This is a genomic window from Kitasatospora sp. NPDC088346, assembly GCF_044740765.1.
GTDB lineage: Bacteria > Actinomycetota > Actinomycetes > Streptomycetales > Streptomycetaceae > Kitasatospora.
Window position 1 is genome coordinate 171206 of sequence record NZ_JBIURH010000007.1, and the last position, 56400, is coordinate 227605.

52 protein-coding genes, 1 tRNA gene and 1 riboswitch (2 of these 54 only partly in view) are annotated in these 56400 nt (G+C 72.0%); of the genes, 31 read left to right on the top strand and 22 right to left on the bottom strand.

Going from position 1 to position 56400, the window contains the following annotated elements; translation table 11 throughout:
• The 4 genes from ACIOFR_RS12855 to ACIOFR_RS12870 form a co-directional block, all read left to right on the top strand.
• Positions 1-388, top strand: partial view of an ABC transporter substrate-binding protein gene (locus tag ACIOFR_RS12855; protein ID WP_400995662.1) — the 3' end only. The gene continues 548 nt to the left of window position 1, outside the view; 388 of the gene's 936 nt are visible here — the last part of the coding sequence; its start codon lies beyond the left edge, outside the window; the stop codon is at positions 386-388.
• A 44-nt stretch (positions 389-432) separates the two neighbouring features.
• Complete coding sequence (locus ACIOFR_RS12860) at positions 433-1422, top strand: amino acid ABC transporter permease (protein WP_400995665.1); 990 nt, start codon at positions 433-435, stop codon at positions 1420-1422.
• 44 nt (positions 1423-1466) lie between these two features.
• A complete protein-coding gene (locus ACIOFR_RS12865) occupies positions 1467-2219 on the top strand; it encodes an amino acid ABC transporter ATP-binding protein (RefSeq protein WP_400995853.1) in 753 nt (250 codons plus the stop codon).
• Positions 2220-2371: 152 nt separating this feature from the next.
• Positions 2372-2965: a CGNR zinc finger domain-containing protein gene (locus tag ACIOFR_RS12870; protein WP_400995667.1), complete on the top strand. Its 594-nt coding sequence runs from the start codon at positions 2372-2374 to the stop codon at positions 2963-2965.
• Here the strand turns inward: ACIOFR_RS12870 and sodX are convergent.
• Positions 2949-3389 (bottom strand): nickel-type superoxide dismutase maturation protease, encoded by a 441-nt coding sequence (gene sodX, locus ACIOFR_RS12875; protein ID WP_400995669.1) that lies wholly within the window; start codon positions 3387-3389, stop codon positions 2949-2951. The two genes, ACIOFR_RS12870 and sodX, sit on opposite strands and share 17 nt — an antisense overlap.
• Before the next feature lie 213 nt (positions 3390-3602).
• Here sodX and sodN point away from each other — a divergent pair, with 213 nt between their 5' ends.
• From sodN to ACIOFR_RS12895, 4 genes are all read left to right on the top strand, one after another.
• The gene (gene sodN / locus ACIOFR_RS12880) at positions 3603-3998 is read left to right on the top strand and encodes a superoxide dismutase, Ni (RefSeq protein ID WP_400995671.1); all 396 of its coding nucleotides are present in this window, start codon (positions 3603-3605) and stop codon (positions 3996-3998) included.
• Between the two features lie 160 nt (positions 3999-4158).
• The gene (locus tag ACIOFR_RS12885) at positions 4159-4641 is read left to right on the top strand and encodes a GNAT family N-acetyltransferase (RefSeq protein ID WP_400995674.1); all 483 of its coding nucleotides are present in this window, start codon (positions 4159-4161) and stop codon (positions 4639-4641) included.
• A gap of 239 nt (positions 4642-4880) precedes the next feature.
• Positions 4881-5294 (top strand): anti-sigma regulatory factor, encoded by a 414-nt coding sequence (locus ACIOFR_RS12890; protein ID WP_371499052.1) that lies wholly within the window; start codon positions 4881-4883, stop codon positions 5292-5294.
• Positions 5295-5471: 177 nt separating this feature from the next.
• Complete coding sequence (locus ACIOFR_RS12895; protein WP_400995855.1) at positions 5472-6482, top strand: RNA polymerase sigma factor SigF; 1011 nt, start codon at positions 5472-5474, stop codon at positions 6480-6482.
• Between the two features lie 81 nt (positions 6483-6563).
• On the opposite strand, the gene ACIOFR_RS12900 is transcribed toward ACIOFR_RS12895, so the two are convergent.
• Complete coding sequence (locus tag ACIOFR_RS12900; RefSeq protein WP_400995677.1) at positions 6564-6983, bottom strand: hypothetical protein; 420 nt, start codon at positions 6981-6983, stop codon at positions 6564-6566.
• A gap of 50 nt (positions 6984-7033) precedes the next feature.
• Between ACIOFR_RS12900 and ACIOFR_RS12905 the strand changes: the two genes are divergently transcribed.
• Both ACIOFR_RS12905 and ACIOFR_RS12910 read left to right on the top strand, forming a co-directional pair.
• Positions 7034-8005, top strand: a complete 972-nt coding sequence (locus ACIOFR_RS12905) for a diacylglycerol/lipid kinase family protein (protein ID WP_400995680.1) — start codon at positions 7034-7036, stop codon at positions 8003-8005.
• A 344-nt stretch (positions 8006-8349) separates the two neighbouring features.
• A complete protein-coding gene (locus ACIOFR_RS12910; RefSeq protein ID WP_014138019.1) occupies positions 8350-8601 on the top strand; it encodes a WhiB family transcriptional regulator in 252 nt (83 codons plus the stop codon).
• A 361-nt stretch (positions 8602-8962) separates the two neighbouring features.
• Here the strand turns inward: ACIOFR_RS12910 and ACIOFR_RS12915 are convergent, their stop codons facing one another.
• The 3 genes from ACIOFR_RS12915 to ACIOFR_RS12925 form a co-directional block, all read right to left on the bottom strand.
• Positions 8963-10480: a sensor histidine kinase gene (locus tag ACIOFR_RS12915; protein ID WP_400995682.1), complete on the bottom strand. Its 1518-nt coding sequence runs from the start codon at positions 10478-10480 to the stop codon at positions 8963-8965.
• Positions 10481-10975: 495 nt separating this feature from the next.
• Positions 10976-12037 (bottom strand): SIS domain-containing protein, encoded by a 1062-nt coding sequence (locus tag ACIOFR_RS12920; protein WP_400995684.1) that lies wholly within the window; start codon positions 12035-12037, stop codon positions 10976-10978.
• Positions 12038-12229: 192 nt separating this feature from the next.
• Positions 12230-13537 (bottom strand): extracellular solute-binding protein, encoded by a 1308-nt coding sequence (locus ACIOFR_RS12925; RefSeq protein WP_400995687.1) that lies wholly within the window; start codon positions 13535-13537, stop codon positions 12230-12232.
• A gap of 561 nt (positions 13538-14098) precedes the next feature.
• Between ACIOFR_RS12925 and ACIOFR_RS12930 the strand changes: the two genes are divergently transcribed.
• The 8 genes from ACIOFR_RS12930 (at position 14099) to ACIOFR_RS12965 (ending at position 23056) form a co-directional block, all read left to right on the top strand.
• Positions 14099-15418, top strand: coding sequence for an extracellular solute-binding protein (locus ACIOFR_RS12930; RefSeq protein WP_400995690.1), 1320 nt, complete (start codon positions 14099-14101; stop codon positions 15416-15418).
• Positions 15419-15571: 153 nt separating this feature from the next.
• A complete protein-coding gene (locus ACIOFR_RS12935) occupies positions 15572-16564 on the top strand; it encodes a carbohydrate ABC transporter permease (RefSeq protein WP_400995692.1) in 993 nt (330 codons plus the stop codon).
• Positions 16561-17475: a carbohydrate ABC transporter permease gene (locus tag ACIOFR_RS12940; protein WP_400995695.1), complete on the top strand. Its 915-nt coding sequence runs from the start codon at positions 16561-16563 to the stop codon at positions 17473-17475. The genes ACIOFR_RS12935 and ACIOFR_RS12940 overlap by 4 nt, the downstream gene beginning before the upstream one ends.
• Positions 17476-17530: 55 nt before the next feature.
• Positions 17531-19111 (top strand): glycoside hydrolase family 3 protein, encoded by a 1581-nt coding sequence (locus ACIOFR_RS12945; protein WP_400995697.1) that lies wholly within the window; start codon positions 17531-17533, stop codon positions 19109-19111.
• Between the two features lie 178 nt (positions 19112-19289).
• Positions 19290-20078 (top strand): GntR family transcriptional regulator, encoded by a 789-nt coding sequence (locus ACIOFR_RS12950; protein ID WP_400995699.1) that lies wholly within the window; start codon positions 19290-19292, stop codon positions 20076-20078.
• Between the two features lie 197 nt (positions 20079-20275).
• On the top strand, positions 20276-20533 hold the full coding sequence (locus ACIOFR_RS12955) for a DUF3311 domain-containing protein (RefSeq protein WP_400995702.1): 258 nt from the start codon (positions 20276-20278) through the stop codon (positions 20531-20533).
• Complete coding sequence (gene mctP / locus ACIOFR_RS12960; protein ID WP_400995705.1) at positions 20533-22158, top strand: monocarboxylate uptake permease MctP; 1626 nt, start codon at positions 20533-20535, stop codon at positions 22156-22158. The genes ACIOFR_RS12955 and mctP overlap by 1 nt, the downstream gene beginning before the upstream one ends.
• A gap of 154 nt (positions 22159-22312) precedes the next feature.
• The gene (locus ACIOFR_RS12965; protein ID WP_400995708.1) at positions 22313-23056 is read left to right on the top strand and encodes a histidine phosphatase family protein; all 744 of its coding nucleotides are present in this window, start codon (positions 22313-22315) and stop codon (positions 23054-23056) included.
• 64 nt (positions 23057-23120) lie between these two features.
• Here the strand turns inward: ACIOFR_RS12965 and ACIOFR_RS12970 are convergent, their stop codons facing one another.
• Positions 23121-24095 carry a helix-turn-helix domain-containing protein gene (locus tag ACIOFR_RS12970; protein WP_400995711.1) on the bottom strand — a complete coding sequence of 325 codons (975 nt, stop codon included), beginning with the start codon at positions 24093-24095 and terminating at the stop codon, positions 23121-23123.
• 308 nt (positions 24096-24403) lie between these two features.
• Between ACIOFR_RS12970 and ACIOFR_RS12975 the strand changes: the two genes are divergently transcribed.
• The 4 genes from ACIOFR_RS12975 (at position 24404) to ACIOFR_RS12990 (ending at position 30174) form a co-directional block, all read left to right on the top strand.
• On the top strand, positions 24404-24910 hold the full coding sequence (locus tag ACIOFR_RS12975; protein WP_400995714.1) for a GNAT family N-acetyltransferase: 507 nt from the start codon (positions 24404-24406) through the stop codon (positions 24908-24910).
• Between the two features lie 70 nt (positions 24911-24980).
• A riboswitch (cobalamin riboswitch) is annotated at positions 24981-25124 on the top strand.
• Positions 25125-25392: 268 nt separating this feature from the next.
• Positions 25393-27717, top strand: coding sequence for a ribonucleoside-diphosphate reductase subunit alpha (locus ACIOFR_RS12980; RefSeq protein WP_400995857.1), 2325 nt, complete (start codon positions 25393-25395; stop codon positions 27715-27717).
• A gap of 20 nt (positions 27718-27737) precedes the next feature.
• Complete coding sequence (locus ACIOFR_RS12985; protein WP_400995858.1) at positions 27738-28733, top strand: ribonucleotide-diphosphate reductase subunit beta; 996 nt, start codon at positions 27738-27740, stop codon at positions 28731-28733.
• Positions 28734-28839: 106 nt separating this feature from the next.
• Positions 28840-30174, top strand: coding sequence for an acyltransferase family protein (locus ACIOFR_RS12990; RefSeq protein ID WP_400995717.1), 1335 nt, complete (start codon positions 28840-28842; stop codon positions 30172-30174).
• Positions 30175-30272: 98 nt separating this feature from the next.
• Here ACIOFR_RS12990 and def read toward each other — a convergent pair whose 3' ends face one another.
• The 4 genes from def to ACIOFR_RS13010 all read right to left on the bottom strand — a co-directional run bounded on the left by def (position 30273) and on the right by ACIOFR_RS13010 (position 34835).
• The gene (gene def / locus ACIOFR_RS12995) at positions 30273-30905 is read right to left on the bottom strand and encodes a peptide deformylase (RefSeq protein WP_400995720.1); all 633 of its coding nucleotides are present in this window, start codon (positions 30903-30905) and stop codon (positions 30273-30275) included.
• Between the two features lie 108 nt (positions 30906-31013).
• Positions 31014-32003: a hypothetical protein gene (locus ACIOFR_RS13000; protein ID WP_400995722.1), complete on the bottom strand. Its 990-nt coding sequence runs from the start codon at positions 32001-32003 to the stop codon at positions 31014-31016.
• Between the two features lie 106 nt (positions 32004-32109).
• A complete protein-coding gene (locus ACIOFR_RS13005) occupies positions 32110-33441 on the bottom strand; it encodes an HD-GYP domain-containing protein (RefSeq protein WP_400995724.1) in 1332 nt (443 codons plus the stop codon).
• A complete protein-coding gene (locus ACIOFR_RS13010) occupies positions 33438-34835 on the bottom strand; it encodes an HD-GYP domain-containing protein (RefSeq protein ID WP_400995726.1) in 1398 nt (465 codons plus the stop codon). The genes ACIOFR_RS13005 and ACIOFR_RS13010 overlap by 4 nt, the downstream gene beginning before the upstream one ends.
• A gap of 437 nt (positions 34836-35272) precedes the next feature.
• On the opposite strand from ACIOFR_RS13010, the gene ACIOFR_RS13015 reads away from it, so the two are divergent.
• Positions 35273-36577: a carbohydrate-binding protein gene (locus ACIOFR_RS13015; RefSeq protein WP_400995728.1), complete on the top strand. Its 1305-nt coding sequence runs from the start codon at positions 35273-35275 to the stop codon at positions 36575-36577.
• A gap of 89 nt (positions 36578-36666) precedes the next feature.
• On the opposite strand, the gene rsrA is transcribed toward ACIOFR_RS13015, so the two are convergent.
• The 4 genes from rsrA to ACIOFR_RS13035 all read right to left on the bottom strand — a co-directional run bounded on the left by rsrA (position 36667) and on the right by ACIOFR_RS13035 (position 39522).
• Complete coding sequence (gene rsrA, locus ACIOFR_RS13020) at positions 36667-37008, bottom strand: mycothiol system anti-sigma-R factor (RefSeq protein ID WP_400995730.1); 342 nt, start codon at positions 37006-37008, stop codon at positions 36667-36669.
• A complete protein-coding gene (locus ACIOFR_RS13025) occupies positions 37005-37871 on the bottom strand; it encodes a sigma-70 family RNA polymerase sigma factor (protein ID WP_400995733.1) in 867 nt (288 codons plus the stop codon). Before ACIOFR_RS13025 ends, rsrA begins: the two co-directional genes overlap by 4 nt.
• 146 nt (positions 37872-38017) lie before the next feature.
• Entirely contained in the window at positions 38018-38653 is a 636-nt protein-coding gene (locus tag ACIOFR_RS13030; protein WP_400995735.1) for an alpha/beta family hydrolase, read from the bottom strand.
• A 119-nt stretch (positions 38654-38772) separates the two neighbouring features.
• Positions 38773-39522, bottom strand: coding sequence for an SOS response-associated peptidase (locus ACIOFR_RS13035; protein WP_400995737.1), 750 nt, complete (start codon positions 39520-39522; stop codon positions 38773-38775).
• A 145-nt stretch (positions 39523-39667) separates the two neighbouring features.
• Here ACIOFR_RS13035 and ACIOFR_RS13040 point away from each other — a divergent pair, with 145 nt between their 5' ends.
• From ACIOFR_RS13040 to hisN, 5 genes are all read left to right on the top strand, one after another.
• Positions 39668-40381 (top strand): M50 family metallopeptidase, encoded by a 714-nt coding sequence (locus ACIOFR_RS13040; RefSeq protein WP_400995738.1) that lies wholly within the window; start codon positions 39668-39670, stop codon positions 40379-40381.
• Between the two features lie 64 nt (positions 40382-40445).
• A complete protein-coding gene (gene aroA / locus ACIOFR_RS13045) occupies positions 40446-41765 on the top strand; it encodes a 3-phosphoshikimate 1-carboxyvinyltransferase (RefSeq protein WP_400995739.1) in 1320 nt (439 codons plus the stop codon).
• Positions 41766-41781: 16 nt separating this feature from the next.
• On the top strand, positions 41782-42837 hold the full coding sequence (rsgA, locus tag ACIOFR_RS13050) for a ribosome small subunit-dependent GTPase A (RefSeq protein ID WP_400995740.1): 1056 nt from the start codon (positions 41782-41784) through the stop codon (positions 42835-42837).
• Positions 42838-42964: 127 nt separating this feature from the next.
• Entirely contained in the window at positions 42965-43288 is a 324-nt protein-coding gene (locus tag ACIOFR_RS13055; protein ID WP_400995741.1) for a DMT family transporter, read from the top strand.
• Positions 43289-43364: 76 nt separating this feature from the next.
• Positions 43365-44162: a histidinol-phosphatase gene (hisN, locus tag ACIOFR_RS13060; RefSeq protein WP_400995742.1), complete on the top strand. Its 798-nt coding sequence runs from the start codon at positions 43365-43367 to the stop codon at positions 44160-44162.
• A 119-nt stretch (positions 44163-44281) separates the two neighbouring features.
• Here the strand turns inward: hisN and ACIOFR_RS13065 are convergent, their stop codons facing one another.
• Entirely contained in the window at positions 44282-45760 is a 1479-nt protein-coding gene (locus ACIOFR_RS13065; RefSeq protein ID WP_400995743.1) for a catalase, read from the bottom strand.
• A 102-nt stretch (positions 45761-45862) separates the two neighbouring features.
• Between ACIOFR_RS13065 and ACIOFR_RS13070 the strand changes: the two genes are divergently transcribed.
• The gene (locus ACIOFR_RS13070) at positions 45863-46273 is read left to right on the top strand and encodes a Fur family transcriptional regulator (protein ID WP_400995745.1); all 411 of its coding nucleotides are present in this window, start codon (positions 45863-45865) and stop codon (positions 46271-46273) included.
• 15 nt (positions 46274-46288) lie between these two features.
• On the opposite strand, the gene ACIOFR_RS13075 is transcribed toward ACIOFR_RS13070, so the two are convergent.
• The 3 genes from ACIOFR_RS13075 to ACIOFR_RS13085 form a co-directional block, all read right to left on the bottom strand.
• Complete coding sequence (locus tag ACIOFR_RS13075) at positions 46289-48265, bottom strand: sel1 repeat family protein (RefSeq protein WP_400995746.1); 1977 nt, start codon at positions 48263-48265, stop codon at positions 46289-46291.
• Positions 48266-48619: 354 nt separating this feature from the next.
• Positions 48620-48693 (bottom strand) — tRNA-Met (locus ACIOFR_RS13080).
• Between the two features lie 56 nt (positions 48694-48749).
• Positions 48750-51716, bottom strand: a complete 2967-nt coding sequence (locus ACIOFR_RS13085; protein WP_400995748.1) for a UPF0182 family protein — start codon at positions 51714-51716, stop codon at positions 48750-48752.
• A gap of 184 nt (positions 51717-51900) precedes the next feature.
• Here ACIOFR_RS13085 and ACIOFR_RS13090 point away from each other — a divergent pair, with 184 nt between their 5' ends.
• Entirely contained in the window at positions 51901-52476 is a 576-nt protein-coding gene (locus ACIOFR_RS13090) for a PPA1309 family protein (protein ID WP_400995749.1), read from the top strand.
• A gap of 63 nt (positions 52477-52539) precedes the next feature.
• Here the strand turns inward: ACIOFR_RS13090 and ACIOFR_RS13095 are convergent, their stop codons facing one another.
• The 4 genes from ACIOFR_RS13095 to ACIOFR_RS13110 all read right to left on the bottom strand — a co-directional run bounded on the left by ACIOFR_RS13095 (position 52540) and on the right by ACIOFR_RS13110 (position 55706).
• Positions 52540-53604, bottom strand: coding sequence for a PDZ domain-containing protein (locus ACIOFR_RS13095; protein ID WP_400995750.1), 1065 nt, complete (start codon positions 53602-53604; stop codon positions 52540-52542).
• A 70-nt stretch (positions 53605-53674) separates the two neighbouring features.
• Positions 53675-53851, bottom strand: a complete 177-nt coding sequence (locus ACIOFR_RS13100) for a hypothetical protein (protein ID WP_400995752.1) — start codon at positions 53849-53851, stop codon at positions 53675-53677.
• Between the two features lie 156 nt (positions 53852-54007).
• Positions 54008-54448 (bottom strand): molybdenum cofactor biosynthesis protein MoaE, encoded by a 441-nt coding sequence (locus ACIOFR_RS13105; protein WP_400995754.1) that lies wholly within the window; start codon positions 54446-54448, stop codon positions 54008-54010.
• Positions 54449-54557: 109 nt separating this feature from the next.
• Positions 54558-55706, bottom strand: a complete 1149-nt coding sequence (locus tag ACIOFR_RS13110; protein WP_400995756.1) for an NAD-dependent epimerase/dehydratase family protein — start codon at positions 55704-55706, stop codon at positions 54558-54560.
• 190 nt (positions 55707-55896) lie between these two features.
• Between ACIOFR_RS13110 and ACIOFR_RS13115 the strand changes: the two genes are divergently transcribed.
• A protein-coding gene (locus ACIOFR_RS13115) for a zinc-dependent metalloprotease (RefSeq protein WP_400995860.1) crosses the window boundary here: on the top strand, positions 55897-56400 show its 5' portion. It continues 1029 nt past the right edge of the window; only the first 504 of its 1533 coding nucleotides appear in the window; the start codon lies at positions 55897-55899; its stop codon lies off the right edge, out of view.

The window sequence follows — 56400 nt, forward strand, 5'->3', positions numbered from 1 at the left end:
CACCCAGGCCGACCAGATCGTCGACGTGATCAACCCGGCCTGTGTGGCCGCGGGCAAGCCCCCCGTGCCCAACGACGGCGACAAGTTCGACCTGCAGACGGACGTCACCAACGCCGTGGTCTCCGGCCGCGACCAGGTCATGATGGCCGACTCCCCGGTCATCGACTACGCGCTCAAGCAGACCGGCGGCCAGCTGGAGAAGCTCGGCCCGACGACCGACTCCGCCCCGTACGGCATCGCGCTGGCCAAGGGCTCGGCGCTCACCCCGGCGGTCCAGGCCGCCGTGCAGTCCCTGATCGACGACGGGACCTACAAGCAGATCCTGCAGAAGTGGGGCGTCGAGGCCGGCGCGATCGACAAGGCGCAGCTCAACGGCGCCACCAGCTGACCTCGTCCCTCTCGTTCCACAGCGACCTGTTCTGAGGCCACAAAGTGAACTCTCTCCACAAGGGGCCGGCTGCCCCGGGACGGCCTGAAGTCATCAAGGCCGTCCCGGTCCGCCACCCCGGACGCTGGGTCGGCGCCGCCGTCATCCTCGTCCTCGCGGCGATGCTGATCCACGCCATCCTCACCGTCCCGGCATTCAAGTGGGACCTCGTCGGCCAGTACCTGTTCGACGACCGCATCCTGCACGGCCTGCTGGTCACCCTGGAGCTGACCGCGCTCGCCATGATCATGGGTGTGATCGGCGGCATCCTGCTGGCCGTCATGCGGCTGTCGCCGAACCCGCTGCTCTCCGGCACCGCCTGGGTCTACATCTGGGTGTTCCGCGGTACTCCCGTCCTGGTCCAGCTGGTGTTCTGGAACTTCCTCGGGGTGCTGTGGGCCAGGCTCTCGATCGGCATCCCGTTCGGTCCCGAGTTCTGGTCGCAGGAGACCAACGTCCTGATCCCGACCTTCGTGGCGGCACTGCTCGGCCTCGGCCTGAACGAGGCCGCGTACATGGCGGAGATCGTCCGAGGCGGCATCCAGTCGGTGGACGAGGGCCAGCACGAGGCCTCGCAGGCGCTCGGCATGAACCGCTTCGACACCATGCGGCGGATCATCCTGCCGCAGGCGATGCGGGTGATCATCCCGCCGACCGGCAACGAGACCATCTCGATGCTGAAGACCACCTCGCTGGTCAGCGTCATCTCCCTGGAGGAGCTGTTCCGCGCGGGGCAGAACATCTACTCGCGCAACTTCCAGAGCATCCCGCTGCTGATCGTGGTCAGCCTCTGGTACCTCTTCCTGACCTCGATCCTCACGATCGGGCAGTATTACATCGAGCGGCACTACGCCCGCGGCTCCAACCGGGCCCTGCCGCCCACCCCGATCCAGCGCATTCGGGGCCTGTTCAAGGGTGCCGGCCCGAAGCCGGCGCCGAAGCCCGCCGAGACCGGAACCGACGGCAGCGGCGGCGAAGGAGGCGGTCTGTCATGACCGATCTGACCGGAACCCCCGCCGACGCCCAGCCGGGCACCCAGATGGTCCGGGCCGAGGGCGTGCGCAAGTCGTACGGCCTGGTCGAGGTGCTCAAGGGCATCGACCTGGAGGTCAAGCAGGGCGAGGTGTTCTGCCTGATCGGCCCGTCCGGCTCCGGCAAGTCCACCTTCCTGCGCTGCATCAACCACCTGGAGAAGGTCAACGCCGGCCGGCTCTGGGTGGACGGCGAGCTCGTCGGCTACCGCCAGAAGGGCGACAAGCTCTACGAGCTCAAGGACCGCGAGGTCGCGATGAAGCGTCGCGACATCGGCATGGTCTTCCAGCGCTTCAACCTCTTCCCGCACATGACCGCCATAGAGAACGTCATCGAGGCGCCGGTGCAGGTCAAGAGCGAGAGCAAGGCCGAGGCCAGGGAGCGGGGCATGGCCCTGCTGGAGCGGGTCGGGCTGGCCGACAAGGCCAGGAGCTACCCCTCCCAGCTGTCCGGCGGCCAGCAGCAGCGGGTGGCCATCGCCCGCGCGCTGGCGATGAAGCCCAAGCTGATGCTGTTCGACGAGCCCACCTCCGCGCTCGACCCGGAGCTGGTCGGTGACGTCCTCGACGTCATGCGGGGGCTCGCCGAGGACGGCATGACCATGATCGTGGTCACCCACGAGATGGGCTTCGCCCGCGAGGTGGGCGACGCGCTGGTCTTCATGGACGGCGGCGTGGTGGTCGAGTCCGGCCACCCGCGCGAGGTGCTCGGCAACCCCCAGCACGAGCGGACCAGGGCCTTCCTCTCCAAGGTGCTCTGACCGCAGGACCCGTCCGAACGGCCCGCCGGATCCCCCGGCGGGCCGTTCGGCGTTCCCGGGGCCGGCGCCCCCGCGGGCGGGCCGCCACGGCGCCGGCCGGAGCGTAATACCCTGGAGGCTGTACGCCCGTTACCGCCTCTGGAAGGACCCCCGTGGAGCTCGCCTCGTACGCCGACTTCGCCGTCCGGCTGGTGAACAGCGAGGAGCCCGAGCGCGGCACCGACGCGCTGACCTCGGTGGACGCGGTGCGCGCGCTGTTCCCCGGGCCCTCCCGGGCCGCCGCCCTCGCCGACGAGTCCGACCTGCCCCGGCTGCGGGCCGTCCGGACCAGGCTGCGCGGGGTGTTCGAGGCCGCCGCCGGGGGCGAGGACGTCCGGGCGGTCGACCTGCTGAACAGCCTGATGGTCGAGTACCCGGTCAGCCCGATGGTGTCCGGCCACGACGACCTGGACGCGAGCGGCCGACCGAACTGGCACCTGCACCTCGCCGACAACGCCCCCACCGCCGCCGCCAACTACTCGGCCGTCGCCTGCATGGGCCTGGCCATCCACCTGACCGAGCTCGGCGTCGACCGGCTCGGCATCTGCCAGGCCGCCCCCTGCCGCAACGCCTACCTGGACACCTCCACCAACCGCTCCCGCCGCTACTGCTCCGACCGCTGCGCGACCCGGGCCAACGTCGCCGCCTACCGCGCCCGCAAGCGCGAGGAGGCCCAGCAGGCCGCTCAGCTCACTCCCCGGGGCTGAGGTCCACCGGCGGGAGCACCCCGAACCGGGCCGTCAGCGCGGGCACCCCGGCCAGCGGCCGGCGGGCCAGTGCCCGCTCCAACCACGGCGCCGGGGCCAGCCAGGCCGGTGACGGCCGCAGCCGCAGCAGCACCCGGCCGAGCACCAGCTCCTGCGGCACCGCGCCGTACTCCCGGCTGTCGGTGTGCACCAGCGGGTTCTCCGAGAGCATCCACCAGCCGCCCGGGCGGCGGCCCACCGCCCGCTTGACCACCAGCAGGTCCTGCTGGAACGGGTGCCGGAACAGCACCACGGCACCGGCGCGCACCGGCGCGCCGTACCGCACCAGCACCCGGTCCCCGTCCGAGAGCAGCCTGCGCATCGACGGGCCCGCCACGTCCACCACGCCGAACGGCGCGCCGCCCTGCGGCCGACTCACCGGCATCCGTTCACTCCTGACCTCGGGTCCGCTGCTGTCGCCGGTCCAGTGTCACCCGTGCCGGGCCGGCGGGCACCCGCCGGGCGGCGGCCCGGCGCGCCGTCCGGTATCGGCCGGTTCGGCCTCCGACTTTGGTCCCGGGCCTCCGGGGCAGACGAGAATCCTGGGGGGCGTGAGGGTAATCTCAGGCGCGGGAAGACGATCCAAGGAAGGACTCCCATGTTCTCTCGTCTGTTTGCTCCGCGCGTCACCGCGCACGCTCACTGTGACCTCCCCTGCGGCGTCTACGACCCGGCCCAGGCCCGGATCGAGGCCGAGTCGGTGAAGGCCACTCAGGAGAAGTACCAGGCCAACGAGGACCCGCACTTCCGTGCGCGCGCGATCGTGATCAAGGAGGAGCGCGCCGAGCTGGTCAAGCACCACCTCTCCGTGCTGCACACCGACTACTTCAAGGCCCCGCACTTCGAGGCCTACCCGCAGCTGCACGAGCTGTTCAACCACGCCGGCAAGGCCGCCTCGGCCGCCAAGGCGTCCACGGACCCGGCCACCGGCCAGGCCCTGCTCGACCTGATCGCCCAGATCGACACCATCTTCTGGGAGACCAAGAAGGCCTGACCCGGCCTCAGTACTGCCCGGCGGCGGCCCCGGCCCCGCCGGGCAGTGCCGTACCCGGGCGCGGGACGGCGCTCGACCCTTGCGGGCGCCCGTACGCCGTCCGTCCACGCCCCCGGAAAGACACTCCCGCCGGTCCGGCCCGTCCGAGTACCCTCGCCGTATGATCCGCACCGCCGTCACCACCGATGTCCCCGTCATCCACGCCCTGATCCGCGAGCTGGCCGAGTACGAGAAGGCCCCGGACGAGGCGAAGGCCACCGAGGAGCAGCTGCGCGACGCGCTGTTCGGCGAGCACCCGGCGCTGTTCGGTCTGATCGCCGAGGACGACGCCACCGGCGAGGCGGTCGGCTTCGCCCTGTGGTTCCGCAACTTCTCCACCTGGCGGGGTACCCACGGGGTGTACCTGGAGGACCTCTACGTGCGCCCCGGCAACCGCGGCGGCGGTCACGGCAAGGCGCTGCTGACCGAGCTGGCGCGGATCTGCGTGGAACGCGGCTACTCCCGGATGGAGTGGTCGGTGCTGGACTGGAACGAGCCCTCGATCGGCTTCTACCGCTCGCTGGGCGCCGTTCCGATGGACGGCTGGACGGTCTACCGCCTCACCGACGGGCCGCTCGCCGCGCTCGGATCGACCCCGCGCTGAGCCCGTGGCGGCCGCCGGGTTCGCCCGTTCCCGTGACGGTGGCCGAAGATCACGACATCCGTCCCCCGATCGCGGTAACGTCACGGGCGGATGCGCGGCGTTCCGGCCCTCCCGAGTGGGTATGACCGGTACGTACCGCACCACCCCTCTGGACAGTTGGGGCGAAGCAGTTGAGCCATGCAAGAGGAAGTGCCGCGGCCGTTCGGCCGCAAGCACCGCGCGTCACCCAGGAGGTGAGGGTGTCCCAGATCGACGGCGAGCCCGGAGTGAAGGACTTCGTGGAGGTCCGGCTGCCCGCTGCGGGGGCCTACCTCTCGGTACTGCGAACGGCGACGGCCGGTCTCGCGGCCCGGTTGGACTTCACCCTGGACGAGATCGAGGATCTCCGGATCGCGGTGGACGAGGCCTGCGCCATCCTGCTCCAGCAGGCGGTGCCCGGGTCCGTCCTGAGCTGCGAGTTCCGGCTGGTCGGCGACTCCCTGCGGGTCACGGTCAGCGCACCGACCACCGACGGGCGGGCCCCCGAGCGGGACACCTTCGCCTGGACGGTGCTCTCCGCGCTGGCCGGCGAGGTGGAATCCTCGGTCGGAGAGGACAAAACGGTCAGCATCAGTCTGCACAAGAAGCGCGGCGGGGCCTCGACCCCGCTGTAGCCCCTCGTGCCCGCAGTCCCCGCCGTACGCACGGTGTCGTATTCACCGCGCGTACGGCGCCCCGTATCGCAGTGCTCTGCGGTACAACCAGTGAGAAGTGCTCCCGGAACGGAACGGGTGATCGCCGTGAGTGATCTGGACCGCACAGCAGCCGCCGCTGGCCCGGCCGCCGCCGACCTGACCGTCCGTGCCGAGTCCGCGGTGCTCGACCGCGGTACGGCCGGCCCTGCCGTACCGACCCAGGCCGGCGCCGCCCGCACCGCCGCCCAACCCGACGCCCACCCGAAGGACTCCCACCGGATGACCCAGCCGACCGATCCGACGCCAGAGCGGCCCGAGGCGGTGCCCGCGAGCGAGCCCGACGCGGCCGAGCTGCGGGCGGCCGCGGAGGCTGTCCGCAGCAGCGTGCCCGCCCAGGCGCACCGCTCCGGCGCGCCGGACCGGGAGGCCGCCCGGGCCCTGTTCGTCCGGCTGGCCGGGCTGCCGGAGGGCTCCCCGGAGCGGGTGGAGATCCGCAACCAGCTGGTCCGGATGCACATCCCGCTGGTGGAGCACCTGGCCCGGCGCTTCCGCAACCGGGGCGAGCCGCTGGACGACCTGACCCAGGTCGCCACCATCGGCCTGATCAAGTCCGTGGACCGGTTCGACCACGAGCGCGGGGTGGAGTTCTCCACCTACGCCACCCCGACCATCGTGGGCGAGATCAAGCGGCACTTCCGGGACAAGGGCTGGGCCGTCCGCGTCCCGCGGCGGCTCCAGGAGCTCCGGCTCTCGCTGACCACCGCGACCAGCGAGCTCTCCCAGCGGCACGGCCGCTCGCCGACCGTGCACGAGCTGGCGGAGCACCTCGGGATCTCCGAGGAGGACGTGCTGGAGGGCCTGGAGTCCGCCAACGCGTACTCCACCCTCTCGCTGGACGTCCCGGACAGCGACGACGAGTCCCCGGCGGTGGCCGACACCCTGGGCGCGACCGACGAGGCGCTGGAGGGCGTCGAGTACCGGGAGTCGCTGAAACCGCTGCTGGCCCAGCTGCCCCCGCGCGAGCAGAAGATCCTGGTGCTGCGGTTCTTCCGGAACATGACGCAGTCGCAGATCGCCGCCGAGGTCGGCATCTCGCAGATGCACGTGTCCAGACTCCTCGCCCGGACCTTGGCACAACTGCGGGAGAAGCTGCTCGTCGAGGAGTGACGAGCGGCGACCGGAACGGACGAACGGCCGGCGGCCGGAGGGATCAGCCCTCCGGCCGCCGGCCGTCCGCGTGCCCGCGGCTCACGCCTCCGGGCGGTAGAGCAGGGCCGTGACCTTCGGGTTGAGCAGGGCCACGATCCCGGCCAGCCCCAGCACCGCCACGGCCACCGCGGCCCCGACCATCACACCGCCGGTCTGCCCCATGTAGTAGGCCACCGGCAGGCAGATCGAGTTGGTCAGCACCGCCGGGCTGCGGCCCCAGCGCCGGCCGCGCAGCAGCGCCCGGCCCGCCAGCAGCGGCAGCAGGCCCATCAGCAGCAGCACCAGCCCGCCCGCCTCGCTGCGGCCCAGCGCCGCCGAGTCGCCGAGCAGGCCGGCGACGAGGTCGTAGACGCCCCACCCGGCCAGTGCGGCGCCCTCCAGGGCGGTGATCCCCGCACCGACGAGCAGCGGGGCGGGGCGGTCGGGTGCGGCGGCGGGAGCGGGGGTTTCTGCGGTCACTCCAGCAGGGTATCCGCCGTCCGTCCGGAACTGCCCCGTAGGCTGGCGCCATGCGCGCTCTCCTGGTCGTGAACCCCAAGGCGACCACCACCAGCAGCCGGACCCGGGACGTGCTCACCCATGCGCTGCGCAGCGATCTGAAGCTGGACGTGGCCCACACCGAGTACCGCGGCCACGCCCGCGACCTGGCGCGCGAGGCGGCGGCGGGCGGCTCGGTGGACCTGGTGGTCGCGCTCGGGGGCGACGGTACGGTCAACGAGGTGGTCAACGGGCTGCTCGCGAACGGGCCGGCCGAGCGGGTGCCGCGGCTGGCGGTGGTGCCGGGCGGCAGCACCAACGTCTTCGCCCGCGCCCTGGGGCTGCCGAACGACCCAGTGGAGGCCACCGGCGCCCTGCTGGACGCGCTGGAGCAGGGGCGGGAGCGGGCCGTGGGCCTGGGCAAGGCGATGACCGAGGGGCTGCCGGACCGCTGGTTCACCTTCACCGCCGGCCTCGGCTTCGACGCCGGCGTGGTGGGGCGGGTGGAGCAGCAGCGCAGGGCGGGGCGGAAGTCCACCCACGCCCTCTACGTCAACCAGGCCCTCCGGCACTACGTCACGGAGCGTGAACACCGCCGTTCAGGGCCGGTCACCCTGGAAATGAACGGCCAGGAGCCCGTTCCGGGCCTGGTTCTGGCCATAGTCTCCAACACCTCGCCATGGACCTTCCTGGGCAACCGTCCGGTGCTCCCCTCGCCCTCCGCCTCCTTCGACACCGACCTGGACGTCTTCGGCATCACTCGAATGACCGCGTTCGGCACCGCTCGAACGGTCCGTCAGATTCTGCGCTCGCACGCCCCTACGGACGAGGGCTCCCAGCCCTCCGGGCCGTCCGGCAAGCACGTCGTCTCCTATCACGACGTCCGGCACTTCACCTTGGTTTCACAGGAACCGGCCCCGTTTCAGGTCGACGGGGACCACCTTGGAGACAGGAGTCGCGTCAGTTTCACAGGCGTTCGGCGGGCACTGCGTGTGATTGTGTGACCAGAAGGGGGTCCCGCCCTTCTTCTCGAACGCGCTAGCCCCCTTCACCCCATAGAAGTACGGGCTGTGAGCTAGGCGACACCGAAGAATCAAAAATTCCTCCCCGAAGGGGGTTGTATCCGAGCCCGAGGTTTGCGAACCTCTACATGGCGATCGGGACACGTCGCAGCACACATCGCGACACATCCCTTGATAGCCGGAACCCCACCCCAGCACAGACCACCCGGGCCCGATGGGCCTTTGGTCCCTTTTGCTGTTGCGGGATTCGTGAAAGCGTTCACATTCACAAGCCATCGAGTGAGTCGGCCGGGCCACAGCCTGCCGACCGGAGGAGTTGGACGACCATGGACTGGCGCCACCGCGCTGTCTGCCGCGAAGAGGACCCGGAGCTGTTCTTCCCGATCGGGAACACCGGTCCTGCTCTGCTGCAGATCGAGGAAGCCAAGGCCGTGTGCCGCCGCTGTCCCGTCATGGAGCAGTGCCTGCAGTGGGCGCTGGAGACCGGCCAGGACGCCGGCGTCTGGGGCGGAATGAGCGAGGACGAGCGTCGTGCGATGAAGCGTCGCGCCGCCCGCAACCGCGCCCGCACCGCCTGACGCACCGTCAAGCAGCAAGACGATCAACCCATGATCAAGGGCTCCGCCGCATCGGACGGCCGAGCCTTCCGCATCACGGACCCCGTTCAGGCGAGGTCCGACGACGCGAGCAGCCCAGGCACTTGATACTGCTCACTGAGAGCAATATTGTGGAGCTCAGGCGCTCACCGTGTGCAACACGCGGGGCGGGCGTCGCGCCACCCAGAGCCCCCGTTCCGGCCGACTCCCCCCGACGGCCGGAGCGGGTTGAGAGGCCCTGTCGACCCACCCCCCCCGGTCGACAGGGCCTCGTTTCTTTTTCCCGCCCGCCGGCTCTTTCCCGGCCGGCGGCCCGCTCGCCCGCCGGCCCGCGCGTACCGCGCTACGGCACCGGGATCTCCAGGACGACCTTGGTGCCGCCCTCCGGCACCGCGACCATGTCGAAGGTGCCGCCGAGCTCGCCGGTCACCAGCGTGCGGACGATCTGCAGGCCGAGGTTGCCGCTCTGCTGCGGGTCGAACCCCTCGGGCACGCCCTTGCCGTCGTCCTGCACCGTGATCAGCAGGTACTCGTCCGGCTTGGCTCCGCCGTTCCAGCTGTCCGACCAGCCCATCCCGGTCGCCGGGGCGCGCCCGCGCAGGGCGCTGACCTCCAGGTTGCCCGAGGAGGAGGGGCCGAAGGCGTGCTCCAGGGCGTTCTGCAGCACCTCGGTGAGGATCATCGCCAGCGGGGTGGAGATCTCCGCCGACAGGATGCCGAAGCTGCCGGTCCGCCGGGTCGCCACCCGCCCGTCCTGGGACAGCTCGACGCACATCGCCAGCACCCGGTCGGCGATCTCGTCGAAGGCGACCTGCTCGTCCAGGGCCTGCGAGAGCGTCTCGTGCACGATCGCGATCGAACCGACCCGCCGCACCGCCTCGTCCAGCGCGGCCCGTCCGGTGTCGGAGTCCATCCGGCGGGACTGCAGCCGCAGCAGGGCCGCCACGGTCTGCAGGTTGTTCTTCACCCGGTGGTGGATCTCCCGGATGGTGGCGTCCTTGGTCATCAGCTCCCGGTCGCGGCGCCGCAGTTCGGTGACGTCCCGGCACAGCACCAGCGACCCGGTCAGGACGCCCTTCGGCTTGAGCGGGATGGTCCGCAGCGTGACCACGCCGCCCTGCGCCTCCACCTCGGTCTGCCGGGGAGCCCATCCGCTGGCCATCTTCACCAGGGCCTCGTGCACGGCGCCGCGCGAGGGCGGCACCAGCTCGGCCGTGGCGCGGCCGAGGTGGCTGCCCACCAGGTCGGTGCTGAGCCCGATCCGGTGGTACGCGGAGAGCGCGTTGGGGCTGGCGTAGGTGACCACCCCGTCCACGTCCAGCCGGATCAGGCCGTCGCCGACCCGCGGGGCGGCGTCCATGTCGGCCTGCTCGCCCGGGTACGGGAAGGTGCCCGCGGCGATCATCTGGGCCAGGTCGGAGGCGCTCTGCAGGTACGTGAGCTCCAGCCGGCTCGGGGTGCGGACGGTCAGCAGGTTGGTGTTGCGGGCGATCACGCCCAGCACCCGGCCCTCCCGGCGGACCGGGATCGACTCGACCCGGACCGGCACCTCCTCGCGCCACTCCGGATCCCCTTCCCGCACGATCCGCCCCTCGTCGAAGGCCGCGTCCAGCAGCGGCCGGCGACCGCGCGGCACCAGGTGGCCGACCATGTCGTCGTGGTACGAGGTCGGACCGGTGTTCGGCCGCATCTGGGCCACCGAGACGTACCGGATGCCGTCCCAGGTGGGGATCCAGAGCACCAGATCCGCGAAGGAGAGGTCGGAGAGCAGCTGCCACTCCGAGACCAGCAGGTGGAGCCACTCCACGTCGGCACCGGTGAGGGTGGTGTGGCGGCGGACGAGTTCGTTCAGCGAGGGCACACGCCGAGCCTAGTCAACCGCCCCGCGGCACGGCCTGCCGGACCGGCGCCCGTCCGACGGCTCCCGCCCGGCGCGCGACGCCGGACGTCGTCGGACAGGCCCTGCCCGCGATGTTGTCCAGACCAATTTCGGCACTCCTCTGGACAACCCAGATTGGTCTAGTCCACAATGAACATGCACCAAGGAGAAGCCCCCCGCGCACACTGCCCTGACCGCGCGCGGCGACTCCTCGGTCGGACACCGCCGAACGGGAGTCCCGCACAACTCCCCTCCGGCCAGGCGTCCGACGACAGCTCCGGGCTGCGGTGCCGCACAGGTTGAGGGTCCTGTGTCGGCGCCGTGGCCCGTAGTGTTTTCCGCATCCCGCATCCCGCGCCCCACACCCGGCACCCCGGCACCCTGTCCGGCGCCCGGCACCGCGCGCACGCTCCCCCGCACATCAGGAGGCCCCCGCCGTTCGGCGGGGGCCTCCTGTGCTGCGGTGTGGGGCGCGCGTCAGTGAGTCTCGGTGACCTTCGCGAGCGCGCGCGGCGCGTCCGGGTCCTGGCCGCGGGCGATGGTCACCTCGTAGGCGAGCAGCTGGAGCGGCAGGATCTCCAGGATCGGCTGGACCTCCTCGGGCACCCCGGCCGGCAGGGCGAACCCGGCGGAGGCCCGGTCGACCTGGTCCTGCTGGCCGACCACGACCAGGTCCGCGCCGCGGCCGCGCAGGCGGTCCAGCACGGGCTGGAGCGCCTCGCCGCCCTTGCCGTCCGGCACGATCGCGATGACCGGCGAGACGTTGTCCACCATCGCCAGCGGCCCGTGCAGCAGGTCCGCGCCGGAGAACGGCGAGGCGGGGATGTAGGTGGTCTCCATCAGCTTGAGCGCCGCCTCGCGGGCGGTCGGGTAGCCGTAGCCGCGCGAGGTGATGACCAGGCGCTGGGCGAAGCGGTACCGCTCGGCCAGGGCCCTCACCTCGGCCTGCCGGCCGAGGACGGTGGCCGCGAGGCCGGGCAGCACCTTGGCGGCCGCGCCGTCGCCGCCCCGCAGGCCTTCGACCAGCAGGTAGAGCGCGAGCAGCTCGGCCGTGTAGGTCTTGGTCGCCGGCAGCGCCTTCTCCGGTCCGGCCAGCACGTCGATGTGGAACTCGGAGACCTCGGCCAGCGGCGAGGCGGCGTTGTTGGTCACGGCGAGCGTGATCGCGCCGGCCTCGCGGGCCGCCTTGGTGGACGCCACCAGGTCGGGCGAGCCGCCGGACTGGCTGACGGTGACGACCAGCACGTCCGTGAGATCGGGCTTGGCCCCGTACGCGGTGGTGGTGGACATCGAGGTCAGGCCGGCCGGCTTGCCCAGCAGGACCTCGATCAGGTACTTCGCGTACAGCGCCGCGTTGTCGGACGTGCCGCGGGCGGTGAGCAGGACGAAGCGCGGGTTCCGGGCGGCGATCTCGGCGGCGATCTCGCGGATCTTCGGAGCGCCCTCGTCGAGGATGCGCTGCAGGACGGCCGGCTGCTCGGCCATCTCCGCCGCCATGATCCTGCCGGGGACGGAAGAGACAGTCTGCGGGTCGGACATCTGATGTGCCTCCGATGAGATGGATCTACCCCGCGGCGGGCGGCTGCCCGGCGGGGACCTCTACGGCGGCGAGTCCGCACACTCGCTGCGGGCGCCGGTGGTGCGGGCGCCCACCGACGATCCTACGGGTGCGGTGCCCGGGAGGCACACCGCGGTTCACCTCCCGGGACGCCCGCCCCCGGTCGGGCCGGCTCAGGACGGGTTGTTGATCAGCTGGTCGATCTGGGCGTCGGCGGCCTTGGTCGCCTCCTCGACGGACTTCCCCTTGAGGACGTCGTTGAGCATGTTCACCAGGATGTTCTGCTTCTCGACCGCGCCCCAGCCGGGTGCCATCGGGATGAACCAGGCGTCCGGCACCGCGTTGGCGGCGGCCGCGGTGGCGGGCTTGGTCCGCAGCGGGGCGAGCTGGTCGAGGTTGTTCGGCAGGGTGTCCTTGTCCACCAGGACCTGCTGGGACTTGGCGGAGGTGAACATCCGGATCCAGTCCGCCGCGAGGGCGGGCGCCTGGGACTTGGCGGTCACGGCCAGGTCGGAGCCGCCGATGAAGGAGGGCAGCGGCTTGCCGTTCGGGCCCGGCATGCCGGCCAGCTTGACGGTGTCCTTGAGCCTGGGGTCGCCGGTGATCGGCGCGACGGCGACCGAGACCTCCCAGCCGTTGCCGTAGAGCATCGCGGCCTTGCCCTTGCCCAGGACGTTCGCCTGGTTGAGCTCGTTGACCTTCCAGTCGCCCCGGTTGTACTTCTTCACCAGGTCGACGAAGTGCTGGACGCCCTGCTGGGACTTGGGGTCGCTCAGCGTGCCGTGCCAGTTGCCGGCGCCGTCGAAGCGGGCGATGGCCCCGCCGTAGGCGGTCACGTACGACATCGCCGCGTACCAGTACGGGCCGGGCAGGTAGAGCGCGGAGAATCCCGCGTTGCCCCTGTTCTTCGCCTGGATCCTGTCCAGTGCCGCGAACAGTTCGTCCTCGGTCTTCGGGACGTCCGCGCTGCCGGTGGCGTCCTGGAACAGCTGCGAGTTGTAGATGCCGACCCGGGCGCCCGCGTAGTACGGAACGCAGTAGAGCTTGTCCTGGTAGGTGCAGGTGTCGGCGAGGCCCTTGATCCAGGTGCCGTTGTTCTCGAAGGACGAGCGGTCCACCGGGGCCAGCGCGCCGGTGAGGATGTATTTCATCGTCTCGGTGTTGCCGAGCTCGACGACGTCGGGGGCGTTGCCGGCCTTGATGGCACCGTCCAGGTTGGCGATCTTGTCCGTCCAGGTCTGGTAGCTCAGCTTGAGCTCGACCTTGGGGTACTTGGCCGCGAACTCGTCGTTGACCTGCTGGACCAGCTCGGGCCAGGTGGTCTGGGCCTCGTTCATGAGCCACACCGTGACCGTGCCGGTGGCCGTTCTCGGGTCGACGGCGGCCGAGGACTTCGAGGCGGCCGGACCGCCGGACGCGCAACCCACGGCGGTCGCCAGCAGGACCGTCACACCGAGGGCCGCCAAGACCTGACGCTTCACGCATTCCTCCGGTTTACAGATGAGGTCTGCGCTGTGGAACAGACCGGATTTCTCGGATACTGGCCTAGACCACTTGGTGCGTCAACGCGCGATCGCGCCGCACGCGGGTTCCGTTGCAGACCCGTTGTCAGACCTGAGCGGTGCGCGTCAAAGAAAACGGGGACAAAGCGATCGAGGCCCCCTTAATGCCCCGTTAAGGCGCACACCCGCCCCGAGGGCGTTCAGGTGCCGGTCGCCCCAATTTGACCTGATTGAACGGCATTTGCCCGGGAGGGTTGGTCCGGACCAACCCTCCCCGGCCACCGGCAGTGCACGGTCGCATCAAGCGTTGGTAACGGCTTGCACAGACGTCTGGGGAACCCTTGACGCCCTTCATTGGTCCATGCCAATCTCCAGGCGTTGGTCTAAACCAATGGTCTACTCCACCGCACGGATTGCACCGCCACTCCCGGCAGTTCGTATCCGCGCCATCCGGTGACATCCCCCCACAGGCACAGCGAAGCTCAGGGCTCTGGCCCGGCAGCCCGGTGCCACTCCTTGCTCATCCCTATGGAGGATGGTTTGAACCGCAAGATCGCAGCCGTGGCCGCCATTGCCACCGTGCTCGTCGCGTCCGCTTGCTCCTCGTCCGGCTCGTCCGGCAGTGGTGACGCCAAGCAGGCCACGCTGAGCAAGGACGGCAAGGGCAAGACCGTCACCGTCTGGCTGATGGACGACGCCCAGAAGGGCTGGCCGGCGGTTGTCGACGCGGCCAAGAAGCAGTTCGAGGAGGAGACCGGCGCCACCCTGAAGATCGAGTGGCAGACCTGGACCAACTACACCACCAAGCTCGACACCGCGCTGCTCTCCGGCAACGCGCCGGACGCCCTGGAGCTCGGCAACACCCAGGCCGCCAAGTACATCGAGGCCGGCTCGTTCGTCGACCTGACCGGCGTCAAGGGCCAGTTCGACAACTCGGACAAGTGGCTGGACTCACTGGCCGCCTCCGGCCAGAGCGCGGACGGCAGCAAGACCTTCGCCGTGCCGTACTACGCGGGTGCCCGCGTCCTGATCTACCGCAAGGACCTCTTCGCGGCGGCCGGCGTCACCAACCCGCCGACCACCCTGGACGAGCTGAAGGCCGGCCTGGCCAAGGTCAAGGCCGCCAACGCGAGCGTCCCCGGCTTCTCGTCCCTCTACATCCCGGGCCAGAACTGGTACACCGCCACCGCCTTCGGCGCCGGCTCCTACGGCGTCAAGAACGTCATCGCCAAGAAGGACGGCGACAAGTTCACCGGCACCCTGACCGACCCGAAGTTCGTCGAGGGCATCAAGACCTGGAACGAGCTCCAGAAGGAGTTCTCGGTCGGCGGCACCACCACCGACGAGGCCACCCAGGACGCCCTGATGGCCAAGGGCAACATCGCCGCCATCATCGGCGCCGGCTGGGAGGTCGGCTCGGTCATCGACCCGAAGACCGGCGACCCGTCCCTGGCCGACAAGCTCGCCACCATCGCCCTCCCGGGCACCACCGCGGGCGCCCCGACCCCGGCCTTCCTCGGCGGCTCCGACCTGGCCGTCCCGGCCAAGGCGGCCAACGCCGGTCTGGGCGCCACCTTCCTGCAGATCTACACCAACACCAAGCAGCAGACCGAGCTGGCGAAGTTCGCGATCCCGAACAACAAGACCCTGGTCGCCGCCTACAAGGCCGCCAAGCCGGAGAACAAGGCCGCGGGTGACGCGGCCGAGGGCTCGACCTGGTTCATCCCGAACTCGCCGCTGTGGTCCGGCGCCGACGAGACCGCGCTGAAGAACGCCTTCGGTGCCATCGCCGCCGGTGGTGACGCCGCCGCCGAGCTGAAGAAGGCTCAGGACACCATCGTCAAGGACCTGAACGGCTGAACCGGCTGACCGCAGCGCCCTCCGGAGCCCGCCGGGGCTCCGGGGCCTGCCAGCGCTGAGCGCAGAGGGGGTGGGCAGTTCGCGGCACACGCGGACTGCCCACCCGCGCGCCAGGACCCACCAGCCAGTTCCGCGGGCCCGGGAAGGACCCTGATGAGTGTGACTACCAACGAGACCCCGACGCGGTCCGAATCGGCCGCCCCGCCCGGACTGCCGGCGCCGGCCCAGCGCCGCGGCTTCTTCGCCGCCGGCCACCACATCCCCTACGCGCTGATCCTCCCGGCCGCCGCCGTGCTGCTGGGCATCATGGCGTACCCGCTGTTCCGACTGTTCGACCTCGCGTTCCAGAACATCAACCGGTACGCCTACATCGTCAACCCGTCGCTGGGGAAGTACATCGGGTTCGAGGGCTTCGGGAAGATCCTGGGCGACGGCCAGTTCTGGGACGTGGTGCTGCGCTCGCTCTACTTCACGGCGGAGCTGGTCATCCTCTCGATGGTGCTGGGCATGCTGTTCGCCCTGCTCCTGAACCGGGTCTCGAACTGGGTCAAGGTCACCGTCATCACCGTGATGATGTTCGTCTGGGCCATTCCCGCGCTGGTCAGCGGCACCGTCTTCCGCTGGCTGTTCGCCAGCAACGGCGGGGTGGTCGACTACATCGGCTTCCTGCTCACCGGCGACGAGTCGGTCAAGCACTACGACTGGTTCGGCGACCCGACCGTCGGCCTCTACGTGGTCTGCGCCTCGGTCATCATCTGGGGCGCGCTGCCCTTCCTGGTGCTCGGCCTGAACGCCGCGCTGACCCAGGTGCCCAAGGAGCTGATGGAGGCCGCCAAGCTGGACGGCGCCGGCGCCCTGCAGTCCTTCCGGCACGTGGTGATCCCGGTCATCCGGCCGTTCCTGCTGGTGACCACCGCGCTCAGCTTCATCTGGGACTTCCAGGTGTTCGCGCAGATCTTCTCGATCCGCAACACCTCGCCCGAGGACGGCTACTGGACCATCGGGATCTACCTCTACGAGAAGGGCATCGTCGCCTCGAAGTACAGCGACAGCTCGGTGATCTCGATCGCCATGATCCTCCTCATGCTGGCGGTGCTGGTCTTCTACATCCGCCAGATGCTCAAGATCGGAGCCAACGAGCGATGACCACCGTTGACGTGCAGACGGACCGCCCGGCCGGACCGGCCGCCGCCCCCAAGGTGCGGGCCAAGGTCCGCACGACCGGTGAGAGCCGGGGCATGACCTGGGTCTGGAACACCGTCGGTCTCGGCTTCGCCGCCGTGATGGGCTTCCCGATCTACTGGATGATCATCACCACGTTCAAGACGAACAAGGACCTGATCTCCAAGGACCCGACCTTCTGGCCCAGCTCGTTCTCGTTCGACAGCTACTCGACGATCTTCGACGACAAGGCCTTCCTGCCGGCCCTGCAGAACACCGCCGTGATCACCGTCGGCTCGGTGCTGCTCGGCCTGGTGATCGGCTTCCTGGCGGCCGTCGGGGTCGCCCGGTTCGACTTCCGCGGCCGCAACTTCTTCATCGTCACGATGCTCGTGGTCCAGATGGTGCCGCTGCTGGCGATCCTCATCCCGCTGTACGTGGTGATGAACGAGGCCGGGCTGACCAGCTCGCTGTTCGGCGTGGTCCTCGCGTACCTGGTCTTCACCGTCCCCTACGTGGTGTGGACCCTGCGCTCGTTCATCGTGAACATCCCGGCGGAGCTGGACGAGGCCGCCATGGTCGACGGCTGCACCAAGTGGGGCGCCTTCTTCCGGGTGATCCTGCCGCTGACCCTGCCCGGTCTGATCACCACCGGCGTGTACAGCTGGATCCAGGCCTGGAACGAGTTCATCGTCGTCAACACCATGCTCAGCAGCGGCGGCAAGCAGACCTCGATGGCCTGGCTGACGTTCTACGCCACCACCCCCACCCGCGGCGCGGACTACGGCGCCCAGATGGCCGGCGCCCTGCTGGTCTCGCTGCCCGTGATCCTCATGTTCGTGATCTTCCAGAAGAAGGTGTCGGCGGGTCTCACCGCCGGTGCGGTCAAGGGCTAGGCCCCCTTCCTCACCCCACCGCACCTCCAGCACCCCACCCCCCAGGGAAGGAACCATGGCGACTCCCGGAACGGAAAGCGTCGAACTCCTGACGGACGCCGGAGCGGTCCTCCAGCCAGGATTCGCCGGCCTGACCGCGCCCGACTGGCTGCGCCGGAGACTGGGGTCGGGGGAGCTGGGCGGGGTGGCCCTGTTCGGCCGCAACATCCGCACTCCCCAGCAGGTGGCGCAGCTGACCGGGGAGCTGTACGCGCTCAACCCGGACCTGCTGATCGCCACCGACGAGGAGGGCGGCGACGTCACCCGCTTGGAGGTGACGGCCGGTTCCTCCTACCCGGGCAACCTCGCGCTCGGCCGGGTCGACGACGTCGACCTGACCGAACGGGTGGCCCGTTCGATCGGCTTCGACCTCGCCACGGTCGGCGTCAACCTCGACTACGCGCCGAGCGCCGACGTCAACTCCAACCCGCTCAACCCGGTCATCGGGGTCCGCTCGTTCGGGGACGACGGCGACCTCGCGGCCCGGCACACCGCCGCCTACGTCCGCGGCCTGCAGTCGGCCGGTGTGGCCGCCTGCGCCAAGCACTTCCCCGGCCACGGCGACACCACCGGCGACTCCCACCTCGGGCTGCCCCGGATCGACCTGAGCCAGGAGCAGTTCCAGGAGCACCTGCTGCCCTTCCGGGCCGCCATCGCGGCCGGCGTGAAGAGCATCATGACCGCCCACATCCTCTTCCCCGCCTACGACGAGCGGCTGCCCGCCACGATGTCCTCGGCGATCCTGACCGGCCTGCTCCGCGAGGAGCTCGGCTTCGACGGGCTGATCGTCACCGACGGCATCGAGATGGGCGCCATCTCCGGCACCCACGGCGTCGCGGCGGGGGCCGTCCAGGCGATCGCCGCCGGGGCGGACACCATCTGCGTCGGCGGCGGGCTCCAGGACGAGGCCGCCTTCCTGTACCTGCGCGACGCCCTGGTCTGGGCCGTCCGGGAGGGCCGGCTGTCCGCCGAGCGCCTGCACCTGGCGGCCGAGCGCAACCGGGCGGTCGCCCGCTGGTCGGCCGCCGTCCGGCAGTCCCAGGTGGGCACCCACGGCGAGGTCGGGATCGGTCTCGCGGCGGCCCGCCGGGCGCTGCGGGTGCACGGCGAGCTCCGCCCGGTCGAGGGCGTGCCGCACGTGGTCGAGTTCTCCCCCGGTGCCAACATCGCGGTCGGCGAGGAGACGCCGTGGGGCGTGTCCGGCCCGCTCGCCGAGCTGATTCCCGGCACCACCCGGGCCCGGGTGAACGCCCCGGCGACCCGGATGGAGGGCTCCGGCCTGCTGCACGTCCCGGTGGCGGCGGACGGGGCGGAGGTCGACACGGCCCCGCTGCTGGGCGCCGCGATCGGCCGCGGGCTGGTGCTGGTGGTCCGCGACGTGCACCGGCACCCGTGGATGCTGCGCGCCGCGCTCGCCCTGGTCGAGGCCCGTCCGGACGCGGTGGTGGTGGAGATCGGCACCGCGCACGGCGTCGCCGAGGTCTTCGGTGCCCGGGGGGTCGCGGTGCTGGCCACGCACGGCGGGTCGCGGGTCTGCGGCATCGCCGCGGCCGAGGCGCTGGCCGGTCTGGGCGTGAGCACCGCCCAGCCGGGCTGACCCCACCACCCCCCCCGGCGGCGGGCCTCCGGCGATCCGCCGGGAGCCCGCCGCCGGGGGGTCGCCGGATTTTGGTTGCCGAAGGGAACTCACGCCGACCGGCCCCCGCGTGCAACCATGTGCTGATACATCGATGGAGGAGCCGGTGACGGCTGCACTGCGAGGAGTGAGAGCGGCCATGAGCGGCGACAGGGACACGTCGGACCTCTCCGGAGGAACCACGGTGCCGGCACAGTCCGGACCTGCCACCGACACGGCGGCCCGCGTCCCCAAGTACTACGGCCTCAAGCGCCACCTGCTCCAGCTGACGGAGGTCCAGCCGGCCGGTACGCCGGTCCCGCCGGAGCGCGCGCTGGCGGCGCAGTTCGACACCTCGCGGACCACCGTCCGGCAGGCCTTGCAGGAGCTGGTCGTCGAGGGCCGTCTGGAGCGCATCCAGGGCAAGGGCACCTTCGTCGCCAAGCCCAAGGTCGCCCAGGCGCTCCAGCTGACCTCGTACACCGAGGACATGCGCGCCCAGGGCCTGGAGCCGACCTCCCGGCTGATCGAGATCGGCTACATCACCGCCGACGAGCGGCTGGCCCCGCTGCTGGACATCAAGTCCGGTGGGCGGGTGCTGCGGATCGAGCGGCTGCGCCTGGCCAACGGCGACCCGATGGCCATCGAGGTGGCCCACCTGTCCGCCAAGCGCTTCCCCGCGCTGCGGCGCAACCTGGCCAAGCACAACTCGCTGTACACCGCGCTGCGCGAGGTCTACGGCGTCACGGTGGCGGAGGCCGAGGAGACGATCGAGACCACCCTGGCCGACCCGCGCGAGGCCGGCCTGCTCGGCTCCGACCTCGGGCTGCCGATGCTCCAGCTCTCCCGGCACTCCTTCGACACCGAGGGCCAGCCGGTGGAGTGGGTGCGCTCGATCTACCGCGGCGACCGGTACAAGTTCATCACCCGGCTCAAGCGGCCGGAGTGACCGGAACGCACCCTTTCGACCGGTCCGTCCGTCCGGCTTGCGAGAAGTTCTGTCGCGGCCAGTGACACAGGTCACTCCCGTGCCCTACATTTCGCTCCCGTACTGACTACTGGTCACCAGAGGTGCTGCTCGGCGGGCGGACAGTGATGTGCGCTGCGGCGCCGACGAGGTGAACCCTCTTCAGCCGGAGCCGCAACATGTCGTCAGAAGTCCCAGCCCTGCCGGTGGTCACACCGGCCCGGGTGCTCGCCGGGCTGTGCCTGGCCGTGCCCGTCGTCTCGATGCTCTGGGTCGCCTCGTACACCAAGTCCGGGCCGGAGGTCGGCGGTGTGCCCTTCTTCTACTGGTACCAGCTGATGTGGGTGCCGGTGTCGGCGGTCTTCACCGTCGGGGCGTACCTGCTGATCAACCGTGACGAGAAGGCCCGCAAGGCCGCTGAGGGCGGTGCGCGCTGATGCACACGGGCGTCAACGTCACCGCACTCACCGTCTTCCTGCTGTTCTTCGCGCTGGTCACGGTGGTGGGCTTCCTGGCCTCCCGCTGGCGCCGGCCGGAGGACGCGCTGCACCTCCACGAGTGGGGCCTGGGCGGCCGGAGCTTCGGCACCTGGGTCACCTGGTTCCTGCTCGGCGGCGACCTCTACACGGCGTACACCTTCGTCGCGGTGCCGGCGGCGATCTACGGAACGGGCGCGGCCGGCTTCTTCGCGGTGCCGTACACGATCATCGCGTACCCGCTGGTCTTCCTCTTCCTGCCCCGCCTGTGGTCGGTGTCGCGGGTGCACGGGTACGTCACCCCGGCGGACTTCGTGCGCGGCCGGTACGGCTCCAAGGGGCTGTCGCTGGCCGTGGCACTGACCGGCATCCTGGCCACCATGCCGTACATCGCGCTCCAACTGGTCGGCATCCAGGCGGTGCTGGACGTGCTGGGCGTCGGCGGCACCGGGAACTGGTTCATGAAGGACCTGCCGCTGTTCCTGGCCTTCGCGGTGCTGGCCGCCTACACGTACTCCTCGGGCCTGCGGGCGCCGGCGCTGATCGCCTTCGTCAAGGACACCCTGGTCTACATCGTGATCATCGTCGCGGTGGTCTACATCCCGATGCGGCTCGGCGGCTACGGCCACATCTTCGACGCCGCCGCGCAGAAGTTCTCCACGGTCAACCCGGCCACCGGCAAGCCGAGCGGCTCGCTGGTGCTCGGCCCGAACGCGCACTGGACCTACGCCACGCTCGCCTTCGGCTCGGCGCTGGCGCTGTTCATGTACCCGCACTCGGTGACCGGCGTGCTGGCCTCCAAGTCCCGCAACACCGTCCGCCGCAACATGGCGATCATGCCGGCGTACTCGCTGATGCTGGGCCTGCTCGCGCTGCTGGGCTTCATGGCCATCGCGGCCGGCGTCGGCAAGGGCGTGAAGGGCTTCAACGCCCAGCTGTCGGTGCCGCAGCTGTTCGAGGACATGTTCCCGGACTGGTTCACCGGCGTGGCCTTCGCGGCCATCGGCATCGGTGCCCTGGTGCCCGCGGCGATCATGTCGATCGCCGCCGCCAACCTCTTCACCCGCAACATCTACAAGGAGTTCATCCGCCCGGAGGCGACCCCGGCCGACGAGACCCGGGTCGCCAAGATCGCCTCGCTGCTGGTGAAGGTCGGCGCCCTGGCGTTCGTGCTCACCATGGACAAGCAGTTCGCGATCAACCTGCAGCTGCTCGGCGGTCTGTGGATCCTGCAGACCTTCGTCTCGATCGTCGGCGGCCTGTTCACCCGGTGGTTCCACCGCTGGGCGCTGCTGGGCGGCTGGCTGGCCGGCATGGCGTACGGCACCTGGAAGGCCTATGGTGTCGCCTCGCCCGCCACCAAGCACTTCGGCGGTAGCTCGGCCGAGATCCCGGTCATCGGCGAGATCGGCTACATCGGCCTCACCGCGTTCGTGCTGAACCTGCTGGTGGCCGTGGCGCTGACGGTGGTCCTGCGGGCCGCCAAGGCGCCGGACGGCGTGGACAGCACCTCACCCGCCGACTACAGCGCCGACGCCGGGGAGCCGGCGGTCGACGACGCACCCCAGCCGGCGGCGGCGCACTGAGTCATCGGGAGCGCGCGAAAGTCCGGCATGCGCCCTGTGATCGCGCCGTCGCTTCCGTCAACACTTGAGGCGACGGCGCGATCATATCGGGCGATGATCTATGTGGCGGGCCGTTCGTCCCGGGCAGAGACGAGGGAGACGGGGAGACACTGCCATGACCGAGATCAGCACCATCCTGAACGGACACCGCGGACGCAGCGAGGAGAGCCGGCTGCCGGCCCTGCTGATCGCCACCCGGCACGGCGAGTCCACCGCGAACGTGGAGTTCCGGCACGCGGACGCCTCCGGGGCGCTCTCCGTCCCGATCACCAGCCGGGACGCCGACATCCCGCTGTCCATCCGCGGCCAGGCCCAGGCCCAGGCGCTCGGCCGCTGGTGGGCCGCCCTGCCACCCGCCGACCGCCCGCGCAGCGTCTGGTCCTCGCCGTACCTGCGCACCGCCGAGACCACCCGGATCGCGCTGGCCCAGGCCTCCGGCCTGGGCGCGGTGCCGGTCAACCTGCCGATCCGCTACGACGAACGGCTACGGGACAGAGAGCTGGGCATCCTGGAGATGCTCACCAAGGCGGCCATCGAGAAGGAGCACCCGGCCGAGGCGGTCCGCCGCCGCCGGATGGGCGAGCTGCACTACCGGCCGCCGGGCGGGGAGTCCTGGCTCGACGTGGCCCTGCGGATGCGCAGCCTGCTGCGCGACCTGGCCGAGGAGGAGGACGGCCGGCCGGTACTGGTGGTCGCCCACGACTGTACCGTCCTGATGCTGCGCTACATCCTGGACCGGCTCACCGAGCAGCAGTTGCTCGCCCTCGACGCGGTGCGCAACTGCTCCGCCAGCCTCTGGCGGGCCGACCGGGGCCGGCTCGTCCCCGAGGGCTGGAACGCCACCGGGCACCTGGACTGACCGGCCCCGGAGGCCGCCCCGTGCCCGTCGTGCCCGCCGCCTCGCGTCCCGCCCGTCCGACCCGTCACACCCGCTCCGCCGGGCCCCGCAGGCCGCCGCCCGCGAACGCCCGGCGGTACGCCTGCGGTGTGGTGCCCAGCCGGCGTCCGAAGTGGTGTCGCAGCGTGGCGGCGTTGCCGAAGCCGCAGCGGGCCGCCACCGCGTCCACCGGCTCCTCGGTGCCCTCCAGCAGCCGCTGGGCCAGCAGCAGCCGCTGACCGGTCAGCCAGCGGTGCGGCGTGGTCCCGGTCTCCTGGTGGAAGCGGCGGGCGAAGGTCCGCGGTGACATGTGGGCCCGGGCGGCCAGCTCGTCGACGGTGTTCTCCCGGTCCAGGTGGCGACGCATCCAGTCCAGGACCCCGCCCAGCGAGTCGCCGTCCTCGACCGGCAGCGGGCGGGCGATGAACTGCGCCTGGCCGCCCTCGCGGTGCGGCGCGACCACCATCCGGCGGGCGATCGCCCGGGCCACCTCGGCGCCCTGCAGCTTGCGGACCAGGTGCAGGCAGGCGTCGATGCCCGAGGCGGTGCCGGCCGCGGTGATCACCGGGTCCTCGTCGACGTACAGCACGTCCGGCTCGACCCGGGTGAGCGGGAAGCGCGCGGCGAGGCGGTCGGAGTGGCGCCAGTGGGTGGTGCAGCGGCGGCCGTCGAGCAGGCCGGCCGCACCGAGCAGGAAGGTGCCGCTGCAGATCGACAGCACCCGGGCGCCGCGCTCCACCGCGGTTCGCAGGGCCTCCACCAGCTCGGCGGGGAACTCCTCCTGGAGCCCGGTCGCGGCCGTGATCACCAGGTCCGCCCCGGCGATCCGCTCCACCCCGTGCGGCACCTCCACCCGGAAGCCCGCGTGGGTGCGCAGCAGCCCGGGGCGGGCCGAGGCGAGCGCGAAGTCGTACACCGGCAGACCGTCGTCACTGCGGTCCAGCCCGAAGATCTCGCAGGCCACGCCCAGTTCGAAGGGGTGGACCTCCTCCAGGACCACGGCCACCACGTTCTTCAGCATGGCTCCAGGATGCCGGTGGCAGCATTTCGATGCAAGTGGGCATTTCTGCCACTCGTTCGGCCGCGGCCCGGCCGCCAGGCTGGAGGCATGACCTCTTCGATCCTTGCGAACGCGCTCCTCCTGGCCGGTGCGGTCGGGGGCTTCGGCCTGCTGGGCCTGCTGGTCGGACGCGACCTCGACCGCACCGGCCGGCACGGCCGGGACAACTGGCACCGGGCCGGCGGCTACCCGGCCGACCCCGCCCTGCCGGACCGCCTGCACGGCACCCTGCCCGCCACCCCCGGTCCGGCCTTCGGCAGACTTGGGGCATGGACACCGACACCGACCTCGTCATCCGCCGCGCCCGCGAGGAGGACCTCGACGCCGCCGGCGAGCTCACCGTCGAGGTCTACGTCGGAGAGGGCCACAGCAAGCCCGACGGGCCCTACGCCGGCCTCCTGGCGGACGCCCGGCGCCGGGCCGAGGAGGCCGAGCTCCTCGTCGCCGTCGACCCCGCGGACGGCACCGTGCTCGGCTGCGTGACCTTCGCCCCGGGCGGCAACCCGTGGGCCGACATCGCCGAGCCGCACGAGGGCGAGATCCGGATGCTCGCGGTCGCCCGGGCCGCCCGCGGCCGCGGCGCGGGCGGCGCGCTGGTGCGGGCGGCGATGGCGCGCAGCCGCGAGCTCGGGCTGACCGGGATGGCCTTCTCCACCCGTCCGCACATGGCCGCGGCGCACCGCGTCTACGAACGACTCGGGTTCCTGCGGACGCCCGCGCGGGACTGGGAGCCGGCGCCCGGCATCGACGTGATCGTTTATTCGATCACATTCTGACGGGTGGTCCGGTGGCTCCACGCAGTCGAGCGACCACGACACGCGGCACTACATCTGGTGCCGCATCCTGAGACCGCCACAACATGTATGCTCGCTCTCGCTGTCGACGCAGGGAAACCCGGTGCGAGTCCGGGACTGCCCCGCAACGGTGAGCGGGCTGCCCAGCACCCCTGGGCCCGCGAGTCCGAGACCTGCCGACGGTGTGCCACACGGCTTCCCCGCAGATGCCTTGCAGCACCGCAGTACCGTCCGGGCCTCGCGGGTGGGCCGGGGTGAGACCACGCGCGCCTGGTGATTCGGCGTGCCGCTCCCCCCTGCCTGAAGCCGGTCCGGCCGATCTCGTCCGCCGCCGCCACAGGAGAGAGTGCGCCTTGACCGTCGCCGCCTCAGTCGCCCTGCCGTCCCAGGGTTCCTCCCCCAGCCTCCGGCCGGGTGGTGCCCCCAACGCCGCCGAGAGCGACCCCGGTGCCGCGCTGCTCCGGATGCTCACCGACCGCAGCACCGACCTCCCCCAGGTGGACCCCGGCCACGTCGCCGCCGCCGCGCTGCGCGGCCGCCACGCCGGCTCCGACTTCGCGGAGCTGCGCGGGCTGGCCGTGGAGGCCGCCGCGTCGATGATCGCCGAGGACCCCCAGTACTCGAAGCTGGCCGCCCGCCTGCTGGCGCTGGAGATCCTGGACGAGGCGGTCGGTCAGGGCGCCGTGTCGTTCTCCGCCTCGATCGCCGTCGGCCACGCCGAGGGCCTGATCGGCGACACCACGGCCGCCTTCGTGGCCCGGCACGCGGACTCCTTCGACGCGCTGATCGACCGGACCGGCGACGACCGCTTCGAGTACTTCGGCCTGCGGACCGTGCAGTCCCGCTACCTGCTGCGCCACCCGATCACCCGCAAGGTGATCGAGACCCCGCAGCACTTCCTGCTGCGCGTCGCGGCCGGTCTGGCGGTCGGCGACAGCGAGAAGTCGGTGCGCGAGGTGGCCGAGCTGTACGCGCTGATGAGCGCGCTCTCCTACCTGCCGTCCTCGCCGACCCTGTTCAACTCCGGCACCAAGCACCCGCAGATGTCCAGCTGCTACCTGCTGGACTCGCCGCTGGACAACCTGGACTCGATCTACTCGCGCTACGCGCAGATCGCCCGGCTGTCCAAGCACGCCGGCGGCATCGGCCTGTCCTACAGCCGGATCCGCTCGCGCGGCAGCCTGATCCGCGGCACCAACGGCCAGTCCAACGGCATCGTGCCGTTCCTGCGCACGCTGGACTCCTCGGTCGCCGCCGTCAACCAGGGCGGCCGCCGCAAGGGCGCGGCCTGCGTCTACCTGGAGACCTGGCACGCCGACATCGAGGAGTTCCTGGAGCTCCGCGACAACACCGGCGAAGAGGCCCGCCGCACCCACAACCTCAACCTGGCGCACTGGATCCCGGACGAGTTCATGCGCCGGGTCAACGCCGACGCGGACTGGTCGCTGTTCTCCCCGGCCGACGTGCCCGAGCTGGTCGACCTGTGGGGCGCCGACTTCGACGAGGCGTACCTGAAGGCCGAGCAGGCCGGCAAGGCCGTCCGCACCATCCCGGCGCAGACCCTCTACGCCCGCATGATGCGCACCCTGGCGCAGACCGGCAACGGCTGGATGACCTTCAAGGACGCCTCCAACCGCGCCGCCAACCAGACCGCGCTGCCCGGCCGCACGGTGCACTCCTCGAACCTCTGCACCGAGATCATCGAGGTCACCGACGACTCCGAGACCGCGGTCTGCAACCTGGGCTCGGTCAACCTCGGTGCCCACGTGGCCGACGGCGCCACCGCGGCCGACCTGCTGAACACCATGGACTGGGACCGGCTGGACGCCACCGTGCGCACCGCCGTGACCTTCCTGGACCGGGTCATCGACATCAACTTCTACCCGACCACCGAGGCCGGGACGTCCAACTCCCGCTGGCGCCCGGTCGGTCTGGGCGTGATGGGCCTCCAGGACGTCTTCTTCCAGCTGCGCATCGACTTCGACTCCGCCGAGGCCAAGCAGCTCTCCACGCTGATCTCCGAGCGCATCATGCTCACCGCCTACGAGCGCTCCAGCGAGCTGGCGGAGGAGTTCGGGCAGCACAGCGCGTACGCCGAGACCCGGGCCGCCCGCGGCCAGCTGCACATCGACCACTTCGACGCCGCCCCGCAGTGGACCGAGCGCTGGGACGCCCTGCGCGCCCGGATCGCCACCACCGGCCTGCGCAACTCGCTGCTGCTGGCGATCGCGCCGACCGCGACCATCGCCTCGATCGCCGGTGTGTACGAGTGCATCGAGCCACAGGTCTCCAACCTGTTCAAGCGCGAGACCCTCTCCGGCGAGTTCCTCCAGGTCAACCCGTACCTGGTGCGCGAGCTCAAGGAGCTCGGCGTCTGGGACCAGCAGACCCGGGACGCGCTGCGCGAGGCCAACGGCTCCGTCCAGGAGCTCAACTGGCTGCCCGCCGGCGTGCGTTCGCTCTACCGCACCGCGTGGGAGCTCCCGCAGCGCGCGCTGATCGACCTGGCCGCCGCCCGGCAGCCGTACATCGACCAGAGCCAGTCGCTGAACCTCTTCATGGCGGCGCCGACCATCGGCAAGCTCAGCTCGATGTACGCGTACGCGTGGAAGGTGGGCCTGAAGACCACCTACTACCTGCGCTCCCGCCCGGCCACCCGGATCGCCCAGGCCGCGTCCGGCGCCGCCCGCACCGCCGTCCCGGTGCCCACCCCGACCCTCACCCCGGAGGAGGAGGCGGCCCTCGCCTGCTCCCTGGAGAACCCCGAGTCCTGCGAGGCCTGCCAGTGAGTTCCGCCGATCGCGACAAGATGCTGCTCGACCCCGGGTTCGAGCTGACGCTGCGCCCGATGCGCTACCCGTCGTTCTACGACCGGTACCGGGACGCGATCAAGAACACCTGGACCGTGGAGGAGGTGGACCTGCACTCCGACGTCGCCGACCTCGCCAAGCTGAGCGAGGGCGAGCGGCACATGATCGGCCGGCTGGTCGCCTTCTTCGCCACCGGTGACTCGATCGTCGCCAACAACGTGGTGCTGAGCCTCTACAAGCACATCAACTCCCCCGAGGCCCGGCTCTACCTGTCCCGGCAGCTGTTCGAGGAGGCCGTGCACGTCCAGTTCTACCTGACGCTGCTCGACACCTACCTGCCCGACCCCGAGGACCGCGCGGCGGCCTTCGCCGCGGTGGAGAACATCCCCTCCATCCACCAGAAGGCGCAGTTCTGCTTCACCTACATGAACGCCGTCGACCACCTGGACTCGCTGCAGTCCAAGGACGACCGCCGCGCGTTCCTGCTGAACCTGATCTGCTTCGCGGCCTGTGTCGAGGGCCTGTTCTTCTACGGCGCGTTCGCGTACGTGTACTGGTTCCGCAGCCGCGGTCTGCTGCACGGCCTGGCCACCGGCACCAACTGGGTGTTCCGGGACGAGTCCATGCACATGGACTTCGCCTTCTCGGTGGTGGACACCGTCCGCGAGGAGGAGCCCGACCTCTTCGACGAGGAGATGGCCAAGCAGGTCACCTCGATGCTGGAGGAGGCCGTCGAGGCCGAGCTCCAGTTCGCGCAGGACCTGTGCGGCGAGGGCCTGCCCGGGATGAACACCGAGTCGATGCGGGAGTACCTGCAGGCCGTCGCCGACCAGCGGCTGGCCCGGCTCGGGATGCCGATCCGCTACGGGTCCAGCAACCCCTTCGGGTTCATGGAGCTGCAGAACGTGCAGGAGCTGACCAACTTCTTCGAGCGCCGGGTCTCGGCGTACCAGGTCGCGGTCGAGGGCTCGGTCGCCTTCGACGACGACTTCTAGGCACGGCCGTCCGCCGCCCCGCCGTTGATGACGGCGGGGCGGCGGTCCCATATCGGCGCAGTCACCGGGCGGCCGCGCCCGCGACCCCGCACGCTAGGCTCCCCGGGTGTCGCACACTTTCCCCGCATCCGCCCTTGAGACGCCCACACCGCAGGCCGCTCCCGCGGGAACCGTTCCCGCGCAGAGCGCGCAGCGGTCCGCAGGCCCGGCCAAATCCCGCCTCGGGTGGCTGGACGCGTTGCGCGGGCTGGCCGCCCTGACCATCGTGGTCCAGCACTTCAGCCAGTTCCTGCTGCCCGGGGTCTTCACCCGCACGAGCCACTGGCTCGACCTCGGGTCCTACGGCGTCTTCCTGTTCTTCCTGGTCAGCGGCTACATCGTGCCCGCGTCGCTGGAACGGCGGGGCAGTGTGCGCGGCTTCTGGCTGAGCCGGCTGTTCCGGATCTACCCGCTGTGCCTGGCCGTCGTCGGAGCCGGCGTCCTGGTGTACGAGCTCGGCGCGTACCGCACGCTCTCCCCGGTCAACGGCTACGCCGCCGAGCACCCGGCCCTCGCGGCGCTGGGCAACCTGACCATGCTGCACGACTTCCTGGGCATGGGCGGCGTGCTCTTCGTGATGTGGACGCTCTCCTACGAGATGGCCTTCTACTTCCTGGTGGCCGCCCTCTTCGTGCTCGGGGTGCACCGCCGCAGCGCCGAGATATCGGTCGCGTTCGCGGTGGCGGGAGTCGCCGCCGTGGGGGTGTTCCCGCTGCTCGCCGTCACCCACGACCAGAGCTGGATCCGGCGGTCGGTCGTCCTGGTGGCCGCGGCGATGGCGGTCGGGCTGCTGCTGGTGATGAGCCGGCGCAGGCCGCTCGCGGTCGGCGGCGCCCTGGTGCTCGCCGGGCTGTCGCTCTACCTGCTGGTGGCGAACAGCCGCACGGGGTGGTTCAGCATGGCCATCCTGGCCACCATGTTCGCGGGCACCGCGTTCTACCGGGCCGAGCAGGGCCAGATCGGCCGGCTCAAGTGTGCGGTGGCCGGCGCCGTGGCGTTCGGCGCGATCGTCTGGGTCGGCACCCGGTACGGCGAGGGCGACGTCCTCGCGTCCCACCTCCAGAAGCAGTGGCCGATCACCATGGCCGCCACCTGGGCCACCTTCGGGATCGGCTACGCCCTGCGCAACCGGCGGATCCCGCGGGTGTTCTCGTGGCTCGGCTCGATCAGCTACTCGATCTACCTGGTGCACGCCGTGCTGCTGTGCGTCCTGCTCCGGCTGGTCGGCCCGCACCCCGCGACGAGTCTGTCCAGCGGGGCCCGGATCGGGCTGGGCGTCCTGTTCTGCGTCGTCGTGGTACTGCTGAGCCACCTGACGTTCCGCCTGGTGGAGCAGCCGTTCCAGCGGCTCGGCCACCGGGTGACCAAGCGGGTCGAGCGGATCGGCGCCCGGTCGGCCTGACGCTCCGTCCGACGTCCGCTCGGAGCGCGGGGCCGGTGTGCGCGGCACACCGGCCCCGCGCTCCGCGGTGCTGCCGGGGCTTGTCGGACAAGCCCTGGCTAGGCGTTCGGCACCGTGGCGTAGCGCGCGGTGCCCTCGGCCATCTGCTTCAGGACGTCCTTGCGGTCGCGCTTGGAGAGCCGGTCGATGTACAGGTAGCCGTACAGGTGGTCGGTCTCGTGCTGGAGGCAGCGGGCGAAGAAGCCGGTGCCCTCGACCCGGATCGGGTTGCCCTCCTTGTCCTGGCCGGTGACGGCGGCGTAGTCCGGGCGGGCCAGGTCCATGTACGCGGTCGGCACCGACAGGCAGCCCTCGGCCGAGTCGTCCAGCACCCGGCGGCCGGCCGGGAGCTCCTCCAGCACCGGGTTGACGACGTGTCCGATGTGGCGCACGCCCTGGTCGTCCGGGCAGTCGTAGACGAAGACCTTGAGGTCCACGCCGATCTGATTGGCCGCCAGGCCGACGCCCTGGGCGGCCTCCATCGAGACGAACATGTCGTCGATCAGCGCCGAGAGTTCGGCGTCGAACGAGGTGACGTCCTGGCACTCCCGGTGCAGGACGGGGTTGCCGACCACGGTGATCGGCCGGGCGGTGCCCTTCGTCAGGTCGGGCACCTCCCCGATCACCTGCTGGGCCTCGGGCTCGTCGTGGTCGTGCTCGTGGTCGTGATCGTGGTCGTGCTGGTCCGCCATGGTCGCTTCCGCTTTCGTGGATCTACCGGGATGTACCGCTCAAGGGTACGGCCCCCGTCACCCCGATGGTCCTTACTCCCCCGGGACGGACCCGCCCGCGGACGGCACTCAGCAGACCTCTTCGAGGTCCCGGTACGCCCGGGTGGCGGGCGAACCGGCCACCCAGCGCTCCAGCAGGATCCGCACCAGGGCCGAGGGCGCGGCGATGCCGCACTCGCGCTCGACCAGCCAGGCCAGTCCGGCGCTGCCCTGGCTCAGGTGGCTCAGGTGGCCCGGGTGGAAGGCGTCCCCGTCGTCGTGCGGGTCGTGGTGCACGGTGCGGCCGTCGTCGATCGCCATCCGGCTCTCGGAACAGGCCCGGCACAGCAGCCGCACCGAGGAGGTCCAGTCCTCGGCCGCGTAGCCGGCGTCCGAGACCAGCCGCTCCAGCGCGTCCCGGTCGCCCGCGGTGGCGGCCTGGAGCAGCACCACGTGGGTCGGTACCGGGGAGGGCGCCCAGAGTTCGATCTCGTCGAAGACCGGGTACGCGACGCCGTCCGAGACCCGCTCGCCGTGCGGGGCGCCGTCGTGCAGCACCACCTCGCCCCAGCGGCGGCCGGAGGACGGCAGCGGGATGGACAGCACCTCGATCCGGGCCGGGTCGAGCCGGCGGCCCCAGACCACCTCGGACTCGCCGTCCGGGGAGAGCCGGACCGGGGTGGTGCCGAGGTCCAGCTCGATCGTGCCGTCGGCGGCCGCAGCGGGCCCGCCGGGCAGCTTCAGGCCGTACGCCTGCCAGGCGCGGCGGGCCAGCGGCCAGTCCTGAAGGGCGGTGGCGGTGATGCCCAGGTTCCACCAGTCCGGGGCGCCCTGGCCGCGGTCCAGCAGGGCGACGGCGCGCAGCCCCGCGGTGCGGGACTGCTCCCAGTCCCGGCGGAACTTGTGCAGCAGGGCGAGGTTGAACCAGGAGTCGGAGAGCCAGGGCTCCAGGTCCGCGGCCATCACCAGCAGGGCGCCCGCGTCCTCGTACCGGCCGTCGCCGATCAGTGTGAAGGCCCGGTCGGTCGTCTGCCGCCAGGTGGCCGACGGCCGGTGCCGTGCGCGGTGGAAGATCCTCACGTTCCGTCCCTGCCGTTGTCGTCAACCGGGTCGCCCCGCCTCGGGTGTTCCCGCCACGACCGCATCCAACCACGCCACCCCTGGCGCGCGCTCCCCGCGCGGCCGTTCAGTGCGGTCCGCCGCCGCCGGCGCCGGGGCCGCCCGGCACCTGACCGCCCACTCTGGCCAGCGCGTCCAGGACCACCGGGTCGTACGCCCGGCCGCGTTCCAGCCGGAGCCGTTCCAGTGCCTGCAACCGCCCGGCCACCTCCGGCAGGCCCGCGCTGCGCGCCGCGGTCAGCAGGTCGTCGTGCGCGTTGGCGACCTGGATGATCCGGGCGGCGACCGGCAGCGAGCGGTCCGGCCGGCCGTCCGGCAGCCGTCCGGGGTCGGCGAGCCTGGCGACCTGCTGCCAGACCTGCCGGGGAACCCCGGTCCGCCGGATCACCTCGCTGCCCAGGCGGGCGATCCGCTGCTGCTCCTCGGCGGGCAGCAGTGCGGTGGCGCCGCCGGGCACCGGTTCGACCAGCGAGAGCTGCCCGATGTCGTGCATCAGCGCGGCGTACTCCAGCAGGGCGAGCTCCCGGGTGCCGAGGCCGAGCTCGCGGCCGAGCGCGCAGGCGGTGTCGGCGACCCGGCGGGCGTGGCCGGGGGTGGTGTAGCCGGCCACCTCGGTGGCCCGGGCCAGCGTCTCGATGGTCTGGCCGGTGGTGGCGCGGGCCGCGGCGGCCCGCCGGAAGGCCGCCCTGGCCAGCAGCAGCGGGGCGCAGAACAGCGGCAGCGCCCACAGGCCGACCTCGCCCGCCAGCAGGCTGAGCAGCATCCCGGTGGCCACGATCGCGGAGCCGATCCCGGCCAGCGAGCGCAGCTCGTCCTCCAGCGCGACGGCGAAGCGCGCGCCCGTCCTGGCCCGGTGCAGGACGGCGGCCAGGGCGGCGTCGCAGAGCGCGGCCAGGACGGCGACCGCGATCACGAACACCCCGTAACCGGGGCCGGTCGGCGTCAGCCGGTCGATCGCCCCGCTGGTGTACAGCGGCTGGAACAGCACGGCCGCGAAGGCCGCGGTGAGCAGCCTCCTGGCCGCGGCGTCGGCCCGGGCGGCGAGCGCCGGGGGGACCGGCCCGCGGGGCCCCAGCAGGCCGCGGGCCGCCCGCCGCAGCAGGGCACCCGCCAACATGCCGAGCCCGACCACCGCCACCACCTGCAAGGTGCCGTGCGAGGTGGGCAGCCCGCGCAGCGGGCCGAGCAGCGCGTACGCGAGGGCGGCGGCCGTGCCGACCGGCGCCTGGTCGCGGTCGCCCGGCAGGATCACCCGGACGCACTCGCCGAACGCGATCAGCCCGGCGAAGGCCAGGGCCACGGCCGGATCGGCCAGTCCGTGGGCGAGCGCGTGCAGCAGCCCCGCGCCGAACAGTCCGGCGGCCGCGCCGTACACCACCACGGGCGCGGTGCCGGTCACGACGGGCCGCCGGGGGCGGCGCCGGCGCCCTTGGCCGGGCTCCGGCGGGCGGGCTCGGGCACGCCGAGCGGGATGTCCGGCACCTCGCCGTCCCAGCCGCCGGGCGGGGGCGGCGCGGCCTGCCAGTCGTGCTCGGCCAGGGCCCGGACCAGGGCGCCCACCATCACCGGGTCGAACTGGCTGCCCGCGCAGCGGCCCAGCTCGGCCACCGCCTCGCCGACCGGCCGGCCGCGCCGGTAGGAGCGGGTGGAGGTCATCGAGTCGAAGGCGTCCGCGACCGAGATGATCCGGGCGAACTCCGGGATGCGGGCGCCGGCGAGCCCGTCCGGGTAGCCGCGGCCGTCCAGCCGCTCGTGGTGGTGCAGGATGCCCTCCCGCGCCTCGCCGAGGAACGCCAGCTCGCGGACCAGGTCGTGGCCGGCCACCGGGTGCACCTCGACCGCCCGCCGCTCGGCCTCGCTCAGCGGGCCGTTGCGCCGCAGCAGTTCGGTGGCGACCGCCAGCTTGCCGACGTCGTGCAGGGTCCCGGCGAAGTGCAGGGTCCGGATCCGTTCCTCGGCCATCCCGAGCTGGCGGGCGATCAGCACCGAGGCCCGGCCGACCCGCTCGCTGTGCCCCCTGGTGTAGGCGTCCTTGATCTCCACCGCCTGCACCAGCGCCTGCACGGTCGCCCGGTGGGCGGCCTGTTCGCGGTGGGCCTGGGCGGAGACCCAGGCAGAGATGGACAGCGGCAGCAGCGCGAGCAGCACGGCCAGCGCACCGTACGGGCCCTGCCACAGGACCGCGACCATCAGGCCGCCGGCCCCGTGCAGCAGGGCGGGCAGCAGGCAGTTCCACAGGGCACGGACCGTCCCGACCGCCGGGCCGGTGCCGGCGAGCCACCGGACGGTGCCCACCAGGACGCCGTTGACCAGGCAGAACACCAGGACGGCGGCGAGTGCGCCGAGCGCTGCCCCGGGGAAGCGGGAGCCCAGCAGCAGCCGTGGCCCGCCGAGCAGGTGGAAGACCGCCGCGGCGGCGAACGCCGCGAGGGCGAGCTGGGCGGCGTTCCACAGCCGGCGCACCGGCCCGGGCTGTCCGACCTGTCCGATCAGCGCGGCCGGGACGGCGACCAGCGCGGCGGCGGCCGGCGGGAGCATCAGCACGCCGGCGAACAGCACCGGGAAGAAGCTGCTGCCCGGGCGCCCGGCCGGTTCGGTGCGGGCCGGGCGGCGGCCGAGCAGGCGCTGCCAGATGCGGGTGCAGGGGGTGGGCAGCCCCTGGGCGAGCGATTCGAGGCACAGGTGCAGCAGCGCGAGCGGGGCCAGCCGCCTGAGGTCGACCGGCCCGCCGAGCCAGCCGGCGGCCCGGGGGAGGACCAGCGGGAGCAGGCAGCAGAAGGCGGCGAGAAGCACTCCGGCGACGCAGCCGGCCACCGCGCGCGGCAGGGCCGCACCGTCGCGAACACTGGCGATACCGGCCTCCCCACCCCGTGCGCTGCCCACCGGACGTGAGGGCCAGTCAGGAGAATAGGGCGCGACCCGAGCGCTGCGGCGCACGATGGCGGATTGCCGCCGTCGGGGCCGCGACAGCTCACCCGAACGAGTGAAAGGGCAGTCCGCGGGGCCGCGGACGCGGCGGGCGGCGCCCCGGACCTTAAATGCGTCCCAAGCCTTCGCCGGGCCCTTGACCCTCCTAGGTGGTCCAGTCCATTTTTAGGAGGCGGACCCGCCCCGCAGGGTCGCACCCCCGTACCGCACTCCCCGCACCGCGCTCCCCCGTTCAGCGCTGCCCGCCCCCGGCCCCCACCGCGTTCGGGCGGCCCCCCACTCCTGCCCGGAGAGGTTCCCGCATGGAACGAACCCAGCTCCGCTCCCCCGCACCCCGCCGGCACCGCCGCCGGCGCGGCACCCTGGCCGCCGCCGCCACCGCCGGCATCGGTCTGCTGGCCGGCGGCGTCGCCGTCCTCACCGGCAGCACCCACGCGGTCGCCGCGCTCGGCGCCACCGACGCGCTGGGCAGCAACTGGTACGCCTCGGCGCCGTACCTGATGCCCGAGGACAACAGCCCGCCGGACCCGGCCGCCGTGATGGACGCGACCGGCCAGAAGGCCTTCCAGCTGGCCTTCATCCTGGACGCGGGCGGCTGCCGGCCCGCCTGGGGCGGCACCTCCTCGATCGACACCGACACCGCCATGCCGGCGGTCATCCAGAAGATCCGCGGCAAGGGCGGCGACGTCTCGGTCTCGGTCGGCGGCTACGGCGGCAACAAGCTCGGCCAGGGCTGCGGCACCCCCGAGGCGACCGCGGCCGGCTACCAGAAGGTGATCACCAAGTACCAGCTGAAGGCGATCGACTTCGACCTGGAGGAGCCCGAGTACGAGAACGCCGCGGCCATCCACAACGAGATCGGCGCCGCGAAGATCCTCCAGCGGGACAACCCCGGCCTGTACATCTCGATCACCACGGCCGGCACCAACGCGGGCACCGGCTGGTTCGGGACGCAGATGCTGAACGAGGCCAAGTCCCAGGGCTTCACGCCGAACAACTACTCGATCATGCCGTTCGACGGCGGCTTCAACGGCGCCACGGCGCAGACCGACGCCCTGGTGAAGTTCAATCAGATCCTGCAGACCACCTTCGGCTGGAACGAGGCCACCGCCTACGCCCACGAAGGCGTCTCGCTGATGAACGGACGCACCGACGCCGCCGAGTACTTCCGGCAGGCCGACTTCCAGACCGTGCTCGACTTCGCCACCGCGCACAAGCTGGCCCGCTACACCTACTGGTCCGTCAACCGGGACCGCCAGTGCGCCGGGACGGTCGACCCCGGGCTCTCCGGCTCCTGCTCCAGCGTGGCCCAGAACGACTGGGACTTCACCAAGTTCACCGTCCGCTTCGCCGGTGCGACCCCGCCCACCACCCCGCCCACCACGCCGCCGACCAGCCCGCCGCCCGGCAGCCCGAGCCCGAGCCCGAGCCCGAGCCCGAGCTCCGGCACCTGCACCCAGCCCGCGTGGAGCGCCACCACGACCTACACCAACGGCAACAAGGTCTCGTACCAGGGCCACACCTACCACGCCAAGTGGTGGACCCTGAACGAGGTCCCGACGGCCAGCGGCCAGTGGGGCGTCTGGGCCGACGACGGCCCCTGCTGAGCCTGCGCAACGCCGTGCGGGCCGGCTCCCGGACCTCCGGGAGCCGGCCCGCACGGGTGCCGGTCCGTTCGTCCGCGTGCCGCGCGGCGCTACTCCGCGCCGGCCGTCGCCGGGGTGCCCTGCCCGGCCGGCGGCCCGTCGGCGGACTGCGCGGCGGCGGCCGCCGCCGAACGCTGTCCGGTCCGGATCGAGTCGATCCGGGCCAGCACCTTGGTGCGCAGATCGGCGGGCGTGTCGTCGCAGCCGCAGGACCGCTTGATCAACGCCTTGATGGCCTGTTCGAGACCGTACTTCTCCAGGCAGGGGGAGCACTCCTCGAAGTGCACCCGCAGCTTGGCACAGTCGCCCTCGGCCATCTCGTTGTCGAGGAATTCGTAGAGGTGGTCGAGCACCTCGCCACACTCGGTGTCGTGCGGATCGCCGCAGCTCATGAGCCCGCGCCCTTCGCTTCCTGACCTGCTCCACTGCCCGCCGGGACCAGCCCGCGGTCACGCGCGTAGTCCTCCAGCATGCCGCGCAGCTGGCGACGGCCCCGGTGCAGTCGGGACATCACCGTACCGATGGGTGTACCCATGATGTCCGCGATCTCCTTGTAGGCAAAGCCCTCGACGTCCGCCAGATACACGGCGATGCGGAATTCCTCCGGGATGGCCTGGAGGGCGTCCTTCACGTCGCTGTCGGGCAGGTGGTCGAGCGCCTGGGCCTCGGCCGAGCGCAGACCGGTCGACATGTGCGACTCGGCCCGGGCCAGCTGCCAGTCCTCGATCTCCTCCGCCGCGGTGCGCTGGGGCTCGCGCTGCTTCTTGCGGTACGAGTTGATGAACGTGTTGGTGAGGATCCGGTACAGCCACGCCTTGAGGTTGGTGCCCTCGCGGAACTGGTGGAAGGACGCGTACGCCTTGGCGAATGCTTCCTGCAGCAGGTCCTCCGCGTCGGCCGGGTTGCGGGTCATCCGCAGCGCCGCCGAGTACATCGGATCGAGGTACATCAGCGCGTCGCGCTCGAAGCGCTCGCGCCGCGACTCCTCGCTCTCGTCCGCGGAGACCCGGAAGGTGTCCTCGCCGATCGCCTCGGCCAGTTCGTCACCGGTGAGCGCCTCGCCCGCGGGCAGGCCCTCCCTCGGACCGCCCACGCCCGACACGGACTCGTCATCGGTCCCGACGACCGGACCCACCTCCTCGGCAGTGCTGGCCCGGCCCACGGCGGGCCGACCCGAGATGGAGGATATCGGGCTCACGGGCTTCTCGCCCGCGACAAGCCAGTCCGACCAGTCGGGCACGAGCGTGTTGGCCACCGCTCGCTCCTCCGGCCGCTCGGGGCACGCGATCGAACCCATCTGCTGCGCCACCTTTCACCGCGACTCTGCTGACGGTGGGGTCAACCACCGGACGCGGTCGCGCATTCCCGACCGGAGTCGGGCGCCCGCGGACGGTTGCCGGATCAGGTGCGGGCCACCAGCCAGTCGCCGACCGCCGCGGTGATCAGGGCCGCCACCTCCGGCGGCCCGAGCACGGCCCGCTTGGGGACCTTGAAGCCGTGGCCCGCCTCCGGCACCTCGACCAGCCGGTGGGTGGCCGGCAGCGCCGGGAACTCCCCGGGCGTGCCGAAGGTGTCCGCGCCGCCCTGCACCACCAGCGTGGGCAGGCCGGTGCCGAGCAGTTCGTCGGCCCGGCTCTTCTCCGGCCGGCCCGGCGGGTGCAGCGGGAACGACAGCACGAGCACCCCGGCGGCGCCGCTGTCCCGCCCGGTCCGGCAGGCCACCCGGGCGCCGGCGCTGCGCCCTCCGACAAACAGCGGCACACCGTCCTCCGCCAGCTCCGGCAGCACCGGCAGCCAGCCGGCGTCCAGCGTCTTCGGCGCGGGCGCCAGCCGCTTCCCGGCCACCCGCCAGGGCTGCTCGACCAGGGCGACGGCGAAGCCGAGCGGCGGCAGCGCGGCCGCGAGCGCCTGGAGGTCCGCCGCCTCGATGCCGCCGCCGGCGCCGTGCCCGAGGGCGAGCCGGGCGCGGGGCGGGCCGGCCGTCTCGAACCGGGTGATCCGGGCGTCGCCGGCGGGGGTGGTGACCAGGGTCTGCACGCGGGGCTCCCGGGGGGGGTCGGGCCAACTCGGGCCAACTCGGGCCAACTCGGGCCAACTCGGGACAACTTGGCCCGGCTCGGGCCAGCTCGGAGCGGCTCCGGACGGCTCCGGACGGCTCAGAACAGTGTGGTGCGGTCCTCGTCGGTGAGCTCCCGCACCAGCTCCGGACCGTTGTTGCGGATGTTACCGACGGCGGTGCCCACCGGGTGCACCCGCAGCGCGCCGGGCGCGGGCGCGACGAGCAGGGAGCGGAGCTCGTCCGGGTCGGTCCGGGCCGGGTCCAGCCAGGCGTCGAAGTTGGACGGGTCGAGGAAGAGCGGCATCCGCTCGTGGATCGGGGCGAGCAGCGGCTCGGCCTCGGTGGTGACCACCGTGCAGGTGACCCGCCAGGCGTCCGGGTGGTCGGCGGGGAGGGTGCGGTCGCGCCAGAACTCGTACAGGCCGGCCAGTGCGAGCACGCCGCCGTCGGCCCGGGAGACGAAGTACGGCTGCTTGCCGGCCCGGCCCCTGGTCCCGGGTATCGACTGCCACTCGTAGTAGCCGTCGATCGGGATCAGACAGCGGCGGGCGGCGAAGGCCTGCCGGTAGGAGGGCTTCTCGTGCACGGTGTCGGCCCTGGCGTTGATCATCTTGACCGCGGTGTCCGGGGACTTCGCCCAGGCCGGCACCAGGCCCCAGCGCAGCACACGCAGCTGGCGCAGCGGCTCGGGCCGGTCCTTCGGGGTGCGCTCCAGCACCACGAAGGCCGGGTCGGTGGGGGCCACGTTCCAGCTCGGGGCGAGCGTCTCGGTGGGATCCCACTGCTCCACGCCGAACAGCCCGACCAGGTCCTCGGGCTTGGTGGTGGAGGCGAAGCGACCGCACATGCCGATCAGCTTGCCACGCCCGTCCCGCCCGCAGGGGCCCGTCCCGCGGATCGGCACCGGGGAGAACCGGCGGCTACCGCCGCACCGTCCCCGCATGGGAGGCTGCCGCTCCGGCAGTGGACCGAGGGACTTGGGCGGTACGGGTATGGACTTCGCGAACGTGTGGCACCGGGCGGTGGACCCCCAGCCCCTGCCGCCGGGCTGGCTGGTGCTGGGCACGGCCGCCGTCGCCCTGCTCGCCGTCGCCGTGCACCCGGCCTGGCGGCTGAGCCGGAACGTGGTGACCATCGCGCACGAGGGCGGGCACGGCCTGGTCGCGCTGCTCACCCGGCGGCGGCTGTCGGGGATCCGGCTGCACTCGGACACCTCCGGGCTGACCCTCTCCTCCGGGCCGCCGACCGGCCCCGGCATGATCCTCACCGCCGCGGCCGGCTACACCGCACCCTCGCTGCTGGGCCTGGGCGGCGCGGCGCTGCTGGCCGCCGGGCGGATCACCGCCCTGCTGTGGATCTCCATCGTGCTGCTGGCCGGCATGCTGATCATGATCCGGAACGCCTTCGGGGTGCTCTCCGTGCTGGTCACCGGTGCCGCCTTCGTCCTGATCTCCTGGTACGGCGGCGACGAGCTCCGGGCCGGCTTCGCCTACCTCGGCATCTGGTTCCTGCTGCTGGCCGGCGTGCGGCCGGTGATCGAGCTCCAGCGCAAGCGCCGGCACGGCGGGGCACCCGACTCGGACGCCGACCAGCTGGCCCGGCTGACCGGGATCAGCGCCCTGCTCTGGGTCGTGCTGTTCCTGGTGATCGCGCTGGTCTGCCTGCTGATCGGCGGCGGCTGGCTGCTGGACTGGTCGGCCCGCTGAGCCGCTCCCGGCACGCCCCGGCCGCCGCACCGGCGGGTACCCCGGCCACCCCTAGACTTGCCGCATGACCGACTCCCTGTGGCCCGCCCCTGTCGCCACCGCCGCCGTCGACGCGACCGTGACCATCCCCGGCTCCAAGTCCGCGACCAACCGCGCGCTGGTGCTGGCGGCGCTCGCCGACGGCCCGGGCTGGGTCCGCCGCCCGTTGCGCAGCCGCGACTCGCAGCTGATGGCGGACGGCCTGCGGGCGCTGGGCGTCGGCATCGAGGAGACGGTGAACGCGGCCAGCGGCGGCACCGGCGGCGGCGAGGCCTGGCGGGTCATCCCGGCCGGCCGGCTGCACGGCCCCGCCCAGGTGGACGTCGGCAACGCCGGCACCGTGATGCGCTTCCTCCCCCCGCTCGCGGTGCTCGCCGACGGCGCGGTGCACTTCGACGGCGACCCCCGCTGCTACGAGCGCCCCCAGCACGGCGTGATCGACGCCCTGCGCGCCCTCGGGGCGCGGATCGACGACGGCGGCCGCGGCGGCTTCCCGCTCACCGTGCACGGCACCGGCTCGCTGGACGGCGGCCCGGTGGAGCTGGACGCCTCCTCCTCCTCGCAGTTCATCAGCGCCCTGCTGCTCTCCGGCGCCCGCTACAACAACGGCGTGGAGATCCGCAACACCGGCGGCACCGTGCCCTCGCTGCCGCACATCCGGATGACCGTGGACATGGTCCGCAAGGCCGGCGGCCAGGTCGACGCCCCCGAGGACGGCGGCGAGAAGGACGTCTGGCGGGTCACCCCCGGTGCCCTGATCGGCCGCGACCTGGTGGTCGAGCCCGACCTCTCCAACGCCGCCCCGTTCTTCGCCGCCGCGCTGGTCACCGGCGGCCGGGTCACCGTCCGGGACTGGCCGAAGCACACCTACCAGCCCGGCGACCAGCTGCGCGAGATCTACACCCGGATGGGCGGCAGCTGCCGGTTCTCGGACGAGGGCCTGGAGTTCACCGGCACCGGCCGGATCCACGGCATCGAGGCCGACCTGCACGACGTCGGCGAGCTCACCCCGGTGATCGCCGCGGTGGCCGCGCTGGCCGACTCCGAGTCCCACCTGTACGGCATCGCCCACCTGCGCCTGCACGAGACCGACCGGCTCGCCGCGCTGGCCAAGGAGATCAACGACCTCGGCGGCGACGTCACCGAGACCGAGGACGGCCTGCGGATCCGCCCGCGCACCCTGCACGGCGGCGTCTTCCACACCTACGAGGACCACCGCCTCGCCACCGCCGCCGCCGTGCTCGGCCTGGCGGTCAAGGGTGTCGAGGTGGAGAACGTGGCGACCACCGCCAAGACCCTGCCGGACTTCCCGCAGATGTGGGCCGATCTGCTGGGCCAGAGCTGACGGGAAGTAGAACAGCATGCGCCGCTACGGCAAGGACGCCGACGAGGACGACATCCGCAACCGCCCGGGCCGCAAGGGCTCCCGGCCGCGGACCCGGATCCGGCCCAAGCACGAGGACGCCGCCGAGGCGATGATCCTCACCGTGGACCGGGGTCGGCTGACCTGCCTGGTGGACGCGGGCACCAAGCAGGAGCGCCAGGTCATCGCCATGAAGGCGCGCGAGCTGGGCCGCAAGGGCGTGGTGGTCGGCGACGTGGTCAACGTGGTCGGCGACCTCTCCGGCGAGGCCGACACGCTGGCCCGGATCGTCCGGGTCGAGGAGCGCAGCTCCGTCCTGCGGCGCACCGCGGACGACGACGACCCGTACGAGCGGATCGTGGTCGCCAACGCCCAGCAGCTGGCCATCGTCACCGCCCTGGCCGACCCGGAGCCCCGGCCCCGGCTGATCGACCGCTGTCTGGTGGCCGCGTACGACGCCGGCATGGAACCGCTGCTGGTGCTCACCAAGTCCGACCTGGCCCCCGCGGCGCCGCTGCTGGAGGCGTACGCGCCGCTGGGCATCCAGTACGTGGTGACCCGGCGGGACGAGCTGGAGACGGCGGGCGCCGAGGCCGTCCGCGAGCACCTGCGCGGGCGTTCCACGGTCTTCATCGGGCACTCCGGCGTCGGCAAGACCACGCTGGTCAACGCCCTGGTCCCGGCGCACCAGCGGACCACCGGCGTGGTGAACGCGGTCACCGGGCGCGGCCGGCACACCACCGTCTCGGCGCTGGCGCTGCGGCTGCCGCCGCCGCCCGGGGCGAAGCCCGGCTCGAAGAAGGCACTGGACCCGGGCTGGGTGATCGACACCCCGGGCTTCCGGTCCTTCGGGCTCTCGCACATCGACCCGTCCCGGGTCATCCTGGCCTTCCCCGACCTGGAGCCCGGCACCGTCGACTGCCCGCGCGCCTGCAGCCACGACGAGCAGGACTGCGCGTTGGACGCCTGGGTCGCGGACGGCCACGCCGACCCGGCCCGGCTGTACTCGCTACGCCGGCTGCTCTCCACCCGCGAGGCCGGCGAAGGCGACTGACCCCGCCCGGCGGCACCGGACCGGCCCACCGTTCGGCCGGTCGGAGGTGTCGGACGGCCCTGTGCTGGCGATCATAGGAAGGTCGGACCGACCCCGGTCCCGTCCGCCGGGAGACAGGGAGCCAGCGATGCCATGGGCCATGGTCGTCCTCGCCGGTCTGCTGGAGACCGGCTTCGCGGTCAACCTCAAGCTGAGCCACGGTTTCACCAAGCTCTGGCCGACCGTCGCGTTCTGCGTGTTCGCCCTGGGCAGCTTCGGGCTGCTCACGCTCTCGCTCAAGTACCTGCCGGTGGGCAGCGCCTACGCGGTGTGGACCGGCATCGGCGCGGCCGGCACCGCGGTGTACGGCATGGTCTTCCTGGACGAGTCCAGCAGCACCCTCAAGCTGGTCTCGATCAGCCTGGTGATCGCCGGGGTGGTGGGCCTCCAGATCAGCGGCAGCGGGCACTGACCACCGCCGTAGCCCCGTCGCGTCCGCTGAGCGAGCCGCGGTGCCGGGATCGTGGAGGTCTCGCTATCGTTCGGGCATGGCCGATTATCACGACGATCTCCGACTCGCCCACGTCCTCGCCGACTCGGCCGACTCCATCACCATGGAGCGCTTCAAGGCACTGGACCTCAAGGTCGAGACCAAGCCCGACCTGACCCCCGTCAGCGACGCCGACAAGGCCGCGGAGGAGCTGGTGCGCAGCGTGCTCCAGCGGGCCAGGCCGCGCGACGCGGTGCTCGGCGAGGAGTACGGCCTGCAGGGCTCCGGCCCGCGCCGCTGGGTGATCGACCCGATCGACGGCACCAAGAACTACGTCCGCGGGGTGCCGGTGTGGGCCACCCTGATCGCCCTGCTGGAGGAGGGCGTGGACGGTGAGCTGCAGCCGGTGGTGGGAATCGTCTCCGCGCCCGCGCTGAACCGCCGCTGGTGGGCCGCGAAGGACCTGGGCGCGTACGCCGGCCGGAGCCTGGCGAAGGCGTCCCGGATCTCGGTGTCGGGCGTGGCCGAGCTCGCGGACGCCTCGCTCTCCTACTCCTCGCTCAGCGGCTGGGAGGAGCGCGGCCGGCTCGACCCGTTCCTGGACCTGACCAGGGCCTGCTGGCGCACCCGCGCCTACGGCGACTTCTGGTCGTACATGATGGTCGCCGAGGGCGCGGTGGACATCGCGGCCGAGCCCGAACTGAGCCTGTGGGACATGGCGGCGCCGTGCATCGTGGTGCAGGAGGCGGGCGGCCGCTTCACCGGGCTGGACGGCTACGACGGGCCGAACGGCGCGGACGCGGTGGCCAGCAACGGGCTGCTGCACGACGAGACCCTGCGCTGGCTGAGCGTCTGAGCGGTCCAGGGCTTGTCTGACAATCCCTGGCGCGGCGGGTCCGGGACACCGGGCGCCGACGTGGTCGCGGGCCCGGGAGCGGTCGAACCGCTCCCGGGCCCGCAGCTCTTGACGGCCCGCTACTTCTGCTTGCGCAGCTCGCGGACGGCCTCCTCCAGCCGCCGGCCGTAGTCGGCGTCGGCCTGGCGGAAGTTGTCGATCGCGCGCTCGACGATGTCGTCGCGGTCGGCCGAGACCTTGGCGATGAAACCGGAGAGGTTGGCGATCAGTCGCTGCTTCTCCTCCTCGGAGAACAGCCGGTAGAGCGTGCCGGCCTGGACGAAGTCGTCGTCCTCGGCGTGCACGGGGGCCGCGTGGTTGCCGGTGGTGCCGGCGACCGGGACGGCGGCCCAGAGCGGACGGCCGGTCTCCACCGGGCCGCCGAAGCTGTTGGGCTCGTAGTTCTTCTGCCGGCCGTGCCGGCCGTCGTAGAGGTGGCCGTCCCGGTTGTTGGTGCGGGCCTCGCCGGCGTGCGGCCGGTTCACCGGCAGGTGGTCGGCGTTGATGCCGACGCGGTAGCGGTGGGCGTCCGCGTAGGCGAACAGCCGTCCCTGCAGCATCTTGTCCGGGGAGGGGCCGATGCCGGGCACGAAGTGCGCCGGGGAGAAGATCGACTGCTCGACCTCGGCGAAGACGTTGTCGGGGTTGCGGTTGAGCTCCAGCCTGCCGATCTCGATCGGCGGGTAGTCCGCGTGCGGCCACACCTTGGTCAGGTCGAACGGGTTGAAGCGGTAGGTCGCGGCGTCGGCGGCGGGCATGATCTGCACCTGCACCGTCCAGGTCGGGAACTCGCCGCGCTCGATCGACTCGCGCAGGTCCCGTTGGTGGCTGTCCGGGTCCTCACCGGCGAGCGCGTTGGCCTCGGCCTGGGTGAGGTTCCGGATGCCCTGGTCGGTCTTGAAGTGGTACTTGACCCAGAAGTGCTCGCCGGCCTCGTTCTGCCACTGGTAGGTGTGCGATCCGTAGCCGTTCATGTGGCGCAGGGTGGCCGGGATGCCGCGGTCGCCGAAGAGCCAGGTCACCTGGTGGGTGGACTCGGGCGAGAAGCCCCAGAAGTCCCAGACGTTGTCCGCCTCCTGGGAGCCGGTGTACGGGTCGCGCTTCTGGGTGTGGATGAAGTCCGGGAACTTGATGGCGTCCTTGATGAAGAAGACCGGCGTGTTGTTGCCGACCAGGTCGTAGTTGCCGTCCTCGGTGTAGAACTTCAGCGCGAAGCCGCGCGGGTCGCGCACCGCGTCCGCCGAGCCGAGGTTGCCGGCCACGGTGGAGAACCGCAGGAACGTCTCGGTCTGCAGGCCAACCCGGGACAGGAACTTCGCCCGGGTGTACGGCGTGAGGTCCGCCGTCACCGTGAACGTGCCGTAGGCGCCGGCGCCGCGGGCGTGCACCACCCGCTCCGGGATCCGCTCGCGGTTGAAGTGGGCGAGCTTCTCGAAGAGGTACTGGTCCTGGATCAGCGCGGGGCCGCCCACACCGGCCGTCTCGGTGTTCTGGTTGTCGGCGACGGGCGCGCCGGCCTCCGTGGTGAGGGTGGGCCGCAGGTCGTCCTGGGTGGTCATGGCGTGCCTCCGCGTTGTCCGGTCGTGACGAATCGATCCTATCTTGGACTTTGTCCAAGTCAATACTGGAATCAAGTTAAGATCGTGCCCTACCCTTGACCCATGAGTGACCTGCTGGAACGACTCCGGACCCGCGGCTGGCGACTCACCTCACAGCGACGGGTGGTGGCCGAGGTCCTCGACGGCGAGCACGTCCACCTGACCGCCGACGAGGTGCACGCACGCGCCGTCGGGCGGCTGCCCGAGATCAGCCGGGCCACCGTCTACAACACCCTCGGCGAGCTCGTCGGCCTCGGCGAGGTCCTGGAGGTCTCCACCGACGGGCGCGCCAAGCGGTACGACCCCAACGCGCACCACGCCCACCAGCACCTGATCTGCTCGGGCTGCGGCGCCATCCGCGACGTCCACCCCCAGGGTGATCCACTCGCCGCGCTGCCCGCCACCGAGCGCTTCGGCTTTGTCATCTCCGGCGCCGAGATCACCTACCGCGGCCTCTGCCCCACCTGCCGCTGAAGCCCCTTCGGGGCGTCAGGCGCTGAGTTCGGCGTTCAGTGCCCCGAGCAGCCGGGCCGCCCGCTCCGCCACCTCGGCCGGCCCGTACTCGGCCGCCCGCCGGCACCAGCTCTCCGCCTGCACCGGCTCGCCCCGCCGCAGCGCCAGCAGCGCGAGCCGCAGCGCCGCGCGCCCGTGCCCCGCGTCGGCGGCCCGGGTGTACCAGAGCATCGCCTCGGCCTCGGAGTCCTGACGGGCCAGCAGCAGCCCCAGGTTGAAGGCCGCGCTGCGGCTGCCCCCCTCGGCGGCCCGGCGGTACCAGCTCTCCGCGATCTCCAGCGCGCCGCGCTCCGCCGCCCGCACCCCCATCCGGACCTGGGCCCGACGGTGCCCGACGTCGGCGGCCACCGCGTACCAGTGCTCGGCCTCCGCGTCCGCGTCGCCGCGCCGGTCCAGTACGGAGGCCAGCCGGAAGGCGCCCTCCGCGGACCCGCCGGCCGCGGCCTGGCGGTAGCGGTCCAGCGCGGCGTTCAGGTGGCCGCGCTGCTCCTGGGCGACGGCCAGCTGGAGGGCGGCCTCGCCGTGCCCCTCCGCGGCGGCGCGCGCGTACCACTCGTGCGCCTGCTGCTGCTCCCCGCGCCCGGCGTGCAGTACGCCGAGGTTGAACGCCCCGTCCACGCTGCCGGCCTCGGCGGCCTTGGAGAACCAGGGCTCGGCACCGGACTCGTCACCGCGCTGGAGCAGGATCACGGCCAGGGCGTTGCAGGCCTCGCGGTGCCCGGCGTACGCGGCGCGGCGGTACCACTGCTCGGCCTGGGCCTCGCGGCCGGCGCCCGCGCACAGCAGGCCGAGGTTGAACGCGCCGTTGTGGTCGCCGGCTTCGAGCGCCATCCGGTACCACCGCTCGGCCTCGGCCGAGGCGCCGCGACCGGCGTGCAGTGCGCCGAGCGCGTTGGCGGCCGTGCCGTCGCCCGCCTCGGCGGCCTCCTGCCACCATTCGGCGGCGGCGGTCAGGTCCCCGGTGTCGCGCAGCAGGAAGCCCAGCGCGCACGCGGCCCGGGCCTCGCCGTTCTGCGCCGACTGCCGGTACCAGCGGGCGGCCTCCTCGATCAGCGCGGGCTCCTCCTGGGCCCGCTCCTCCAGCAGGACGCCGAGCCGCAGCGCGGCGCGGGCGTGGCTGCGGGCGGCGGCGGTGCGGTACCAGGTCTCGGCGGTCTCCTTGTCGCCGGCGGCCTCGCGCATCCGGGCCAGCCGGTAGGCGGCCTCGCGGTGCCCGGCGTCCGCGGCGGCCTTGAACCAGCGCTCGGCGCGGACGTCCCGCCGGTGCTCCATCAGGTCGCCCAGCGCGTAGGCGCCGAGCGGGTGTCCGTGTTCGGCGGCGAAGTGCAGCCAGTACTCGGCGGCCTCCTCCTCGCCCTGGTCGCGCAGTTGGAGGCCGAGCGCGTGCGCGGCGGGGGCGCTGCCGGCGACGGCGGCCTGCCGCCACCACTGCGCGGCCTCGGCACGGTGGCCCTGCTGGTGCAGCAGGACGCCCAGGTTGTTGGCGGCGGCCCGCAGCCCGGCGGCGGCCGCGCTGCGCAGGTACGGCTCGGCGTCGGCGAGGTCGCCGCGGCGCAGCAGCAGCGCGCCGAGCTGGCTGGCGGCGTTGGGGTCGCCGGAGTCGGCGGCCTGGCGGTGCCGGGACTCCAGGGCGGCCTGCTCGCGGGCGGCCAGCGCGCTCTCGAAGCTGGTCGCGTCGGGGTCGGTCTCCGCACCGGGGTCGACGGTCGCGCGCGCGTAGGGGCCGATGGCGTCGACGAGCTGCTGGGCGGAGATGTGCACCAGGCTCTCGGGGCCGAAGGCCTCGGGCCGGGGTGCGGTGCGGGCGGTGGTGCGCTGCGCGGGCAGCGCGGTGTGCGTGTCGTCGGGGCTGATCGCCCAGCCCTCGGTGTCCGCCTCGATGGCGTCGCCGGCGCCCGTACCCCGGTCGGCCGGGTCTCCCGCTCCTCGCTCGTTCCTGCCGATCAGCTTCATGCCGACTCCCGCTCCCCCAGAGTGCTGCGGCATTCTCCTCGGGACCCCCACCCCGAACCCGGCCGGCGGCCGGGACAGCCCCAAGGGACGTGGCGGAGTCGACGGCCCGTCAACGGCCGCGCAGCGTCCCCCATGTGCTCCATCGTCGCATCACCCGCACCCCGCGTACACCTGCTCCGGTCGAATGTGACAGAGCGGGGCCGAAGCCCGGCGAGACTGCTTCAGCGCTTTGTCGATTTCCCGACACTGAGCCCCACAAACCCCGGTCACGCATCGTACCGGAGTGGATCACCCTTTCGGCCACCCATGGCGAAGGCCCGGAGGATCTGATCCTCCGGGCCTTCTGCTACTGAGTAGCGGGGACAGGATTTGAACCTGCGACCTCTGGGTTATGAGCCCAGCGAGCTACCGAGCTGCTCCACCCCGCGTCGGTGACTCAACAGTAGCACGGACGCGGGGCAGATCATCAATCGGTTGTCGCAGCTCAGGAACCGGGTGACGGCGACGGGCTCGGCGCGGCCGACGGGGTGGCCGTCGGCGTGGCCGACGGTGCCGGGGCCGGCGCCGGGGTGGCACCGCCCGCCGGCTGGCCCGCGGCCGCCCGGTTGAGCGCCTCCTGCAGCGCCTTCTGGGCCTCGCCGTACTTGGCCCAGTCGCCGTTCTTCAGCGCCTGCTGGCTGTCGTTGTACGCCTTCTGGGCGTCCTGGATCGCCTTGGTCACCGCCGGGTCGCCGGTGCCCGGGGCGGGCGTGGTCGGCGTGGTCGGCGTGGTGGTGCCGGGCGTGGTGGGCGTGGTCGGCGCCGTCGGGGTGGTCGCGGTGGCCGCCGCCGCGTTGCCGAACACCTTGGTGAGCGCCTTCTCCAGGGTGTCCTCCAGCGCGACGTTGTCGTTGCCGTACACCGCCAGCACCTTCTTCAGCACCGGCACCCTGGCGCCGCGTCCGATCAGGTAGACCGGCTCGACGTTGAGCAGGCCGCCACCGACCGGGAGGGTCAGCAGGTTGCCGTACTCGATGTCGGAGTCGGTGCCGGTCCGCAGCAGGGTGAGCTGGTTGGCCACCGACTGGTCGGAGTTGAACTTCGCCTGGGTCAGCTTCGGTCCGAGCGCGCCGGAGCCGCTGGGCACCTTGAGGACCCGGATCTTCCCGTAGTCCGGGCCCGGGTCGGCGCTGACGGCCATGAAGGCGGCCAGGTTGTCCCGTCCGCTCGGCACGAAGCTGGTGGTGAGCGAGAAGCTCGCCGCCGCCGCGTCCGGCATCCGCACGGTCAGGTAGTACGGCGGCTGGACCTCACCGGTGTTGGTGGTGGGGTCGACCGGCACCTGCCAGATGTCGGTGCCGTTGAAGAAGCCGTCCGCGTCGGTCATGTGGTACTGCGAGAGCAGGTCGCGCTGCACCTTGAAGAGGTCCTGCGGGTAACGCAGGTGCGGCATCAGCGCGGCCGGGATGTCCGACTTCGGGGTGACCGTGTCGGGGAAGGCCTTCATCCAGGTCTTCAGCACCGGGTCGGTCTCGTCCCACTGGTAGAGCGTGACCTCGCCGGTGTAGGCGTCGACGGTGGCCTTCACCGAGTTGCGGATGTAGTTGACCTTGTTGACGGCGGTCAGCGTGCGGCCGCGCTGGTCGGTCAGCGAGTCCTTGGTGGCGTCGCCGAGCGTGGTCTTGGACGAGAACGGGAAGCCGTCCGAGGTGGTGTAACCGTCCAGCACCCAGACCAGCTTGCCGTCCTGCACCACCGGGTACGGGTCGGCGTCGATGGACAGCCAGGGAGCGACCTTCTCGACCCGCTCCTTGGGAGTGCGGTCGTAGATCACCTTCGCGCCGTCGGCGATCGCACCCGAGTACAGGATCTGCGGCTCGGCGAACTTCACCGCGAACGCGGCCCGGGTCAGCGGGTTGTCCAGGGACACCCCGCTGCCGCCGGTGTACTTGTAGGTCTGTGCGGCGCCGGACTCCGAGGTGTAGTCGATCTCCTCGTTGGTGCCGCCGACGATCGAGTAGGTACTGGTCTTCTCGCCGTAGTAGACCCGCTGCTGGTAGTCGCCGAGGGTGCCGGTGGTCGGCAGCGAGGACTCGGTGTAGACCGGGTTGCCCAGCCCGTCGACCTGGTTGCCCTTGGCCGCGACGAGACCGTAGCCGTGGGTGTACTTGAAGTGGTCGTTGATCCAGTTGCGCTGCTGCACCCCGCCGAGGTCCAGCTCGCGGACGCCGACCACGGTGTCCTGGCTGCCGTAGCGGTCGACGTCCAGGGTCCGCGGGAAGGCGTAGTACTTCCGCAGCGCCTCGTTCTGCTGGAAGGTCGGCGCGACCACGTTCGGGTCGAGCAGCCGGATGTCGGCGATCGTCTGGGCGTCCGGCTTCAGCGCGTCGGCGCTGGTGGTGCCCTTCGGGTCGTACTGCTGCGTCTGGCTGTCGGCGATGCCGTACGCCTGCCGGGTGGCGTCGATGTTCTTCTGGATGTACGGCGTCTCCTTGGCCTGCTCGTTCGGCTTGACCTGGAACTGCTGCACGATCGCCGGGTACACGCCGCCGATCAGCACGGCGGACAGCGCCATCAGGCCGAAGCCGATCAGCGCCGGTGCCCAGGTGCGGCGGACCGGGGTCAGGAAGAACAGCAGCGCGCAGATGATCGCGACGAAGAACAGGATCGTCTTGGCCGGCAGGAACGCGTTGGCGTCCACGTAGCGCAGGCCGGTCCATCCGTCCACGCCCTTGTAGGCGCCGGACTTCACCGCGAGCGCGTACCGGTCCAGCCAGTACGCCACGGCCTTCAGCAGGACGAACACGCCCAGCAGCACGGCGAGGTGGCCCTGCGCACCGGCACTGGCCCGCCGCCCGGGGCCCTGCAGCCGCAGACCGCCGTAGAGGTAGTGGACCAGCACCGAACCCAGCAGCGAGACGATCACCGCGCTGAACGCGAAGCCCAGCAGGAACTCGTACCAGGGCAGTTCGAAGGCGTAGAAGGAGACGTCCAGGTGGAACTGGCTGTCCTTGACGCCGAAGGCCGTCTCGTTGGTCCAGAGCATCCACGTCCGCCACTGCCCGGAGGCGGCGGCGCCACCGACCAGCCCGACCAGCAGCGAGGCGCCGATCAGCAGCCACCGCTTGTACGGCGCGACGCCCATCCGGTAGCGGTCGAGGCTCTGCTGCTCGACCGACATCGCGGCCAGCGGGGGCCGCAGCCGGTGCGCCAGCCAGAGGTTGGCGCCGACGATCACGGCCATCAGCAGGCCGAAGACCGCGAACAGACCGGCCTTGGTCCACAGCTGGGAGGTGAAGACCGAGGAGTAGTGGACCGACTTGAACCACAGCCAGTCCGTCCACACCCCCGCGAACATGACGAACAACAGGAACAGCACGGCCAGGACGCCTGCGGTCAGCAGGAGCACCTTGCTGCGGCGGGAGGGCGGGCCGACTCTGGCACGGAAGCCCGGCCCCGGGCGATCCGGCATCTGGAATACCAAGGTGGCACCTCTGCGTGTTGTTGTCGTGAACGTCGTGTTGGGTTGGACTCCAGTGCAACTTAATCGGTCTTTACCGGAGTTCCCACGGTGAGGAACGAGATCCCCGCTCCGCCGGACCCGGTCCGCGGCCCGGCGGAGCCGCGACCCCCGCGCCCCGTGTGAGGATTGGGGCATGTCCGATGCCCACAACACCCCCTCCGGCAAGCCGTCCGAGGCCGCCGGCCTGCCCGCCGCGACCCCGCTCACCCGGGCCGCGCTGGAGATCGACGAGTACGCCGCCACCCTCGGCTGGGACCTCCCGGCCCGCCTGTTCGCCCTGGTGGACACCGCCCGGCTGCGCAAGGCCGACCCCCGGCTGGCCAAGCAGCTCGGCCTCACCGACGGCGAGACCGCCGGCCTCACGCCGGTCGAGCAGGAGGAACTCCCGGCCGGCACGGCGCTGGACAAGTTCCTCGGCACCATCGCCTGGCCGGACCAGGTGGTCGGCTGCGCGCTGGTGGTCGAGCGGCTGATGCTCCCGCCCGGCGCCGAGCAGAGCCGCCCGAAGAACGCGACCGAGAGCGAGCTGGCCGACTGGGTGGCCGACCACCCGGCGCGCCAGGAGGTCCGGATCACCGCCGCGGTGCTCCGCGACGGTTCCCGCGAGATCGCCCTGCGGCTGCGCGAGAAGGACGTCGCCCGTGAGGTGCTGACCGGTCCCGACCTGGTGCCCGGGCTGACCGAGGCCCTGCTGGCGACCTTCTCCTGACCCGCCCGGCTCCCGCCGTCCGTCCGGCTCCCGCGGCCCTCGCCTCGCCCGCCGCCCTCGCCGTCAGCGGGGGCAGGCGGGGAGGCCGGCGGTCTGGCCGGAGCTGATCCGGTCCAGCGCGCCCAGCGCGTCCTGCAAGGTCCCGACCTTGACCAGGGTGAGCCCGCTCGGGGTGGCCTTGGCCGCCTCCGAGCAGTTGTCCGCCGGGGTGAAGAAGTACTGGGCGCCCTTGTCGCGGGCCGCGATCAGCTTCATCTGGATGCCGCCGATCGGCCCGACCTTGCCGTCGTCGGCGATCGTGCCGGTGCCGGCGACGAAGGTGCCGCCGGTGAGGTCGCCCGGGGTGAGCTTGTCCACGATGCCGAGCGCGAACATCAGGCCGGCGCTGGGGCCGCCGACGTCCTGCAGCCCGATGTCGATCTTGAACGGGTAGGTGTGGTCGATCCCCGGCACGATGCCGACGATCGCCCGGTCCGCGTTCTGCGCCTTCGCGGTGGTGATCGACACCTCGGCCCGGTCCGTGTCGGCGGCGCCCCGCGGGACGACCGTGAAGACCGTGGTCTCGCCCGGCTTGTGCTTGGTCACCTGCTCGGCCACCGAGGCCGCCGTGGTCACCGGCGTCCCGTCCACCGCGACGATCCGGTCCCCGGCGTGCAGCTTGCCCTCGGCCGGGCTGCCGGCCGCCACCGAGCCGACGATCACCTGCGCGCCGACCGGGATCCCCAGCTGGGTGAGCGCGGCGGTCTTCGCGCTGTCCTCGGAGGAGGCGAACTCCTCCGCGTTCTGCTGCTGGGCCTCCCGGTCGGTCTGGCCCTTCGGGTACACGTTGTCGTGCGGCACCACCAGCACGTCGTCCCGCAGCCAGCCGACCACCGCGGAGACCAGGCCCGGCTGGTAGTTCGCCCCCGTGACCTGGACGGTCGTCATGTTGAGGTGCCCGGTGGTCGGGTAGGTCTCGTGCCCGGTGATGCTGATCACCGGCTCACCGGTCTTCTCCTGCACGCCCAGGGTGTTGTACGTCGGCCCGGGGCTCATCTCGGTGTACGGCACCTTCATGACGACCGAGGCGCAGAGCAGGCCTATCAGCAGCAGGGTGGCGGCGAGCATCGTCGCGGAGCGGCGTGGCATGGCTCGACAGTACGGGAAGGGGGCGGCCGTCCGCCGCCGGGGCCCGGCTCGGGCCCCGCGCGGACAGGGCCTAGCGGTCGCTGCGGTCGCCGGCGGTACTGCGCTCCATCGCGGCGCGGAAGCGCTGGTGTTCGGCGAGGGAGGCCGGGTCCGCGGTGGCTCTCGGGGCGCGAGCGGCCCAGACGGCCCAGAGGGTGGCCAGCAGCAGGGCGACAATCGGAATGATCAACCAGGCGAGCGCAGCCATGTCCGTACTCCCAGCTCGTCGTGTCTATGAGCAGATTAACCGCACGGGGGGAGAACGGTGACAGCGCCATCCGGGTTACGGGATGCCGGTGCGGCTCACCGGCACGGGGGATCGGTCATACCGGCATATGAGCCGAAGGAGTGATGGCCGCGCGGCTCAGCAGTTGCCCGCACCCACCCACTCCTCCTCGCCGTCGGCGAAGACCTGGTGCTTCCAGATCGGCACCTCGTGCTTGAGGTCGTCGATCAGCCGGCGGGCGGCGGCGAAGGCCTCGCCGCGGTGGGCGCAGGACACCGCGACGATCACCGCCTTGTCCGTGATCCCCAACCGGCCGACCCGGTGCACGGCGGCCAGGGCACGGACCGGGAAGTCGGCGACGACCTTCTCGGCGACCCGGCGCAGCTCGCGCTCGGCGGTGGGGTGGGCGCTGTACTCCAGCGCCGTGACCGACTTTCCGCCGTCGTGGTCGCGGACCGTCCCGACGAAGACGGTGGTGCCGCCGGCCGCGTCGTCACCGACCGCCTCGTAGACCTCGTCGAGCGAGAGCGGGGTCTCGCGGATCGCGAGCAGGCGGATCGGGTCGTGGTTCTCGGACATGCCCCCATGATTCCCCATCGCGGGTACCGGAGGACAAGAGCCTTCCGCATCACGATTGGGAAATTTCGCATCGCGGTAATTCCGAGGGGTGAGCTGTCCCGGACGGGGCCTAGAAGCGCCGCCGCTTGCGCGCCCGCCGGACCAGCGCGGCCGTACCCACCAGCGCCACCGTCGCCCCCGCCGCGCCGAGGCTGGTCGCCGCCTCCTTGCCGCCCAGCCGCCGCCCGGCCACCGCGTGCTTCCCGGCGACCTGGGCCAGCAGCTCGGCCAGCACCTCCTCGTTGGTGAAGTCCGGCCGCCAGCCCGCCTCGTGCAGCCGGCTGCCGGAGACCACCCACGGGTACATGGTGTACGCCAGGTCGCCGGCCGGCGCCGGGGTCAGGCCGAGCCGGTGCAGCCGGGCCGCGGTGCCCAGCGCGAGCGAGGCGGGCAGTTCCATCCGGCGGATACCGGACAGCGTCTCCACCTCCTCCTGCTCCAGCCAGCCGTCGCAGCCGACCGTCACCTCGCCCTCGACCAGGCCGAGTGCCGCGTACTCCAGCGCCGAGGCCAGGTCGTCCACGTGGCAGAACTGCCAGCAGGGCCGCGACCCGGCCACCACCAGCAGCCTGGGCGCCTCGAAGTGCCTGGTCAGCACGGTGTCGATGCCCGGGCCGACCACCACCGCCGGCCGCAGCACCGTGACCTGGAGACCCGGGTGGGCACGCGGCGCGCGGCGGGCCAGGCGCTCGATCTCCAGCAGGTCGCCGACCAGCGAGGCCTCCTCGGTGGCCCGCAGCTCGGAGTCCTCCGCCAGCGGGACCTCGTTGTCGGCGAGCGCGCCGTAGACCATCGCCGAGGTGCACAGCACCACCCGGTGCACCCCCGCGGCCGCGGCGGCGGTCACCACCGTCTGCGCGCCCCGCACGTTGTACGCGCTCCGGGCCCGGGGGTCGGACTCCATCCCCAGGTCCATCGCCAGGTGGACCACCACGTCCACCCCCGCCAGCCGTTCGGCCACCGCGGGGTCGCGGACGTCGAGCACCCGCCACTGCGCACCGGGCACCTCGCCGCGCCGGTCGTCGACCGCCAGCACCTTGCGCACGGCGGGCGAGGCCACCAGGCGTGCGGCGACCCGCTCGCCGAGCACGCCGGCCGCGCCGGTGACCGCCACGGTCAGCGGCCTGCCGCCGTAGGCTGGAGACGGCGAACCCGTGGTGACGGGCGCGTCCTCGTCTCCGGTCAGCCCAGAGCGAACGTCCGAAGGCGGGGAACTCACCGACCATCCTCCACGGTTAGCTTATGTGCGTACGTACGAGTGTCACGTACGGTCCATCCTGCCCGAGGCGCGGGCCCAGCGGTGCACCCGGCGCGGTCAGGCCGCGAGAGCATTGCCCCGCCCGCCGTTGCGGGCGTGCCGCCTCCCCCGCCACACCACCCGCGTGACGGCCGACCAGATCGAGGACCCCGTGAGCGACCTCCCCTTCGGATTCTCCACCCCGCCCGAGGAGCCTGAGGACGGCAAGGGCAAGCCCGAACAGAGCGGCCAGGGCGACCAGAGCAAGGGCGCATCACCGGAAGGTACCCCGCAGCAGCCGTTCGGCTTCGGTCCCGGCAATCCTCTGGGCGCGTTGTTCGGCATGGGCGCCCCGGGCGGCGCGGCCGGCGACAACCCGTTCGGCGCGATGCTGGGCAACCTCAACCCCAACGACCTGGGCGCGGCGTTCCAGCAGCTGGGCCAGATGCTCTCCTTCGAGGGCGGCCCGGTCAACTGGGACCTCGCCAAGGACATCGCCCGGCAGACCGTCGTCGCCGACCAGCCCGAGGGCCGCAGCAAGGACCGTTCGGTCAGCGCCACCGAGCGCACCGCGGTCGCGGACGCCGTCCGGCTGGCCGAGCTCTGGCTGGACTCCGCCACCGAGTTCCCGTCCGGGGCGAACACCGCCGTGGCGTGGAGCCGGGCCGAGTGGATC

Coding starts and splice junctions, on each gene's coding strand:
- ACIOFR_RS12940 (WP_400995695.1), top strand. CDS start 16,561: ATGACCACCGTTGACGTGCAGACGGACCGCCCGGCCGGACCGGCCGCC.
- ACIOFR_RS12910 (WP_014138019.1), top strand. CDS start 8,350: ATGGACTGGCGCCACCGCGCTGTCTGCCGCGAAGAGGACCCGGAGCTG.
- ACIOFR_RS13040 (WP_400995738.1), top strand. CDS start 39,668: ATGGACTTCGCGAACGTGTGGCACCGGGCGGTGGACCCCCAGCCCCTG.
- def (WP_400995720.1), bottom strand. CDS start 30,905: ATGGCGGACCAGCACGACCACGATCACGACCACGAGCACGACCACGAC.
- hisN (WP_400995742.1), top strand. CDS start 43,365: ATGGCCGATTATCACGACGATCTCCGACTCGCCCACGTCCTCGCCGAC.
- ACIOFR_RS12935 (WP_400995692.1), top strand. CDS start 15,572: ATGAGTGTGACTACCAACGAGACCCCGACGCGGTCCGAATCGGCCGCC.
- rsgA (WP_400995740.1), top strand. CDS start 41,782: ATGCGCCGCTACGGCAAGGACGCCGACGAGGACGACATCCGCAACCGC.
- ACIOFR_RS13070 (WP_400995745.1), top strand. CDS start 45,863: ATGAGTGACCTGCTGGAACGACTCCGGACCCGCGGCTGGCGACTCACC.
- ACIOFR_RS13090 (WP_400995749.1), top strand. CDS start 51,901: ATGTCCGATGCCCACAACACCCCCTCCGGCAAGCCGTCCGAGGCCGCC.
- ACIOFR_RS12980 (WP_400995857.1), top strand. CDS start 25,393: ATGCTCACCGACCGCAGCACCGACCTCCCCCAGGTGGACCCCGGCCAC.
- ACIOFR_RS12985 (WP_400995858.1), top strand. CDS start 27,738: ATGCTGCTCGACCCCGGGTTCGAGCTGACGCTGCGCCCGATGCGCTAC.
- rsrA (WP_400995730.1), bottom strand. CDS start 37,008: ATGAGCTGCGGCGATCCGCACGACACCGAGTGTGGCGAGGTGCTCGAC.
- aroA (WP_400995739.1), top strand. CDS start 40,446: ATGACCGACTCCCTGTGGCCCGCCCCTGTCGCCACCGCCGCCGTCGAC.
- ACIOFR_RS12950 (WP_400995699.1), top strand. CDS start 19,290: ATGAGCGGCGACAGGGACACGTCGGACCTCTCCGGAGGAACCACGGTG.
- ACIOFR_RS13035 (WP_400995737.1), bottom strand. CDS start 39,522: ATGTGCGGTCGCTTCGCCTCCACCACCAAGCCCGAGGACCTGGTCGGG.
- ACIOFR_RS12945 (WP_400995697.1), top strand. CDS start 17,531: ATGGCGACTCCCGGAACGGAAAGCGTCGAACTCCTGACGGACGCCGGA.
- ACIOFR_RS12965 (WP_400995708.1), top strand. CDS start 22,313: ATGACCGAGATCAGCACCATCCTGAACGGACACCGCGGACGCAGCGAG.
- ACIOFR_RS13015 (WP_400995728.1), top strand. CDS start 35,273: ATGGAACGAACCCAGCTCCGCTCCCCCGCACCCCGCCGGCACCGCCGC.
- ACIOFR_RS13055 (WP_400995741.1), top strand. CDS start 42,965: ATGCCATGGGCCATGGTCGTCCTCGCCGGTCTGCTGGAGACCGGCTTC.
- sodX (WP_400995669.1), bottom strand. CDS start 3,389: ATGCCGGTGAGTCGGCCGCAGGGCGGCGCGCCGTTCGGCGTGGTGGAC.
- ACIOFR_RS12920 (WP_400995684.1), bottom strand. CDS start 12,037: ATGTCCGACCCGCAGACTGTCTCTTCCGTCCCCGGCAGGATCATGGCG.
- ACIOFR_RS12970 (WP_400995711.1), bottom strand. CDS start 24,095: ATGCTGAAGAACGTGGTGGCCGTGGTCCTGGAGGAGGTCCACCCCTTC.
- ACIOFR_RS13065 (WP_400995743.1), bottom strand. CDS start 45,760: ATGACCACCCAGGACGACCTGCGGCCCACCCTCACCACGGAGGCCGGC.
- mctP (WP_400995705.1), top strand. CDS start 20,533: ATGCACACGGGCGTCAACGTCACCGCACTCACCGTCTTCCTGCTGTTC.
- sodN (WP_400995671.1), top strand. CDS start 3,603: ATGTTCTCTCGTCTGTTTGCTCCGCGCGTCACCGCGCACGCTCACTGT.
- ACIOFR_RS12975 (WP_400995714.1), top strand. CDS start 24,404: ATGGACACCGACACCGACCTCGTCATCCGCCGCGCCCGCGAGGAGGAC.
- ACIOFR_RS13075 (WP_400995746.1), bottom strand. CDS start 48,265: ATGAAGCTGATCGGCAGGAACGAGCGAGGAGCGGGAGACCCGGCCGAC.
- ACIOFR_RS13095 (WP_400995750.1), bottom strand. CDS start 53,604: ATGCCACGCCGCTCCGCGACGATGCTCGCCGCCACCCTGCTGCTGATA.
- ACIOFR_RS13100 (WP_400995752.1), bottom strand. CDS start 53,851: ATGGCTGCGCTCGCCTGGTTGATCATTCCGATTGTCGCCCTGCTGCTG.
- ACIOFR_RS12865 (WP_400995853.1), top strand. CDS start 1,467: ATGGTCCGGGCCGAGGGCGTGCGCAAGTCGTACGGCCTGGTCGAGGTG.
- ACIOFR_RS12955 (WP_400995702.1), top strand. CDS start 20,276: ATGTCGTCAGAAGTCCCAGCCCTGCCGGTGGTCACACCGGCCCGGGTG.
- ACIOFR_RS13105 (WP_400995754.1), bottom strand. CDS start 54,448: ATGTCCGAGAACCACGACCCGATCCGCCTGCTCGCGATCCGCGAGACC.
- ACIOFR_RS13085 (WP_400995748.1), bottom strand. CDS start 51,716: ATGCCGGATCGCCCGGGGCCGGGCTTCCGTGCCAGAGTCGGCCCGCCC.
- ACIOFR_RS12885 (WP_400995674.1), top strand. CDS start 4,159: ATGATCCGCACCGCCGTCACCACCGATGTCCCCGTCATCCACGCCCTG.
- ACIOFR_RS12905 (WP_400995680.1), top strand. CDS start 7,034: ATGCGCGCTCTCCTGGTCGTGAACCCCAAGGCGACCACCACCAGCAGC.